This is a genomic window from uncultured Desulfobulbus sp., assembly GCF_963662935.2.
Lineage (GTDB): Bacteria > Desulfobacterota > Desulfobulbia > Desulfobulbales > Desulfobulbaceae > Desulfobulbus.
In genome coordinates, this window is sequence record NZ_CAXXTL010000002.1 from 2,825,513 (window position 1) to 2,881,910 (window position 56,398).

The 56,398-nt window shown below is 56.8% G+C and carries 52 protein-coding genes (2 of these 52 cut by a window edge); 25 read left to right on the top strand and 27 right to left on the bottom strand.

Annotated elements, in window-relative coordinates:
- The 6 genes from ACHZCX_RS16815 to ACHZCX_RS16840 all read left to right on the top strand — a co-directional run.
- Positions 1–192: the end of a hypothetical protein gene (locus tag ACHZCX_RS16815; RefSeq protein WP_319588352.1), read on the top strand. It extends 288 nt beyond the left edge of the window; the window shows 192 of its 480 coding nt (coding positions 289–480); its start codon lies beyond the left edge, outside the window; the stop codon is at positions 190–192.
- Between the two features lie 220 nt (positions 193–412).
- On the top strand, positions 413–2,371 hold the full coding sequence (locus tag ACHZCX_RS16820; protein WP_319588353.1) for an ATP-binding protein: 1,959 nt from the start codon (positions 413–415) through the stop codon (positions 2,369–2,371).
- Between the two features lie 11 nt (positions 2,372–2,382).
- Entirely contained in the window at positions 2,383–3,963 is a 1,581-nt protein-coding gene (locus ACHZCX_RS16825) for a DUF3369 domain-containing protein (RefSeq protein ID WP_319588354.1), read from the top strand.
- Positions 3,964–4,122: 159 nt separating this feature from the next.
- A complete protein-coding gene (locus ACHZCX_RS16830) occupies positions 4,123–4,644 on the top strand; it encodes an SEC-C domain-containing protein (protein WP_319588355.1) in 522 nt (173 codons plus the stop codon).
- 8 nt (positions 4,645–4,652) lie between these two features.
- Positions 4,653–5,042 carry a VanZ family protein gene (locus ACHZCX_RS16835; protein WP_319588356.1) on the top strand — a complete coding sequence of 130 codons (390 nt, stop codon included), beginning with the start codon at positions 4,653–4,655 and terminating at the stop codon, positions 5,040–5,042.
- A gap of 9 nt (positions 5,043–5,051) precedes the next feature.
- Positions 5,052–5,825, top strand: coding sequence for an alpha/beta hydrolase (locus tag ACHZCX_RS16840; protein WP_319588357.1), 774 nt, complete (start codon positions 5,052–5,054; stop codon positions 5,823–5,825).
- 55 nt (positions 5,826–5,880) lie between these two features.
- On the opposite strand, the gene hemB is transcribed toward ACHZCX_RS16840, so the two are convergent.
- The 5 genes from hemB to ACHZCX_RS16865 all read right to left on the bottom strand — a co-directional run bounded on the left by hemB (position 5,881) and on the right by ACHZCX_RS16865 (position 13,466).
- Entirely contained in the window at positions 5,881–6,861 is a 981-nt protein-coding gene (gene hemB / locus ACHZCX_RS16845; protein ID WP_319588358.1) for a porphobilinogen synthase, read from the bottom strand.
- A 145-nt stretch (positions 6,862–7,006) separates the two neighbouring features.
- Positions 7,007–8,371 (bottom strand): sigma-54 dependent transcriptional regulator, encoded by a 1,365-nt coding sequence (locus tag ACHZCX_RS16850; protein ID WP_319588359.1) that lies wholly within the window; start codon positions 8,369–8,371, stop codon positions 7,007–7,009.
- Between the two features lie 79 nt (positions 8,372–8,450).
- The gene (locus ACHZCX_RS16855; protein ID WP_319588360.1) at positions 8,451–10,673 is read right to left on the bottom strand and encodes an ATP-binding protein; all 2,223 of its coding nucleotides are present in this window, start codon (positions 10,671–10,673) and stop codon (positions 8,451–8,453) included.
- 20 nt (positions 10,674–10,693) lie between these two features.
- Positions 10,694–11,269 (bottom strand): DUF4390 domain-containing protein, encoded by a 576-nt coding sequence (locus ACHZCX_RS16860; protein ID WP_319588361.1) that lies wholly within the window; start codon positions 11,267–11,269, stop codon positions 10,694–10,696.
- A gap of 193 nt (positions 11,270–11,462) precedes the next feature.
- On the bottom strand, positions 11,463–13,466 hold the full coding sequence (locus ACHZCX_RS16865; RefSeq protein WP_319588362.1) for a ribonuclease catalytic domain-containing protein: 2,004 nt from the start codon (positions 13,464–13,466) through the stop codon (positions 11,463–11,465).
- Between the two features lie 123 nt (positions 13,467–13,589).
- On the opposite strand from ACHZCX_RS16865, the gene era reads away from it, so the two are divergent.
- Positions 13,590–14,489 carry a GTPase Era gene (gene era, locus ACHZCX_RS16870; protein ID WP_319588363.1) on the top strand — a complete coding sequence of 300 codons (900 nt, stop codon included), beginning with the start codon at positions 13,590–13,592 and terminating at the stop codon, positions 14,487–14,489.
- A 34-nt stretch (positions 14,490–14,523) separates the two neighbouring features.
- On the opposite strand, the gene ACHZCX_RS16875 is transcribed toward era, so the two are convergent.
- The 4 genes from ACHZCX_RS16875 to ftsE all read right to left on the bottom strand — a co-directional run bounded on the left by ACHZCX_RS16875 (position 14,524) and on the right by ftsE (position 18,877).
- Complete coding sequence (locus ACHZCX_RS16875; RefSeq protein ID WP_319588364.1) at positions 14,524–15,873, bottom strand: S41 family peptidase; 1,350 nt, start codon at positions 15,871–15,873, stop codon at positions 14,524–14,526.
- 189 nt (positions 15,874–16,062) lie between these two features.
- Positions 16,063–17,223, bottom strand: a complete 1,161-nt coding sequence (locus ACHZCX_RS16880; RefSeq protein WP_319588365.1) for a peptidoglycan DD-metalloendopeptidase family protein — start codon at positions 17,221–17,223, stop codon at positions 16,063–16,065.
- Positions 17,224–17,233: 10 nt separating this feature from the next.
- Complete coding sequence (locus tag ACHZCX_RS16885; protein WP_319588366.1) at positions 17,234–18,121, bottom strand: permease-like cell division protein FtsX; 888 nt, start codon at positions 18,119–18,121, stop codon at positions 17,234–17,236.
- Between the two features lie 3 nt (positions 18,122–18,124).
- Positions 18,125–18,877: a cell division ATP-binding protein FtsE gene (ftsE, locus tag ACHZCX_RS16890; protein ID WP_319588367.1), complete on the bottom strand. Its 753-nt coding sequence runs from the start codon at positions 18,875–18,877 to the stop codon at positions 18,125–18,127.
- Positions 18,878–19,216: 339 nt separating this feature from the next.
- Between ftsE and ACHZCX_RS16895 the strand changes: the two genes are divergently transcribed.
- Positions 19,217–19,876, top strand: coding sequence for an HAD family hydrolase (locus ACHZCX_RS16895; protein WP_319588368.1), 660 nt, complete (start codon positions 19,217–19,219; stop codon positions 19,874–19,876).
- Positions 19,877–19,900: 24 nt separating this feature from the next.
- Complete coding sequence (locus ACHZCX_RS16900) at positions 19,901–21,505, top strand: DUF445 family protein (protein WP_319588369.1); 1,605 nt, start codon at positions 19,901–19,903, stop codon at positions 21,503–21,505.
- A 107-nt stretch (positions 21,506–21,612) separates the two neighbouring features.
- On the opposite strand, the gene ACHZCX_RS16905 is transcribed toward ACHZCX_RS16900, so the two are convergent.
- The 7 genes from ACHZCX_RS16905 to tsaD form a co-directional block, all read right to left on the bottom strand.
- Positions 21,613–24,465, bottom strand: a complete 2,853-nt coding sequence (locus ACHZCX_RS16905; RefSeq protein WP_319588370.1) for an OmpA family protein — start codon at positions 24,463–24,465, stop codon at positions 21,613–21,615.
- A gap of 49 nt (positions 24,466–24,514) precedes the next feature.
- Positions 24,515–26,446 carry a 1,4-alpha-glucan branching protein GlgB gene (gene glgB / locus ACHZCX_RS16910; protein ID WP_319588371.1) on the bottom strand — a complete coding sequence of 644 codons (1,932 nt, stop codon included), beginning with the start codon at positions 26,444–26,446 and terminating at the stop codon, positions 24,515–24,517.
- Between the two features lie 170 nt (positions 26,447–26,616).
- Positions 26,617–27,780 carry an iron-containing alcohol dehydrogenase gene (locus ACHZCX_RS16915; protein ID WP_319588372.1) on the bottom strand — a complete coding sequence of 388 codons (1,164 nt, stop codon included), beginning with the start codon at positions 27,778–27,780 and terminating at the stop codon, positions 26,617–26,619.
- A 192-nt stretch (positions 27,781–27,972) separates the two neighbouring features.
- A complete protein-coding gene (locus ACHZCX_RS16920) occupies positions 27,973–28,689 on the bottom strand; it encodes a type II CAAX prenyl endopeptidase Rce1 family protein (RefSeq protein ID WP_319588373.1) in 717 nt (238 codons plus the stop codon).
- Positions 28,686–28,937 carry a hypothetical protein gene (locus ACHZCX_RS16925; RefSeq protein WP_319588374.1) on the bottom strand — a complete coding sequence of 84 codons (252 nt, stop codon included), beginning with the start codon at positions 28,935–28,937 and terminating at the stop codon, positions 28,686–28,688. Before ACHZCX_RS16925 ends, ACHZCX_RS16920 begins: the two co-directional genes overlap by 4 nt.
- On the bottom strand, positions 28,934–29,824 hold the full coding sequence (rsmA, locus tag ACHZCX_RS16930) for a 16S rRNA (adenine(1518)-N(6)/adenine(1519)-N(6))-dimethyltransferase RsmA (protein ID WP_319588375.1): 891 nt from the start codon (positions 29,822–29,824) through the stop codon (positions 28,934–28,936). Before rsmA ends, ACHZCX_RS16925 begins: the two co-directional genes overlap by 4 nt.
- Before the next feature lie 6 nt (positions 29,825–29,830).
- A complete protein-coding gene (gene tsaD, locus ACHZCX_RS16935; protein WP_319588376.1) occupies positions 29,831–30,835 on the bottom strand; it encodes a tRNA (adenosine(37)-N6)-threonylcarbamoyltransferase complex transferase subunit TsaD in 1,005 nt (334 codons plus the stop codon).
- Positions 30,836–30,947: 112 nt separating this feature from the next.
- On the opposite strand from tsaD, the gene moaA reads away from it, so the two are divergent.
- A complete protein-coding gene (moaA, locus tag ACHZCX_RS16940; protein ID WP_319588377.1) occupies positions 30,948–31,994 on the top strand; it encodes a GTP 3',8-cyclase MoaA in 1,047 nt (348 codons plus the stop codon).
- A gap of 134 nt (positions 31,995–32,128) precedes the next feature.
- On the opposite strand, the gene ACHZCX_RS16945 is transcribed toward moaA, so the two are convergent.
- The 6 genes from ACHZCX_RS16945 to pheA all read right to left on the bottom strand — a co-directional run bounded on the left by ACHZCX_RS16945 (position 32,129) and on the right by pheA (position 38,343).
- Positions 32,129–32,797: an amino acid ABC transporter permease gene (locus ACHZCX_RS16945; protein WP_319588378.1), complete on the bottom strand. Its 669-nt coding sequence runs from the start codon at positions 32,795–32,797 to the stop codon at positions 32,129–32,131.
- Positions 32,797–33,564 (bottom strand): amino acid ABC transporter ATP-binding protein, encoded by a 768-nt coding sequence (locus tag ACHZCX_RS16950; protein ID WP_319588379.1) that lies wholly within the window; start codon positions 33,562–33,564, stop codon positions 32,797–32,799. Before ACHZCX_RS16950 ends, ACHZCX_RS16945 begins: the two co-directional genes overlap by 1 nt.
- Positions 33,561–34,241, bottom strand: a complete 681-nt coding sequence (locus ACHZCX_RS16955) for an amino acid ABC transporter permease (protein WP_319588380.1) — start codon at positions 34,239–34,241, stop codon at positions 33,561–33,563. The genes ACHZCX_RS16950 and ACHZCX_RS16955 overlap by 4 nt, the downstream gene beginning before the upstream one ends.
- Positions 34,242–34,390: 149 nt before the next feature.
- Complete coding sequence (locus tag ACHZCX_RS16960) at positions 34,391–35,134, bottom strand: ABC transporter substrate-binding protein (protein ID WP_319588381.1); 744 nt, start codon at positions 35,132–35,134, stop codon at positions 34,391–34,393.
- 220 nt (positions 35,135–35,354) lie between these two features.
- Positions 35,355–37,190 (bottom strand): ABC-F family ATP-binding cassette domain-containing protein, encoded by a 1,836-nt coding sequence (locus ACHZCX_RS16965; protein ID WP_319588382.1) that lies wholly within the window; start codon positions 37,188–37,190, stop codon positions 35,355–35,357.
- 49 nt (positions 37,191–37,239) lie between these two features.
- Positions 37,240–38,343: a prephenate dehydratase gene (gene pheA / locus ACHZCX_RS16970; protein WP_319588383.1), complete on the bottom strand. Its 1,104-nt coding sequence runs from the start codon at positions 38,341–38,343 to the stop codon at positions 37,240–37,242.
- A 335-nt stretch (positions 38,344–38,678) separates the two neighbouring features.
- Between pheA and ACHZCX_RS16975 the strand changes: the two genes are divergently transcribed.
- The 4 genes from ACHZCX_RS16975 (at position 38,679) to ACHZCX_RS16990 (ending at position 41,040) form a co-directional block, all read left to right on the top strand.
- On the top strand, positions 38,679–38,945 hold the full coding sequence (locus tag ACHZCX_RS16975; protein ID WP_319588384.1) for an RNA-binding protein: 267 nt from the start codon (positions 38,679–38,681) through the stop codon (positions 38,943–38,945).
- 251 nt (positions 38,946–39,196) lie between these two features.
- Entirely contained in the window at positions 39,197–40,477 is a 1,281-nt protein-coding gene (locus ACHZCX_RS16980; RefSeq protein WP_319588385.1) for a DEAD/DEAH box helicase, read from the top strand.
- A gap of 118 nt (positions 40,478–40,595) precedes the next feature.
- Positions 40,596–40,799 carry a cold-shock protein gene (locus tag ACHZCX_RS16985; protein ID WP_319588386.1) on the top strand — a complete coding sequence of 68 codons (204 nt, stop codon included), beginning with the start codon at positions 40,596–40,598 and terminating at the stop codon, positions 40,797–40,799.
- Between the two features lie 91 nt (positions 40,800–40,890).
- A complete protein-coding gene (locus tag ACHZCX_RS16990; RefSeq protein ID WP_319588387.1) occupies positions 40,891–41,040 on the top strand; it encodes a hypothetical protein in 150 nt (49 codons plus the stop codon).
- 262 nt (positions 41,041–41,302) lie between these two features.
- Here the strand turns inward: ACHZCX_RS16990 and ACHZCX_RS16995 are convergent, their stop codons facing one another.
- Together ACHZCX_RS16995 and hisF are read right to left on the bottom strand one after the other, a co-directional pair.
- On the bottom strand, positions 41,303–41,797 hold the full coding sequence (locus ACHZCX_RS16995; RefSeq protein WP_319588388.1) for a hypothetical protein: 495 nt from the start codon (positions 41,795–41,797) through the stop codon (positions 41,303–41,305).
- Positions 41,798–42,020: 223 nt separating this feature from the next.
- On the bottom strand, positions 42,021–43,595 hold the full coding sequence (gene hisF / locus ACHZCX_RS17000) for an imidazole glycerol phosphate synthase subunit HisF (protein WP_319588389.1): 1,575 nt from the start codon (positions 43,593–43,595) through the stop codon (positions 42,021–42,023).
- Between the two features lie 199 nt (positions 43,596–43,794).
- On the opposite strand from hisF, the gene ACHZCX_RS17005 reads away from it, so the two are divergent.
- The 3 genes from ACHZCX_RS17005 to der are packed head-to-tail and all read left to right on the top strand — an operon-like array spanning position 43,795 to position 47,059.
- Entirely contained in the window at positions 43,795–44,688 is an 894-nt protein-coding gene (locus ACHZCX_RS17005) for a sugar phosphate nucleotidyltransferase (protein WP_319588390.1), read from the top strand.
- Entirely contained in the window at positions 44,685–45,725 is a 1,041-nt protein-coding gene (locus ACHZCX_RS17010; protein WP_319588391.1) for a phosphotransferase, read from the top strand. Before ACHZCX_RS17005 ends, ACHZCX_RS17010 begins: the two co-directional genes overlap by 4 nt.
- A complete protein-coding gene (der, locus tag ACHZCX_RS17015) occupies positions 45,722–47,059 on the top strand; it encodes a ribosome biogenesis GTPase Der (protein WP_319588392.1) in 1,338 nt (445 codons plus the stop codon). Before ACHZCX_RS17010 ends, der begins: the two co-directional genes overlap by 4 nt.
- 47 nt (positions 47,060–47,106) lie before the next feature.
- Here the strand turns inward: der and ACHZCX_RS17020 are convergent, their stop codons facing one another.
- Positions 47,107–47,592 (bottom strand): CYTH domain-containing protein, encoded by a 486-nt coding sequence (locus ACHZCX_RS17020; protein ID WP_319588393.1) that lies wholly within the window; start codon positions 47,590–47,592, stop codon positions 47,107–47,109.
- A 360-nt stretch (positions 47,593–47,952) separates the two neighbouring features.
- Here ACHZCX_RS17020 and ACHZCX_RS17025 point away from each other — a divergent pair, with 360 nt between their 5' ends.
- From ACHZCX_RS17025 to ACHZCX_RS17050, 6 genes are all read left to right on the top strand, one after another.
- A complete protein-coding gene (locus tag ACHZCX_RS17025; RefSeq protein ID WP_319588394.1) occupies positions 47,953–48,549 on the top strand; it encodes a hypothetical protein in 597 nt (198 codons plus the stop codon).
- A 180-nt stretch (positions 48,550–48,729) separates the two neighbouring features.
- Entirely contained in the window at positions 48,730–48,912 is a 183-nt protein-coding gene (locus ACHZCX_RS17030; RefSeq protein WP_319588395.1) for a hypothetical protein, read from the top strand.
- A complete protein-coding gene (gene mpl / locus ACHZCX_RS17035) occupies positions 48,909–50,357 on the top strand; it encodes a UDP-N-acetylmuramate:L-alanyl-gamma-D-glutamyl-meso-diaminopimelate ligase (RefSeq protein WP_319588396.1) in 1,449 nt (482 codons plus the stop codon). Before ACHZCX_RS17030 ends, mpl begins: the two co-directional genes overlap by 4 nt.
- A gap of 99 nt (positions 50,358–50,456) precedes the next feature.
- Positions 50,457–51,593, top strand: coding sequence for an NAD(P) transhydrogenase subunit alpha (locus ACHZCX_RS17040; RefSeq protein WP_319588397.1), 1,137 nt, complete (start codon positions 50,457–50,459; stop codon positions 51,591–51,593).
- Between the two features lie 8 nt (positions 51,594–51,601).
- Positions 51,602–51,895, top strand: coding sequence for an NAD(P) transhydrogenase subunit alpha (locus ACHZCX_RS17045; RefSeq protein ID WP_319588398.1), 294 nt, complete (start codon positions 51,602–51,604; stop codon positions 51,893–51,895).
- 2 nt (positions 51,896–51,897) lie between these two features.
- Complete coding sequence (locus tag ACHZCX_RS17050) at positions 51,898–53,283, top strand: NAD(P)(+) transhydrogenase (Re/Si-specific) subunit beta (RefSeq protein WP_394708847.1); 1,386 nt, start codon at positions 51,898–51,900, stop codon at positions 53,281–53,283.
- Positions 53,284–53,394: 111 nt separating this feature from the next.
- On the opposite strand, the gene ACHZCX_RS17055 is transcribed toward ACHZCX_RS17050, so the two are convergent.
- Positions 53,395–53,733, bottom strand: coding sequence for an Hpt domain-containing protein (locus ACHZCX_RS17055; protein ID WP_319588400.1), 339 nt, complete (start codon positions 53,731–53,733; stop codon positions 53,395–53,397).
- A gap of 98 nt (positions 53,734–53,831) precedes the next feature.
- On the opposite strand from ACHZCX_RS17055, the gene tilS reads away from it, so the two are divergent.
- Together tilS and ACHZCX_RS17065 are read left to right on the top strand one after the other, a co-directional pair.
- Positions 53,832–54,869 (top strand): tRNA lysidine(34) synthetase TilS, encoded by a 1,038-nt coding sequence (gene tilS / locus ACHZCX_RS17060; protein ID WP_319588401.1) that lies wholly within the window; start codon positions 53,832–53,834, stop codon positions 54,867–54,869.
- Positions 54,870–55,088: 219 nt separating this feature from the next.
- Positions 55,089–55,436, top strand: coding sequence for a DUF1104 domain-containing protein (locus tag ACHZCX_RS17065; protein ID WP_319588402.1), 348 nt, complete (start codon positions 55,089–55,091; stop codon positions 55,434–55,436).
- Positions 55,437–55,487: 51 nt separating this feature from the next.
- Here the strand turns inward: ACHZCX_RS17065 and ACHZCX_RS17070 are convergent, their stop codons facing one another.
- Positions 55,488–56,398: the 3' portion of a sigma-54 dependent transcriptional regulator gene (locus ACHZCX_RS17070; RefSeq protein WP_319588403.1), read on the bottom strand. The gene runs 421 nt beyond the window's last position; the window shows 911 of its 1,332 coding nt (coding positions 422–1,332); its start codon lies off the right edge, out of view — the gene reads right to left on this strand; its stop codon occupies positions 55,488–55,490.

Sequence of the window (56,398 nt, forward strand, 5' to 3'; positions counted from 1 at the left end):
GTCCTCCACACCCTGACGCACCTCCTCGATGGGTTCATCGGTATTGATTCGGTCTTTTACAATCTGGTGGAAGACTCCCACCGGGTGAGCGCCGTTCTTAGCCAATCCATCCGCAAGACGCCTGCCGAATACTGCCTGGTCCCGGTCCGCACGGGCAAACTGGAAGCCTCGGTGCTCCATCCGGTCGATTGAATCTCCCCTTCGCCTTCGAAAGGTTTTTCTCTTGCCGTTTGTTTTTCTTCTCCGACCATGCAAAACCATGCGGTTGGGGCGAAAATTTGGTATCTTCTTTAACAAGAAGGATATTCTAGGGCCTCGTTTTCTCTTGATCATTGGGCGGTCAGGCTCTTGATCAAGAGGGAGGTGGCGGCTCACCGCTTGTTTGCGTATTGGTCCAATGTTCAGGGGTGTGATGCGATCTTTACTTTTTGGCTCCATCCGGAAAAGTTTGATAGTAGTGGTGCTGTTGGCTGTGCTGCCGGCACTGGCGATTTTGCTCTATACCGGCCGCGAGCTTCGCGCTCGGGTGGTGCACGACGCCGAGAGCTATGCGCTGCGTCAGGTCCAGGCCATGGCCGCTCACCACGAGCGGGTGGTTGATAATGCCCGCCTGCTGCTGTTGACCCTGGCCAAATCCTCGGAGGTGCGGAGCCTTGATGCCGAGGCCTGCCAAGCCTTATTGGCCGATATTCTCGCTCGCAACGCCGCCTATGTTTCCCTTTCGCTGGTCGATGCCCAGGGGCGTATCCTTGCCGCAACTCCGGCTACACCAGCCGTGCAGGTTGGAGAGGACGTTTTTTTTCAGAATGCCATACGCACACAAGCGTTTACTGTCGGCGACTACACTCTGTTGAAAACCGAACGGAGGGTCGTTGTCCAGTTCGGTCAGCCTGTCCACGACGCCAGCAACCAACTGGTAGGCATCCTTGTGGCCGCCTTTGATTTGAATTACTTTGGCCGCCTCTTTTACGACACCCGGTTGCCGGAGCAGTCGGTTTTCACCTTGACCGACGCCAACGGCATGCGCTTAACGCGGTTTCCAGAGACAGAGAAATACACCTGGGTTGCCGATCTGCCGCAAATGGTGCAGCGCATGTCCGGACGAGAAGAGGAGGGGACCTTCCTCGAAACCGGGGTGGATGGAGTCAACCGTTTGTACAGTTTCAAACGGCTCCATTTTCAGGGAGCCTCCTTTCCCTATCTGATGATTCGTCTGGGGATCCCCGTGGATCAGGCCTTAAGTGAGGCTCGATCTGTGATCGTCCGCAACGTCGTTTTGCTCGTAATGGCTACGATCCTGGCCTTGATGACGGCTTGGTTTGTCACTGAAGTCACTGTGATGCGTCGTTTGACCCAATTGATTACGGCGACCGACAGGTTGAAAGCAGGCGAGTTGAGTACCCGGACCGGTATCGAGTCCGGCGAAGGGGAACTGGGGCAGTTGGCCGCCGCCTTTGACAGCATGGCGGAAGGCTTGGAGTACAAGGAAAAACAACGATCCCTGGTCGAGGATCAGTTGCTGCGCCTCAACGAGGAATTGGAGGAACGGGTGGTGCAGCGCACCGAACAGCTGGCCGGTGCCAACCAGGACCTGCTGAATACCCTGGAGGACCTGCAGCGAACGCAAAAACAACTGGTCCTCTCCGAAAAGCTAGCCGCTTTGGGTGAGCTGGTGGCCGGAGTGGCCCATGAAATCAATACTCCGGTCGGGGTGGCTCTGTCTGCCGGGTCCACGCTGGCAGAGAAAAATCGGACCTTGGCTGAGCTGTTTACCCAGGGAGAGATGAAACGCTCCGACCTAACCCAGTTTTTCGACGATTCCCGGGAAGGGACGGAGATGATTCTCATGAATCTGGGCCGGGCCTCGGAGTTGATCCGCAGCTTCAAGATGGTGGCGGTGGATCAGGTCTCGGAACATCGCCGGATCTTTAATGTCAAAAACTACATCGACGAAATTTTGCTCAGTCTTCGCCCCAAGTTAAAGAAAACCAAGCACCGGATTGAGGTACACTGCGACCCCGATCTGGTGATTGAAAGTTTTCCGGGCGCTTTTTCTCAGATTTTGACCAATTTCATTATCAACTCCCTCATCCACGCTTTTGAACCGGACCAGGTGGGTGAAATCCGAATTGAGGTGAACCGAACCAACGGCGTCCTCGACATCCGCTATGTCGATAACGGCAGGGGAATGGCACCGGAAAACCGCGACCGGATTTTCGAGCCGTTTTTCACCACCGCCCGGAGCCAGGGATCCACCGGCCTGGGATTGCATATTGTTTTTAATATAGTCACCCGGACTTTAGGCGGCTCAATCGCATGCGAGAGTGCGCCGGGCCAGGGGACATCCTTTCATGTAACCATGCCCGTTTAATGTGGGAGCCTATGTCTGATTCCGATGAAATTTTTTTCAAGGACGAGGAGCGGACGCCGACCCGGAACCCTGATGTTGGGTTAGCCGCCAGCGGTGAGCCGTGGAAGATCCTCATCGTTGACGATGAGGCCGATGTCCATAGCGTCACCACCTACATGATCAAGGGCATGAATTATCTCGGGCGAGGGTTTCAGTTTTTTCATGCTTACAGCGGCCGGGAGGCCCAGGAAATCCTGGCCGAACATCAGGACATGGCCGTGATTCTCCTCGATGTGGTCATGGAAACCGATGACAGTGGCCTGAAATTGGTGCAGTATATTCGGGAAGAGTTGCACAATCGCACGGTGCGGATCGTTCTGCGCACCGGTCAACCCGGCAAGGCGCCGGCCGCCAAGGTTATCCTTGAGTACGACATCAACGACTACAAGGAGAAAACCGAGCTGACCCTGGATAAGATGCTGGTCACCGTTATCTCGGCCCTGCGCAGCTACAATTTTATCACCACCATCGAAAATAACCGGAAAGGGCTGAAAAAGATAATCGACGCCTCTTCGGACATCTTTGAACGCCAGTCCTTGCAGAAGCTGGGGAGCGGCGTTCTCAGTCAGCTGACTTCCATCCTCCAGTTAAGGGAGGACGCCATCTATAGTCATGCCTCGGGACTGACCGCCTCCGGGATCAAGGGGCAGTCGGTGGTGCTGGCGGCCACCGGTCAATTCTGCCGATATATTGATTTGCCGATCAGCGAAGTCGACACCGCCCTGATGCATACCACCCTGCAACTGGCCCAATCCCAGCCCCACGGCTTTTACTGCGAGGGCGGGAAATGTGCCTGGTATTTTAAAAGTCAGACCGGCTCGGAAAACTTTCTCTACTTTGAGATCGCCAAGGAATTGGACGAAAATGATCATGATCTTCTGGAGTTGTTTTTTACCAATGTTTCCCTTGCCTTTGACAATCTTTTCCTCAATAAGGGGATTGAAGATACCCAGAAGGAGATTATCTTCCAGATTGCAGAGACCATGGAGTGCCGCTCAGCCGAGACCGGCAGCCATGTCCGCCGGGTGGCTGAGTACGCTCGTCTCCTGGCCCTGAAGTATGGTCTGGGAGACGAGGAGGCGGAGATGCTCAAGCTTGCCTCCACCCCGCATGATCTCGGGAAGATCGGCATACCGGATTCCATTCTCAACAAGCCGGGCCCCTTGACCCCGGAAGAGTACTTGGTCATCAAAACTCATGTTCATCGTGGCCACGACCTCCTGATTAATTCGTCGAGCCCGATCATGCGTGCAGCGGCCCGCATTATTCTCCATCACCACGAGCGATGGGATGGGAGGGGCTATCCCCAGGGGCTGCAAGGCGAGGAAATCCACATTCATGGCCGGATTATCGGCGTGGCCGATGTCTTTGATGCCCTTTCCAACCGGCGCGTCTACCACGAGGCCTGGACTTGGGAGGCGGTTTTTTCCCATTTCAAGGAACAGCGGGGCAGGCATTTTGATCCTAAACTGGTCGATATCCTCTTAGAGAATCAGGAAGCGTTTAAGGCCATCTGGTCGCGCTACAATGCCGTCGGCCTGCAGTTCGCCTGACGGGCGAAACCGGGTTGGAGATAAGGCGGGTCGTTTTAGGCTTCTTGAGGAACGGGCGCTTTTTCTTGAACTTTTTCAGTGATCCAGGGTAAGAAAAGCGGTTGAAAAGCAAAAGGCGGACAAGTGATCCGCATAACCAGCGACAGAGGAACGGACGGTATGGGAAAAATAGGCAGAAATCAACCCTGTCCCTGCGGCTCGGGGAGAAAATACAAACATTGCTGTCTGCCTGCCCAGCAGGCAGGGACAACGGCCAGCCCGACCAGTCAGATGAAGGTCTCACTGATGGCGGCAATCGAAAAGGCCCAAACACAGGCGGTCGAGAAGAAAGTGGCCTTTCAGGAACTTGGCGTGTTTCTCTTTTTCAGTGATCACGAAGGGGATGCTTGGCTCCTGGAGATTACCGAATCCGATGCGGTGCAGATAGCCAAGGGCGGCGAGCGGCTCGAGGTGCCTATCGACGAGAACCCCGAAACCATCGAAATCAATTTCAGCCACACCTTTGCCCTCCGCGACCGGCAGTTTTTCCTGACCGCCTATGCCGACAAGGCCGAAACCCGGCTCGAAAAGGCGCCTACCCAGCAGATTCATGCCGCCATCCGGCGGTTGCATAAGCGCTACCCGAAGGAAATGCTCAAACGAATGCATGTGGAGCAAGGCGACGGCAACGCCGATGCCTAGGCCCGTTAATGGATTGGCGAAAAAACGGGTATCGACTACTCCCCGTGACCTTGGTCATGGGGGGCATTTTCTATTTGTCACATCAATCCGGCGACAGTCTTTCCCTGCCGGATATTGTCAATATCGACAAGTTCCTGCATTGTCTGGCCTATGCGGTGCTGGGGCTTGCCTTTCTTTTTGCCCTGCCGTGGCCATGGCGGCAACGGCATCCATTCCTCGCCGGTTGCTCGGTGATACTCTTCTGTCTGTTGTATGGGGCCACCGACGAGTTCCATCAATCCTTTGTTCCCGGAAGGAATTGCAACGGCGCTGATCTTATTGCAGATGGCGTGGGTGGATGTTTGGCGGCGATTGCACATGGGTGTTGGGATCACTGGCGAGTACGAAAGCAGAGGTAATGTTTCCCGATGAGCCTTCTTGTATTAAATGCACAGCACCAGATTTTTTATGATCGGTATGAGGGGGAAGCCGAGCGTCCCTGTTTGATTTTCCTTCATGAAGGCTTGGGTTGCGCTGCTCAGTGGAAAGAATTTCCATTTCTCCTCTGCCAGCGGACCGGCTGTCCGGGCTTGGTCTATGACCGGATCGGTCACGGAAAATCCTCACCGCTCATCCACCCCCGGACCAACCAATATCTTCACCAAGCAGCCGTGGATGAACTGCCGAAGGTGGTTGAGGCACTCATTCCCGGCCAGCGGATCATCCTGGTCGGCCATTCCGACGGGGGCAGCATCAGCCTGATTTTTGGCGCGGCAAAACGCCCTCTCTTACTTGGGATCATCACTGTTTCAGCCCATGTCTTTGTTGAGCAGGTCAGTCTTGACGGTATTGCCCAAGCCAGGGAGGCCTTTGCCCAAGGTAAACTTAAAAAAGGGCTCGCCCGGTATCACGGCGACAAAACTGAGCCGCTGTTCAAAGCGTGGGCAGAAACCTGGACCAGTCCCTGGTTCGCTACCTGGAACATCGAAGACCTGCTGCCGTCCATTGAAGTGCCGCTGCTAGTGCTTCAGGGCCGTGCCGATCAGTACGGCACCCCGGCCCAGGTAGACGCCATTGTCGATGGATCCTCCGGGCCGGCCACCCCCTTGCTGCTGGAAGAATGCGGCCACGCCCCCCATCTGGAATTTCCCGAATTGACTCTGGATCTCATGTCCTGCTTCGTCAATCGTCTAGCTAGATAGATGTTCGCAGGGACCCTGTAGTGAAGCTCGGGTAGTCCGGCGCCCCCCTTTTCCCCTATTTCCCCTTGATCAGCAACCGGGCCATGTCCTTGGCAAAGTAGGTGAGGATGATATCCGCCCCGGCCCGGCGGATGGCAATAAGGCTCTCGGCCATCACCCGCTCGCCGTCGATCCACCCCTTTTCGGCGGCGGCCTTGATCATGGCGTATTCGCCGCTGACCTGGTAGGCGGCCACCGGCAGGTCAAATTCGTCGTGCAGACGACTGATGATGTCGAGGTAGGCCAGCGCCGGTTTGACCATGAGGATATCCGCGCCCTCCTCCACGTCCAGGGTGGCCTCGCGCAGGGCTTCCTTGCTGTTGGCCGGGTCCATCTGGTAGCTGCGGCGGTCGCCGAACTGGGGAGCGCACTCGGCGGCGTCACGGAAAGGACCGTAAAAGGCCGAGGCGTATTTGACTGCGTAGGACATGATCGGCACCATGTGGAACGAGTTCTCATCGAGCGCGGTGCGGATCTCGCTGACTCGGCCGTCCATCATGTCCGAGGGGGCCACCATGTCGGCTCCGGCCTGGGCATGGGAGAGCGCCGTCTTGGCCAGCAGTTCCAGAGTGGCGTCGTTGTCGACCTCGTGACCGGCCAGGCAGCCGCAATGGCCGTGATCGGTGTATTCACAGAGGCAGACGTCCGTGACCACGGTCATTTCCGGAACCTTGTTCTTTAATTCCCGGATGGCCTGCTGGATGATGCCGTTCGTGGCGTAGGCGCCGGAGCCGAGACCGTCCTTCTTCTCAGGCAGTCCGAAGAGGATGACCGACTGGATGCCCACAGCCAGACACTCCCGGGCCTCCTTGACCAGTTGATCGACCGAGAGGCGGAAGACGCCCGGCATTGAACTTACCTCCTGGCGGAGACCCTTGCCTGGCAGGACGAAGAGGGGATAAATCATCTGTTCCGGCACCAGCCGCGTTTCACGGATCATGGCGCGGAAGGTTTCAGTCTGGCGCATTCTGCGGGGGCGATATTCGGGGAAAACCATGGGGTACCTCGTTGCGGATATAGGTTGTTTGGATGGAGAGTCTTTCGGTTTTGAGGGGATGAGCACTACCGCTTGGCCCCATTGCTCCAGAGAGATGTGGGCCGGGTTCTGTGTGCAGGTGCCGGGCGGTATGGCGAGCGCTCGCTTACTTTACTGCAATGCCAAGGGCTTTCACCTTTTTGTGGAGGTGACTGCGCTCCATCCCAATCTGTTCAGCTGTTTTTGAGATATTGCCGTCATTCTCTTCCAATTTGGCGAGGAGATAATCCGTTTCGAAGCGGCGGCGTGCGTCTTTGAAACCAAGATGCCGGTAGATCGGATCGATGGGCTGGGTAGGCGGCAGCAGCAGTGGAGCGTTGCCGAGGAAAAGGGCCACGTCCTCAACATTGATTTCGTCACCGGTCGTCATGATCACCAGCCGTTCCACCAGATTGCGCAGCTCACGGATATTGCCCGGCCAGGTATGGCGTTGGAGCAAGGACAGCGCCTCGGCGGAAAATTGTTTCCATTCGATGCCTTTGCGGCTGAACTGGTTGATGAAATCGGCAACCAGCTGAGGGATGTCCTCGCGCCGGTCCACCAGATCGGGCACCACGATAGGCACCACATTGAGGCGGTAGAACAGGTCGGCCCGGAAAAGCCCGCGCTCGATTTCCTCTTCCAGGTTTTTGTTGGTGGCCGCCAGGACCCGGACATCAACTTCGATGGTCCGCGAGCCGCCGACCCGTTCGAATGTTTGTTCCTGGAGGATCCGCAGGACCTTGGCCTGGCTCTTCAGACTCATGTCACCGATCTCATCCAAAAAGAGGGTGGAGCCGTTCGCCTGGTCAAATTTGCCCTTTTTATTCTCCGTGGCCCCGGTAAAAGCCCCCTTGACATGGCCAAATAGCTCGGATTCAATCAGTTCTTCCGGAATGGCGGCGCAATTGACCGCCACCATTGGTTGTTTGCCTCGAAGGGAGTGGCGATGAATGGTTTGGGCCACCAGTTCTTTGCCAGTACCGTGGCCGCCCCGGATAAGGACCCAGGCGTCGGTGGGGGCGACTCGTTCGATTTGCTGCCGCAATCTGGCGGTCAGGGCGCTGTTGCCGGTGATGCTGATGGGAGTAGGCCCGCTTTCCCGCAGTAGTTGGTTCTCCCGTTCCAAGTGGGCCAGTTGGAGTCCTTTTTTGATTGAGAGGATGGTTTTATCGTAGGAGAGCGGTTTTTCGATGAAGTCGTAGGCGCCGCTGCGGGTAGCCTGGACAGCGGTTTCGATGGTGCCGTGACCGGAAATCATGATCACCGGCAGGGCGAACCGTTGCTTGATCAGTTTCAGGGCCTCAAGGCCATCCATGCCCGGCATCCAGATGTCGAGCAAAATAAGACGAACATCTTTTTCATCCAGCAGTTGGAGGCCTTCTTCGGCGGAAGCAGCGGTCAGTGGCGCGAATCCCTCGTCGGCCAGGATGCCCGCGAGGCTTTCACGGATGGCGGCCTCGTCGTCAATGATGAGAATGGTGTCGGGCATGGGAAACTATCCGGTGGGCAAAGGGGGATTTCAGGCTCGATTTGCAGGGACGGGGGGCACCCCTTTTTTCGGCATCATATCAGGTATCCAGTGGTAGCTCAACCGCAAACACGGCGCCCGTGGGGGCATTGTCGTAAACGCGAAGAACACCGCCATGTTCGCTGACAATGGTCTGGGCGATGGCCAAACCAAGGCCGGTCCCGGATTTGCGGGTCGAAAAATACGGTTCGAAGATTCGTAGTTTGACTTCGTCGGCAATGCCTGGGCCATCATCGGCTACCTCCAGCCGAACCTGACCGGCGTTTGCCTCGAAACTGAGGGTAACGACGATGACGCCGCCATCGGCGAGGACAGAGACGGCATTGTCGAGCAGGTTGATCAGCACCCGTTTGATCTGGACGGCATCAAAAAGGAATTCGGGGAGAATGGGGTCGATTTGGCAGGTAATGGTCAGCTGTTTGTGGGCTTCCTGATATAAAACAACAACCTCGTGTACCAGATTGCCGATGTTTTTCAGTTCCTTGTGAAGTTTTGGCATGCGGGCGAAATCGGAAAATTCACTCACCAGATTTTTAATCTCATCGACCTGGTTGATAATGGTGGCGGTGCACTGGTCGAAAATGTCGCGGTTTTCGGTGATGGTGTCGAGGTAGCGTTTCCGCAGCCGCTGGGCAGAAAGTTGGATCGGAGTCAGCGGGTTTTTGATCTCGTGCGCTATACGGCGGGCGACCTCCTGCCAGGCGGCCAGCCGCTGCGCCTTCTCTAGGTTGGTCAGGTTGTCGAACACGATGACAAAGCCAATAGGATGCTGCCAATCATCCACCATCCGGGTCATGTTGACCTGGAGCGAGAGGGTCTCGCCCCTGCGGATGGTAACCCGCAGGTGCCGTTCGATCGTCGATTTGCCAGTGGTGAGCAGTTCCTTGAGGAAACTTTCGACAATCAGCGCATGCTGCTTGGGCAGGGCGGTATGGAAGTTCTTACCCAAAAAGGCGGCCGGCTGGATGGCTAGCAATTTTTCGGCAAAACGGTTTATGGTAGTGATCCGGTTGTCCTCGTCCAGGGCAATGACCCCGGCGGCCACGTTTTCGAGAATGGTCTCCAGGTAGCGGTGGCGCTGTTCTGAAACCTCGTTGCTATCCTGCAGTGCTTGGTGGGTCCGAGCCAGTTGCCGGTTGGAGGCAAGGATCTTCGAGGTCATGGAGTTGAAGGAGTCGACCAGCATCCCCATCTCATCGTCCGCTTCCTTTTCAACAATGAAATCCATGTCGCCGTTGGCCACCCGCTTGGTCGCCTCCGCCAGTTTTTTGATTGGCCCGGTCAGGCCTCGGGCAACGTAGAAACCAAACCAAATCGCCCCGAAGAGGACTAACAGGGTGATGATCAGCAGCATGATGATCAGGCTGAATTTGATCGGGGCCTTGAGCATGATCAGTTGCTGGTAATCGGTGATGCCTTCGGCAATGGATTGCATGGTTTCCAACCGGGCCGATGGGATCAGCAGGGTGGTGATCAGAAACCAGGTTTGCTGGTTCTCCAGGTTGACCTGCACCGGCACGATTGCCTGAATCAGCTCGCCAATAGCAGTCTTTTGGGTGACTATCTCGGTGCGGTCAAAGGCGGCGGTCAGGCGCAGGGCCTCCGATGGGAGAGATGGCGGCGCAATCGGCTGCAGACGCGGACCTCTGATCGAAACCACAGGGCTTCGCTCGCTGTTGAGCAGAAGAATGGAGTCCGGTGCACCGGGCAGGTCGATTTCCAAGGTCTTGGCAAAAAAACGCTCGAGGACGGGCAGATTGGTCAGGTCCAGGGTGCCGCTTTCAAGAATTGAGGCCAATTGCCGGCCGGCATACTCGGCCTGTTTGCCGTTATCGTGGAGGATCGATTGCGCCAGTTTCAGTGAGGATTGCAAGGATTCTTCAACTCGGGCATTAAACCAGTAATCCATGGAGGTGGAGACAAAGCGCAGAGCCACAATAAACAGGATGGCTGTGGGGATCAGGGAAAGCGAGACAAAGCAAATGACCAGCCGGGTACGCAGCCGGGCGCCGAGGATTTTTTGCTTGCGCTCAAAGACCAGTTCCACCAGGTTGCGCAGCACCAGGTAGAGCATGAGCAGGAGCAGCAAGCCGTTGATGTTGATCAGGGCAAAAATCAGAATGGTGCTGGAGATGGGCAGATTAAAATCGCCGCTGAGCAGGCCGCGCTGGACATAGGCCAGTGCGGGAATAAGGAGGAGGCAGAAGGCAATGACGATCCGGACCAGCCGCTGTTTCTTCTTTCTCTGTTCCTCGGTGAGCATTGAGTGGCCGGAGTGCGAGGTCAGTATCTGAATTCGATGGTTCGCCAGTCGGTTTCGAAATCCCACAACGCCGGGATGGGCAAAAGACGGTGCATGCCGAGCGGCAGGGAGCCTTTTTTCAAGGTGACCTTGAAATGAATGGCATAGGGAGCGTCGGGGATAAGCTGGGAGAGAGCGATCACTTTGACGCCGTTGAGTTCGGCCATCAGTTGTTTGGCCTCTGTAATGTCTTTGGTGGTGACGACCTTGTCACCTTGATCGGAAAAAGCGATCCGGTAGGTTTTGTTCGCCTCATCAAATGTTAAGGTGTGGGTGACGGTGGATTCGATCAAGGTGGTGTCAATCCACTTGCTGCTGGTCTTGACCAATTCCATCTGGTACGTAAAAATGATGGGAATGCCATTTTTGACACCCTCGACCATTTCTTGGGTGATGCCGTTTTTCACCGTGGCAAAGAGGAGAAGGTCGGTATCCGAGGTGGTGACGATGATGTCTTTGATTTCAGGCGTCTCTTCGGCGGAAGCCAGCGGCTGGCAGGGATGAGCCAGGATGAGGAAGCCGCAGAAAAAGAGCAGTCGGATAGTGAATAGTTTCATTGTGATATTGAAGAGGCCGCCGTGCCAGTACTCTGTAAGGGGAAGGCTGAAAAATCTCCTTTGAGCATATACCTGATCGACGAACTTTTGTCCATGGCAAGGACCAGTGGCGGTGGGGAAGTTGCCCCGGCTTTGTCCACGGGCAAGGCCCTGATGAGTGAGGTGGAGACGGAAGGAGCAGCAGGGGGGTTGACTACCACTCAATGCGGAGGATGTTGTCCAGCGGACGCACTCGGGCTAGCCGAATCCGTACGGTGTCGCCGGGTTCGACCGGAAAAGCCGGATTGGGCGGCAGGTCGACATCAAAGAGACAATCGAAGAGGAGGAAATTGATACGTTTCGGGCCGACACCGACCACGAGGGCATTGACCCTCTGCCCTTCTTTGGGGGCGAGATAGCGAAGGATCCAGTAACGGTGCCGCTGCTGGCGGATGGCATTGGCCCGGCCCAGTTTTTGCTGGATAATACCGACAAAGGTCTTGCACTCCTCGCCGGAGAAGAGGATGCCCCGGCCATGGATCATGTGGCTCAGCTGGTGCTGCATGGCCAGGTCGAGAAAGCGGCGAATCGGCGAGGTGATGGTGGTGTAGCTGTTGAGGCCGAGGCCGCTGTGAGGCTTGGGATGGGAAGTCAGCTCGCCTCGGGAGAGAAAGCGTCGCTGATAGGCGATGTCGGGCAGGCTGTTCTGGACACCGGAGATGATTCGTTTGCGCGGCGGCGGCTGCGAGCGGAACAGGCCGGGCGCTTCCCGGCCGGCCAGGTAGGCGGCTGCGAGGCCATTAGCCAGGATCATCAGCTCGGATATCAGGTTGCGGGCGGGTGTGTCCACTGGTGAGAGATAGACCTGGATATGCTCACGGTCGCGGATGTCGATGTTGACGTCCGGCATGGAGAGCAGGAGTGCACCCTGGTCAACCCGTTGCTGCCGCAACTGCTGTCGGACCACATTCAGAGCCGCGAGGTCGGTGTCCCGGTCGATCAGGCCGTCCGCTTCGCGATAGCTCAGTTGTCGTTTAACCTCGATAATAGCCGGGACAATGGCGGTATGGACAATGTTGCCCTCTGCCGTCAGGGTGACGAGAAAACTGATGGTTGGGCGGGTTTTTCCCTGAATCAGGCTGCAAAGATCAAGCGACAACGTTTTAGGCAACATGGGAATGTGGCCTTCGGGAAAATAGAGCGAAGTTGAGCGTTCCCGGGCCTCGGCAAAGAGCGGACTCTTGACCGGCACATAGTAGCTGACGTCGGTGATATGGATGCCCACCTCTATCTGGCCGTTTTCTTTTTTGACGATATGGACAGCGTCGTCAAAATCGCGGGTGAAGGCACCGTCGATGGTCAGAGTGTGCAGTGCCCGGAGGTCTTTTCGTTTGGGATCGGCGAGCAGTTCCTCGGCAGTAGGTTCCCGGAGGGTATCGACGATCTGGAGGCATGGTTCGGGAAACTCCATCGGTTGATCCGATCTGAGCAGGGCCAGATTCTCATCTGGTTCCCAGAATCCCGCTTTCACCAGCAATTCATAACCGGCATTGGGTGAGGTCAGCCCCGCCTTCTTCAGAACCTGCCGGATGAATTCGTCTTCGGCGCATTCACTGCCAAACAGCACCGACTGGCTGAGCCAATGCAGGCAGTGTTCCCGGTCCGGCCATTCTGCCTCGCTGACCGCGACACCTCGCATGATTCCCTGCAGTCCACTCGCTGACTGTTCCAGCAGCTGCGCCTTTTCTTCTTCTCTTTGTCGCTGCTGTTGCAGCTGTTCGATCTGTTCAGGTGTATGGGCAATAACTTTGCCGTTTTTAAATTTAAAGAACAGGGGATCGGCTAAGATTGCCCGAAGAAAGGCGGCGCGCTGGTCGTCGTCAACCCTACCGCCAAAGTGCAGTTCGGTGAGAAAATCAGGAGAAAACTCGTTGTCCGGTTCTTCGCAGACGATTTCCCAGAGGAGTTCTAGGCCGATTGTTTCGGCCAGGGCGGATCGACCGGCGTTCCGCTCCTGCAGGAGGGCGGTGATCGTCTCCCGGCTGGCATCGTGGGGAAAGAGCTGCTGCGATGCGGTCAAGATCCGGGCTTCCGGCAGGTTGATCTCGCGACCGTTCTGACTGAGGAGCTGGATTTTTTTGTCGGCAACGCCGGAGACAAGGCCGCAGAAAAATCTGCCACCGTCAATAAATTCTATAAGGCTGCCGGGGGATATCATCAGTTTAACACATTGCTAAGTTCGGAGGTCATGGTAAGCTACAGTGGATAGCAGGATTCCATCTCTTTGTCATTATTTTCTTCTGGGGTTTTCCCCGTGGCCGTCAAGAAAGGATTCAAACCATTGAACAGTTCACTCTACCGCTCGGGTGTGGTGGCCATCATCGGCCCCCCCAATGCCGGCAAGTCAACCTTGCTCAATCAATTGCTCAGGCAGAAAATCGCCATTGTCACCCCAAAGCCGCAGACCACCCGTAACCGGATCATGGGCATTGTCACCGGGCCCACCTATCAGATGATACTCCTCGATACCCCCGGATTGCATGAGGCCCAGGAGGAGATGAACCGGCAGATGGTGCGGGTAGCGTTAGACACACTTGCAGAGGCGGATACAGTTCTGTTTCTTGCCGATAGTGTCGATATGGCGGCTAAAAAACTGGGGAAACGAGCCGAAGAATTCGCGGGATACCTGGGCAGGATCACTTGTCCGGTGGTGCTGGCCCTGAACAAGATGGATCTGTTGCCGCCGGAACAACTGCTGCCGGTGATGGATTGGTACCGTGGCCTCCACCCCTTTGCCGCTATCGTTCCCATCTCGGCGCTCAAAGGGACGGGTGTTGAAACCTTGCTGACGGAACTGGTGACTCTACTACCGGAAGGGCCGCAATACTATCCAGATGACATCCCTACTGATGCGACCGAGCGGTTTATCGCTGCCGAGATCATCCGCGAAAAGATTTTTTTACTCACACGGGACGAGATCCCCTATTCGACCGCCGTGGTCATCGATGCCTTTGAAGAAGGTGATCCCGTGGTCATCCAGGCAACGATTCTGGTCGAGCGGAATTCGCAGAAGGGGATTCTTGTGGGGCAGAAAGGAAGCATGCTGGCGGCCATTCGCAAGAATGCCACTGCCGACATCGAACATCTGCTGGGGTGCCAAGTGCGGTTGCACCTGTGGATCAAAGTGAGCAAGAACTGGACAGGAAATTCCAATAAACTCCGTGAACTGGGGCTGGCCTGATCAGGTTGTTTTTTGGTTCTCCTATATGCCTGGCCTATTCTTTTGATCGATGCTGTCCTGAAGCAAGGCTCAAGCTTTTTAGGGTAATAAAAGCGGTACGTAGCTGGTTGTCCTGCTCCAGGCGCCTAGCCATCTGACGGATATCTTCCATCTTTTGAAAGTTTTCTTCCTGATCACCGCCCTCTCCACTCTCGTCCTGGTTTTCGGGCTGCTTTTTGACGTCCTTTTCGTTTTTAAAATGGCGGGGCAGGTCTTTTTCCCTGACGGTTTTGAGCGGTGGCGGTGGGTCGGCCTTGGCCTCGACGGCCGCGGTTAGGGGAACCACCATGTCGGGCTTGATACCGGTGGCCTGAATCGAATCGCCGCTTGGGGTGTAATACTTGGCTGTGGTCAGGCGGAGGCCTGCGCCTTCAGGCAGAGGCAGGATGGTCTGCACCGAGCCTTTGCCAAAAGTGGTCGTCCCTAGGATGATCCCCCGTTTGTGATCCTGGAGCGCGCCCGCGACTATTTCCGACCCGCTAGCCGAACCGCCGTTGACCAGAACAACCAAAGGGAAATCGCTGTAGCCCTCGCCCGGATGCGCCTTAAACACCATCTGCTCTTCTTTGTGTCGCCCCTTGGTGGAGACGATGACCCCTTTGTCGAGAAAAATATCGGCAACCTTGACCGCCTGGTCAAGGAGCCCGCCGGGATTGTTGCGCAAATCAAGGATGGCGCCTTGGAGCGGGTGTTTCTTTTTTAGATTTTTTAATGCGTTTCGCAAGTCTTTGGTGGTGGTTGCCTGAAAGTTGGAAACCCGGATGTAGGCGAAACCTGGCTCCAATTCCGTATATTTGACTGAAACCAGAGGGATGGCCTCCCTGATCAGGGTGAAATCCTTGGGTTCCTTCCATTCCTGACGATGGACGGTGATCGTCACCGGGGTCCCTTTCGCGCCACGCAGTTTTTTTACCGCCTCCAGGAGTGTCATGGTCTTGGTGAGTTCACCGTTGATGCGGATTAACTGGTCGCCGGATTTGATGCCCTGCTTTTCGGCTGGCGTCCCCTCGATGGGGGCTACAGCGGTGAGTACACCGTCACGCATGGAAATTTCAATGCCGATTCCAGTGAAACTCCCCGAAGTTTCCTCTTCCAGGTCCTTGAAATCCTCGGGAGTCATGTAGGCGGAATGCGGATCGAGCGAGCCCAGCATACCGTTGATTGCACCGTTGACGACCTTGCTAGAGTCAATTTCATCGACATAATACTGTTGGATGAGGGTTAGGACATTGGCAAAGGTTTCCAGATCCCTGTAGATGTCCCGCTCCTGCTTGCTCTCGTCGGCAAAAACGGAGGTCTGGGTCAAAATAAAAAGGATGGGCAGAAGGACAAAAAAGCGTTTCATGTGGCAGCAGGTAAACCGGATGAAAGAGATGAAGAAAGATCCTCGGGAAACGAATCGGTGTGGACGGTACCTACACCGTTGCGGGTGGATATTGAGCAGAGGCTGTATCATTTGTAACTTAACGGGAAACAGGTAGCGAGGCAACGGTTATTCATCATCATCCGGAAAAACAGCGGGTTCGAGGAATGTTCAGTGGGTAGTTAGTGTTCCCGGCTGGAGCCAGTCGAGGGGGTTTTCGGGCTGAGCGCCATGGCGGATCTCGAAATACAACCCTTGGCCGAAAGGAGTGTCTGTATCTCCGGTTCTGCCGATGACCTGTCCCTGCTTGATCGGATCACCCTCCCGGACTTGGATGTCGTCGAAGCGGGCGGTGACTGTATAATATTGTTGATCATGTTCAACGATGACCATCTTGCCATACCCGCTCATATATCCGGCAAAGATAACCATGCCGCCATAGACGGCAGAAACCTCAGCGTGTTCCGGAGTCATGATGGTAACGCCGTTGGTAAAGGGGCTGTCTTCCTCAGTTGAGGCCGGGTCATGAAAGAGGCTGGTCACCTTGCCTCCAGCCGGCGGCGGCAGTTTTCTTTTATTGGCCGCAAAGCCTCGGGCCTTCTGCTCGGGCGTCTGGCTAGGCTTGGTCAGGACAACAAGGAGATCGCTTTCCGCCTTTTTCATCTCTTTTAACGCTTGTTCATACAAGCCCTTCTCGGCTTGGATCCGCTTCAGCACCCCATTTTTTTCGTCGGCAACCTTTTGGAGCAGGCTGTTTTCTCTGCCGGCATCGGCCAAGAAATGCTCTTGTAACGATTTCTCCAACTCATGGGCACGTTTGGCTTGATCGATGTCGATGACGCTTTTTCGGTACTCGGCGAAAATCGACTGGTCGTAGGTCACCAGCCAATGAAAGGCATCGTTGGCCAGCAGCAGGTCGGGTAGGGTTTTATTGGAAAAGACAATGTTGAGAGTGCCTGTCCTCCCCAGTAGATAGAAGGATTGGAGCCGTTTGATCAGGTGCTGATGTAACACCTCGTTTTTCCTGGAGATGATTGCCAGCTCCTTTTCTTTGGCCTCAATCACCTTTTCTTGTTCCCTAAGTCGGGTTTGCAGCGTATCGATTTTGCCCTTCTGGGCGCCGATTTGTGCGTCCAAGGTCGCCAACTCATCCAGCAGAGAATGTTCTTCCTTGCCGGTTTGTTCGATTTTTTCCTGATGGCTGGAGATTTCCTGCCGGAGCTTGCCGATGCTGATCGCGTTGATTTGCTGCTTGTCTTCCGGCTCGGCGGAACACCAACACGGGATAAGCAGGCTGGCGAGGAAAAAGAAGAAGGCGAGACGGCGAATCATGGGCTGCAGCTTATAAATGCATAAATCGTCTGATCGCCGAAAAACTGCCGGCGGCGCAGAGCAGGGTGGCGATGCCGATGATGGAGCAAACGATCGTCCTGTCGAAAAAGGCAAAGGACAGGAGGGTAAGGTTGGCCGGGCCGGCGAACTGAAGCGTAATCCAATTATAGAGAAGCAAGAGGGCCCCCATGCCGCAGCTTGCGCCGATAAACCCCTGGAGTGCGCCTTCGAGCAGAAAGGGCATGCGGATATAATGGTTGGTGGCCCCCACGAGACGGAGCAGTTCCAGTTCTTGTTGCCTGGACAGTAAGGTCAGGCGTATGGTGTGGGCGACCATGAAGGTGGTGGTCATGATCAGGAGGGAGCCGGAGAGGATGATAATGACTCGCATCAATTGGATAAAGACGTAGAATCGCTCGATCCATTCCTTGCCGTATTGGACCTTGATGACGCCTGGTAGGGTCTGGAGATAGTCGGAAAAGCGTTTAATCCGAGAAAGGCTGTCCAGCGTTCTGACCGGGTAAACCTCGATTGAGGCCGGCAGAAAATCGGTGGGCACCCCCGTGAGCACATCGGTATTGTCACCGAGCTGTTGCTCGAACCGTTTATACGCCTGTTCGCGGCTGATGAATTCAATGTGGTCGACTTGGTCGAATTTCAAGATTCTCCGACGGTATTCCTCCTGCAAGGGGAGCGCTGGGTCCTCGTCAAGATAGACAACCAGGCGCAGGTCATCGTCGAGTTCTTCGCCGATATGCAGGGCGTTGGAGTAGATCAGATAAAAGAAGGAAAAAATGAGCACCGAAAGCGACACGGTGAACAGGGTCATGCACTGCGACTTCCAGGTCAGCAGCATGTTGCGGCAGGTGTGACGGAGGACAACGGTCAAAAATCGCATCTGTCATGACTCCTGAGATACAGCAAGCGCGTCATCGGGGACCTGGTCGTTGTCATCCTGCGTTTCGGCTTGAGGAAAGCGGATTCGGCCGAAGCGGAGTTCGATCACCCGGTGCGGGGTTTCCTGAAAAAGGGAGCGATCATGGGTGGCAATGAGAATGGTGGCGCCTTTGCGGTTGAGTTGATGAAAGAGATCCATGACCCGGCCGGTGGTTTCGGCGTCGAGGTTACCGGTCGGTTCATCGGCCAGAATGATCTCGGGGGAATTGGCCACGGCCCGGGCAATGGAAACCCGTTGTTGTTCGCCGCGCGACAGTTCGCCGGCGCGAGTGTTGTATTTTTTGGTCAGGTCGAGCTGTTCAAGGAGCTCCCGTGTCCGTTTTTCAATAAAAGAGCTGGGGCGATAAACCACTTCCATGGCAATACCGATATTGTCGGCCACCGTCCTTTCAGGCAGGAGCTTGAAATCCTGGTAGGCCATGCCGACTTTCCTCCGGAGCAGGTGGATGCTGCGGTGCGACAGCTTAGCCACATCAAAACCCGCGACATCGACCATGCCCTTGGTCGGTTTTTCCATACGGCTGATCAGGCGGAGCAGGGTGGTCTTACCGGCGCCGCTCATCCCGGTGAGGAAAACGATCTCTCCCTTGGTAACGGTAAGGGAAATGTCAGCAATTGCCTGGACATCGGGGGGATAGAGCTTGCTGACCTTGATCAGGTCGACCATGACGCTGGGAGGAGATGTTTCCGGGTTCATTGATGTGTGATCGTCCGAAATGGGTAAAGGGGACAATGGTCAAGCCGTGGGCACAAAAAATCGGACATGTGGTCCCGATGCGCTTATCTGCCTCGATATATATCGTAAAATATTCATCTTTTTAAGTCTATAGCTTTTTCGTCGCCTTGAACAACAGAAAAGTGTATGCAGTTGTTTTTTCCAAGGTGAAGGTGAGCAGCGGTTGTATCGCTCAAAAATCGTTTACGGCAGGAGAAAAGCCCGGTTATAGTGCAGATTCGGTTCTGGGCGCAAGCCCTTGCCTGTCCGGTTAGGGTCGGGATAACACCTTGGAATGCTGAACAAAGGAGAAAGTAATCGATGCGTTATCAAGCGGTCCTTTTTGATTTGGACGGAACCCTGCTCGACACGCTGGAGGATCTGGCGGCTGCGGCAAACCGTGTTCTGGCCGCCAGGGGCCTACCCGTGCATCCGGTGGACGCCTTTCGCACCTTTGTCGGCGACGGATTGAAAACCCTGGTGGAGCGGATCCTGCCCGAGAATCAGCGCTCGACCGAGAGGATACTGGAGTTGGTGGCGTCCTTTGAGGAGGAGTATGCACAGAGCTGGCATGAACGCTCCGCTCCCTATCCTGGCATCGCCGGTTTGCTCGACCGTTTGACGGCCCAAGGTCTGCGCTTGAGTATCCTTTCCAATAAACCGGACCCCTTTACCCGGCTCTGTGTGCAGCAACTGCTGCCCCATTGGACCTTTGATCCACTCTTGGGACAACGCCCCGGTGTGCCGAAGAAGCCGGATCCCAGCGCCGCCCTTGAGGTCGCCAGGTTGCTAGGTCTGATGCCTGCTGAAATTCTCTATGTCGGCGATAGCGGAGTCGATATGCGTACCGCGCTCTCGGCCGGCATGGAAGCGGTTGGCGTCCTCTGGGGATTCAGGACCGCGGACGAACTGCGGCAAGCGGGGGCGCATCATCTGATTGCGCAGCCCGAGGAATTGCTGCCGCTCATCTTCTCTTCTTAACCTTCACCCCTCAGGTAGCCCATCGTGCTTGCCCTCGATTATTCTCTGCTCCGCGATCTTGTCCATCCCTGCATCGGCGCCTTTATAGGCTATCTCACCAACGTGGTTGCCATCCGTATGCTATTTCGGCCCCTGCGGCCCTGGCATATTTTTGGATTGCGGGTACCCATGACGCCCGGTGTTATTCCTTCCAAACGGCATGACCTGGCGGTTAATATCGGCGAGATGGTGGGGCGTCATCTCCTGACCAGCAAGGATATTGGCGCTGCCATTTCCGATGAGCCGTTTCAGGCGCATCTGGCCCATCTGGCGGATCGCAAGGTGCAGGAGATCTTCAAACGAGATCTCGGTCCCTTGCCCGACATTATTCCCTCCCGTTTCAAGGCCTATTTTCAGGTTGGAGTCAAGACCCTGAAATACCAGGTGAGCGAGGGCGTCAATCGTTACTTGGCCAGCAGCGGGTTCGAGGAAAAAATCGTTGCCGCCATTGTCGGCCGATTGGAGGTTCTGGGCGATCAAGAGCTCAACAGCCTGCTGGCTCCGGAAAATCGGCAAGATGTCTATCTTTTCATCGACGAGGTGATAAGGGCACTTTTGGGCAGTGACCAGACCGAAGCCTGGTTGGCTGGACATCTGGCCGCGAGCCTGCGGCAATCCGCCGCTCAAGGCCGTACCATCGGCGATCTGGCCCCGGAACCCTTGGTCGGCTTGGTGAAGAGCGTTCTCCGTGATCAATCCTCTCCCCTCTTGCAACGAATGGGCGCCCAACTGGCAGATCCGGTGTTGCGGGCCCAGGTCGTCAAAGGTATTCTTGGAGGGGTCGATCACTTTCTCGAAACCCTCGGGCCAGTGGGGGCCATGGCCCGAGGGTTCCTGGAAATGGACACCTTTGAACAGAAGATCGGTGCCTACCTTGACGAGAAAGAGGAGGATTGGGTCGCCTGGTTGCGGAATCCCGATGTCCAGGGACGGATGCTGTCAGTGCTCGAGGAAAACATCGATAGCCTGCTGGACAAACGGTTGGATGGACTGCTGGCCGAGGTGGACGAGAATCGCCTGACTGACATCTGTCGGGCCTGCGCGACCCAAGTGCTCGCCGCTTTCAAAAGCGAGGGCGCACTCACTGGCCTGAGGGCTTTGCTCCATGTTGGCCTTGAAAATCTGCTGGATGGGGGCCGGCGGCCGCTTGGCGATCTGGCCGGTCAATTTTTTCCTGGAGACAATGGCCAGCACTTGCGGGCGGCGATCGTCCGCGAATGTGTCGACCTGTTTCGGTCCAGCACCAGCGAACGTCTGGTCCATTCCATGGTGAACGCCATGGTGGACACCCTGCTGGCCCGGCCATTGGGCAGGTTATATGACATCGTGCCCCATGGCGTGCGCCAGGGACTGATCGAGTACATCATTCTGACCTCAAATCGGATGTTTCTCCAGGAGGTTCCGGGAGTGGTCGAATCCTTGAACATCAAAGGGGTTGTGACCGACAAGGTTGACTCACTCAATCTCCTGCAACTGGAACGGCTCCTGCTTTCCATCATGGAGGAACAATTCAAATATATCAATCTGTTTGGTGCCTTGCTCGGTTTCCTCATCGGGCTGATTAATCTGGCTCTGGTCAAGCTGGTGTAAGCGACGGGAGGCTGTCGCGTTCTCGAACCTTCATTTGGCAATAAAAAAGCCCTGACACCTCAAAGGTGACAGGGCTTTTTTATTGCCGCAATCGAAGGGGGCGCTGCTTATTGGGCCATCGGGTGTAACTCGATTCTTCGATTCTTCTGCCGGCCCTCTGGCGTACCATCATCAGCGACCGGGTTTTCCGGGCCGTAGCCTTTGGCAGTCAACTGCTCTGCGGTCACACCTTTACCGGTCAGATATTTGATGACCGCTTGGGAGCGCTGTGCACTGAGATTCAGATTGCGTTTGGCATCGCCAACCCCATCGGTGTAACCGGCAACCTCGATCTTAACCTGGGGAACTTGTTTGAGGGCGGCTGCAGTCAGGTCGAGTTTTTTCTGGGATTCAGGCGTGAGGAGAGCTGTTCCGGATTTGAAGTTGACGCCCTCAAGGACAATACCTTTTTTGACCGGACACCCCAGGCTGTTGACCGGCGTACCGGCAGGGGAACCGGGGCAAAGATCGGCGATATCGTTCACCCCGTCTTTGTCAGCGTCGGCCGCATTGTTCGCCGCTGGTTTTTCGGCAGGGCCCACCGGGATTGGAGCCAGGGCGGCGGCAGCTGGCATCGCCTTCACCGTCTCCAGTTGTTTTTTCAGGTCACCGATAGTGGCCTGATGGGCATTGAGCGCTTGCTGCAGGCTTTCTTTTTCAGCCAGCAGGGCCTGCATTTTCTTGTCGGCGGCCTGGGCCTCCTCGGTCTTTATCTGCATCGCTGCCGTTGCGTCGGTCAGGCTTTTTTTCGCCTGGGTGGAGACAGCCTCCATCTGGGCGATCTGGTCACGAAGGGTGGCAATCTGCTGGTTGAGATTGGGAACAAGATCCTGCTGCGCCTGCAGCTGGTTTTTGTCGGTTAACTCCTTGACTCGGGTTTGGGCCGCAATCAGTTCGCTCTCCAGCGCCTTCACCTTGCTACTGCTACTGGCCAGTGATTCATTGAGATTTTTCACCAAGGTTTCGATTTCGCCCACCTTCTTTTCGGCGATCTGTTTGGCGGTCATCGCTGCCGTCAGCTTAGCTTCGAGGGCAGCGATCTGCTCGCTGACCCCTGCCAGATCCTTGACCTTGGTCTCGGCGAGCATCAGGGCATTACTTTTCTCATCGAGCGATTTTTTCAGGCCATCAACATTCTGCACCACCGCCTGAGCGGCAGCGAGTTGACCCATCAGATCGGATTTTTCCGCTTCCAGTTGTTTGACAGCGCTGGCACTGGTTTCGCTCTGCTTAGTCAACTCGGTGTGCTTAGCCTGAAGGGCGGTCAGTTCTTCGCCTTGCTTCGCGGCTGTGTTCAGGGCTGCGGTCTTCTCATCTAAGGCCTTGCTCATCTCCTCAATTTTCGTCTGGAGCACGGCCAGGTTCTTCAGCTTACCCTCTGCTTGGGCAAGAGCAGCAGCCTGCTCATCAAAAGAGGCCTTCGCGGCGAGGAGATTCTTTTGGTCAGCCTGCATGGCCACGAGCTGACTCGTCAGGCCGAGTTTTTCATCGCTCAGGGAAGAAATTTTGGTGGTTAATTCATTGATTTTCGTTTGGACACCACTCAGAGCTTTTTCCTTGTCGTCGAGCTGGTTCTGCAAGGTCTGGTTGCTCTCCAGGGCCTCGGCGAGCTTCTTTTCAATTTCGGGCAGGGCAGTTTGCGCCTGGCTCTGGAAAGCTTCGAGATCCTCAATCTTCTTTCGAGCCGTTTCGGCCTCGGCCTTGTACCGATCCCGTTCCGTGGCCGCCAGGGTTTCGTTTTTGCTGAGATCGGCTACTTGTTTGTTCAATTGTTCGAGTTGGGCGGCGGTCTCTTTTTTCAGCTGATCGAATTCCTTGTTGCGTGCATCGAGCAGATTCTGCACCGTGGCTACGGCCTGGGGCTGAGCCGCAACCTCTTGCTTGAGCGACTGAATAGTGAAGATGGCCTTGTTCAAGGTTTCGGTCTTTTCCTGGAGAGATTTTTCAATGGCCTCCTTCTGTTGGTTCAAGGTGGCTGCCTGTTGTTCTTTCTCCGCACTCAGGCGGACCAGCGCCTCTGCCTTGTGCCCGGCCTGCTCCAGCTCCGCCTTGGCGGCCGTTAGTTTATCGATAGTTTCGGCCAATTCCGCCTTCAGGTTGCTTGATTCGCCGGCCAGTTCTTGAACCTGCGCTTGCACGGTTTTAAGGAGGGCCTCTTTTTCCTGGATGAGCTGTTCCGCTTTGGTGCCGGCGGATTTCGTTTCTTCCAGATTCTGGCGCAGTTGCCCCAAAACAGCCTTGGTCTCCATCAACTCGGCCGTAGTTTTCTCTTTGTCGGCTGCTAAAACTTTAAACTGCTCAGCGTTTTCCTTGAATATTCTGTCCTTGGCTTCGGCCCCGGCGGCCCTTATCTGGTCGAGATTCAGGCGCAGTTGCTCCAGGGCGGCCTTGGCCGCTGTGAGTTCGGCCGCTGTTTTTTCCTTGGCGGCGGACAGAACCTTGATTGTGTCGGCGTTTTCCTTGAGCAACCTGTCTTTGGCCTCGACCTCGACGGTTCCTGACTCTTTCTCGGCAAGAAGCGTGCGGTATTTGGCAGCGATGGCTTCTTGGGCATCGAGCAACTGGCGAATCTGCTGATCTTTCTGGGCTATTTCCCCCTGTAATTTCTGCACTTCCCCACAGTCGACGGCAGCAGGCGCAACCGTCACTTGTACCGGCAGGGGCTCAGAGGCTCTCTGTTGGGTCGGTTGGGGCTGTTGCAGTTCCTGCGACGCTACAGGTGGAGCCTGCTCCACTGGTACGGGAGCTGCCTCCTTCTGAGCAACTGGCGGTGCAACCTTGGCGGTATGGGTTTGTGGGGCCGACACGTGGCCATGATCCTTGGACACCGCAGTTTCCTTGATCATCTTGCTGTTAAAGTTGGCGAGCACGATATATGCCGCGACACCGACAAGGGAGAGGAGAATCAGACGGATTTTCATAGTGTATGTTGTTTGGTTGAAGTCATCTATAGAAACAGTCTACGTAACGTCATGAACAGGGGTGAAGAAACAGCGTGGAAAGTGGCGGTATAATGAGGGACAGGGTGTGGCCGAAGGTATGGCAGGGTTCCGGTAGGGCGTTGATGACCGGGCCGTTGCTGATCCCGCTGCCGCCATAGATTTCCTGGTCGGAATTGATTAACTCCCGGTAGGCGCCGGCCTTGGGGACGCCGATGCGGTAGTGCTCGCGCACCACGGGCGTGAAATTGCAGACGACAATGACGAAATCATCGGGGTTCTTGGCGTAGCGGATAAAGGAAAGAACCGAGTTGTCCGAATCGTTGGCATCAATCCATTTAAAACCGCTCCAGTCGAAATCGACCTGATGGAGGGCTGGTTGGTGCTGGTACACCCGATTGAGATCACGCGCCAACCGTTGCGTTCCCTGATGGCGTGGCGCGTTCAACGCCTGCCATTCCAGGCCGGTGTCATGGTTCCATTCCTGCCATTGACCGAATTCGCAGCCCATGAACAACAGTTTTTTTCCGGGGTAGCCCCACATAAATCCTAAATAGGTCCGCAGGTTAGCGAATTTTTGCCATTCGTCGCCGCTCATCTTGCCCAGCAGCGATCCCTTGCCATGGACAACTTCGTCATGACTCAGCGGCAGGACAAAATTTTCGTGAAAGGCGTAGAGCATGCCAAACGTCATCTGATTGTGATGGAACCTGCGGAACAGGGGGTCTTTTTGTATGTACCCCAAGGTGTCGTGCATCCAGCCCATATTCCATTTGAGGCTGAACCCGAGGCCGCCAAGGTAGGTGGGTTGGCTGACCATGGGCCAGGAGGTCGATTCTTCGGCAATGGTGAGGACGCCGGGAAAGATACCGTGCAGCACCTCGTTGATTTTGCGGAGGAAGCTTATGGCGGCAAGGTTCTCCCTGCCGCCGTACTCATTGGGGATCCATTGTCCTTGCTCCCGGGAATAATCGAGATAGAGCATGGAGGCGACCGCATCGACCCTGAGCCCGTCGATGTGGTATTTATCGATCCAGAACAGGGCGTTGGAGATGAGAAAAGCGCGAACTTCGTTGCGGCTGTAGTTGAAGATCAGGGTGCCCCAATCCTGGTGTTCGCCCTGTTGAGGGTTGGCATGGGCATACAGTTGGGTGCCGTCGAAGAGATTGAGTCCGGCCATGTCCTTGGGAAAGTGGGCGGGCACCCAGTCAAGGATCACGCCAATGCCGGCGGCATGACACTGGTCGATAAAAAACATAAAGTCTTCGGGAGTGCCGAAGCGGGAAGTCGGGGCAAAAAAGCCCAGTACCTGGTAGCCCCAGGAGCCGTCAAAGGGGTGCTCGGCAATGGGCATCAACTCGATATGGGTGTAGCCCATATCCTGGACGTAGGGAATAAGAGTGGCGGCCAGTTCCCGGTAGGTGAGGTATCGCTGGCCCCACTGTTCATCGGCCTCCCGGCGCCAGGAGCCGAGATGGACCTCGTAGATGGAGATGGGGCTGTCCAGGGCCTGCCGGCTCCGTCGGGCGGCAATCCATTTGCTGTCCTGCCACTGGTAACGGTCCAAATCGGCGACGACCGAACTGGTGCGGGGCCGTTCCTCCATCGCAAAACCAAAGGGGTCGGCCTTGTCCAGCAGTTCCCTTTTTTGGGTGGTGATACGGTATTTGTAGACGGAAAATTCGTTCAGGCCGGGAATGAAAAGGGTCCAGATGCCGGCATCGGAGGAATGCATGGGATGGCGGCTGGGATCCCAGCCGTTGAAATCGCCGATTATCGTCACCTGCCGGGCATTGGGGGCCCAGACAGCGAAAACGACACCGTCCATGTCCTCGAAGCGCACCAGGTGAGCCCCCAGTTTTTCGTAGGCCCGTTCATGCGTTCCTTCGCTGATCAGGTACCGGTCAAAATTACTGAGCCAATCCGCCGGAACTGCCCTCCCGGCCGGGATTTCACGCTTCATCGTCTGGCTTGAGCCTCTTGTTGGATCAAAGGTTGCAAAACAGGGTCAACTTACCGCATTAACCGATGAATGTCATGGGGAAAGAACGGTTTTCTCCTGACAGCGGCCAATAACGACCGCGTATGCATGGCCAGAGAGTCATGTTGCGGGGGATGAGGCGGCTGGAACATCTACAGGCACTGCCGGAGGATGGTCTCGACGCGTTCCGGGGTGTAGTTGCGCAGTCGCCAGAGCCGGGCCAATCCCTTGGTATTGTCGGCGATGCGGGGGATGTCCTCTGGCGGAATATTAAGGTCATCCAAGGTGAGAGGGGCTTTGACACTCTGCAGCCAGGTGTGCAACCGGGCGATGGTTTGCGCCGCCGCCGCCGCGGGCTCTTGTTCGGTCAGGCAAAAAATTCGTTGGCCGATCCCGGCGATCCGAATGGCGGAAGACTGGCGATGAGCCCGCAGCCAGCCGAGCATGACCACCGCCAGGCCGGCCCCGTGGGGCACATCGTAGATGGCGCTCAGGGAGTGTTCGATCAGGTGCATCGGGAACCCGACCCGGCCCAGACCGGCTGCAGTCAGGCCGTTGAGGGCCAGGGTTGCGGTCCACATCAGATTGGCGCGGCCGTTGTAATCGAGGGGGTCGCGGAGGCACCGTGTGCAGGCGGTCATGGCGTTTTCGATCAATCCTTCCATCAACCGGTCCTGCACCGGGCTATCCGGGTCGGCTGCGGTTATATAGAATTCGAGCACATGACTGATGGCGTCGACCGCGCCGTAGACCGTGTAGTCGGGGGGGACGGAAAAGGTGGCTTCCGGGTCGAGAATCGAGGTCCTGGGGTGGAGCAGGCGGTGGCCAATGCCGAATTTTTCCCTGGTCTCGTCGTTGGTGATGACCATGCCCGAATTCATCTCCGAACCTGAGGCAGCCAGGGTGAGCACGGCGGTGACCGGCAGGGCGGTTTTAATCCCTCTCTTGCCGGTAAAAAATTTCCAGACGTCATGCTCAACCGGAGTCCCGGCGGCAATAGCTTTGGCTGTGTCGATGACCGAGCCGCCCCCCGCGGCCACGATTACTTCGACATCATGCTCCTTGGTCAGTTGGACGCCCTGGCGAACATGGGAAAGCAGCGGGTTGGAACGAACGCCGCCGTGCTCGACAATGTCGACCTCAGCTTCGTGCAGGGCTTTAACAATCCGATCATACAGGCCGTTATGCTTGAGGCTGTCCTGGCCATAAACCAGCAGTGCACGGCGACCCCAGGCTCTGGTCTCCGGGCCGATGCTTTCAATGGTGCCCCGGCCGAAAAGAATTTTGGTCGGGTTGTGGTAGACGAAATTATGCATAGGGAGCAGGAGTTAGGCATCCCTGGAGGATGCGCAGGTTCGAGTGCCATCGCTTATGCCGCCTTGTGGCAGAGAGCAGAAGATGCACCGGGAAGATTCCTCAAAGGGGAGGGGCAAACACCTTGCCGCCGGTTTTGTGACGAGGGTGGCGTTACAACCGAGACGAGATGAGATGAGTATTTATCGAAAATATCACCAAAATTGCCAGTTGCCGGTGAAGTAAACAAAAAAGGCCAAGGCGATATTGGTGACCGCATGGGCCGTGATGCAGGAGAGGAGATCCTTTCTGCTGACCCATAACCAGGCCATGAGCAGCCCGAACACGGCGGCGGCCAGCCACTCGTGCATGGCATGTCCCGACACAAAGGCCAAGGTGGAAAGAAGAATCGCCGCCCAGGACCACTTCCCAGGGAGAACATCATTCACAGACCGCTCGTCAAGAGCGATGAAAAACGGCTCTTCTTCTTTGTTTTTACGGGCATAGTCCCACTGCAAGGCAAGCCGCAGGAGAAAGCCCCGCATGATAAGTTCTTCAAAAAGAGGGACAAGCAATCCGGCACTGAGCAGCCGAAGCAAAAATGAGCTCGTGGACCACGGCTGACCGTCTCCCGAGGTGACAAAGGGAAAGAGAAAAGCAAGCCAGAGGAGCAGGCCTAGGAACCCGACTCCGCTGCCGACCAGGATGGAGCCGAGAGCCGAGAGCGGTCCTTTGAGCGGACAGTACCAGCGCCAGGCCCAAAAGAGGAGAAGGGAAACGGTGATAATTCTAAGGGCATAATTAGCCTCCATCGGCAGGATCTCATTGGGAATGGAAGCGATCCCCACGTAGGCGAGGTAAGGAGCGGCGTAGGGCAGGAGGAGCTGGCGGTTGGTAGGCCTCGTCAGCAACGATCCGGAGGATGAGCTCAAGGGTTTGGCTCTTCCACTGTTGTGTCGGTCTGTTCCGCCTTTTCCATGCGCCGGGTGCGGATGAAATCGAGGATGGACCAGGCCAGGAGCACCCCGCTGGCGATGCGGTTGAATAATTGATGTTTCAGCATCTCCTGGTCAGAGGATACCCAGCCGTCATAGAAACACCAGAGGCCAAATCCAGCCAGGAGAACGGGGAAAACGTAGGGGCTGATCTGCGGCGGGGAGGTTTTTTCAGGGTCACTCATGGTGGCGTTTGTTGAGGAAGGGGGTTGTCGGGTGAAGGGACAGCTCCAAGGGCATGGCTGAGTCGCACAAAGTCTTCCAGCGTCAACATTTCTGCCCGGACCGAAGGAGCAATCCCCGCCGCTTCAATGCATTGGGTCAATTTTTTTTTGTCAGGCACCAAGCCAGCGCTGTCCAAGCCGTTGAGCAGGGTCTTGCGCCGTTGACCAAAGGCCGCATGGACCACGCGGCTGAACAACGTGCGGTCGAAATCGCCCAGAGCCTGCACCCGTTTGGGTTGCGGATGAAAGCTGATGCGGACCACCAGGGAATCGACCTTGGGGCGAGGATGGAATTCTGCCGGATTGACCGCGAGCAGCGGCTTGATTTCGGCGCAAGCGGCGAGCAGTACCGTGGGCGCACCATATTCTTTGCACCCCGGTGAGGCCATCAATCGTCGGGCGACCTCTTTTTGCAGCATAACCACGGCAAAATCCATCAGGTGGGCATGATCGATCAGGCGAAAGAGAAAAGGCGTCGAGATCGAATAGGGCAGGTTGGCAACGATCTTCAACCGTTCTCCCGGTTCAATCAGGGAGGCGAAGTCGACCTTGAGGACATCGGCGTGGATCAGTTCGACATTGGCGGGCAGGTCCTGCTGCTGCCGATGGAGACGGATAATCCCTGAATCTGCCTCCAGGCCGATGACTTTGGCGGCAGCGGCAGCCAGTGGCCGGGTGAGAGCGCCCAGGCCGACTCCAACTTCGACGACCTGGTCCTCTGGGTGCAGCCCGGCGAGATCGACGATCCGTTTCGGCGTGCGCTCGTGCACCAGGAAGTTTTGCCCCAGTTTTTTGTTTGGGGCCAGATCTTGGCGCTTGAGGAGTTTTCTCGTTTTTTCGTGGGGCATGGGCGGCTAGTTGAGGGGTGAACGGGAATAGGCGTCGGTATCGGCATCCACCAGCTGGCCCCCGAGAAATTGATAATAACCGGCCAGTGCAATCATGGCCGCATTGTCGGTGCAGAGCACCGGCGAGGGCATGAACAGTTCCAGCCCCTGTTCGGTGCAACGCTGGGTGAGAACAGCTCGCAGCCGGGGGTTAGCCGCTACCCCGCCACCGATGACCACCCGCCGGTGGCCGGTCTGCTGAGCCGCAGCCAGAGTTTTGTCGGCGAGCACTTCGACCACGGCCTCCTGAAACGAGGCACAGATATCGGCCACGGCCAGAGGCTGCTGGTTGCGGCGCTGGTTGGCCACATGGCTGGCCACCGAGGTTTTGAGGCCGCTGAAACTGAAATCGAGACTGTCTTCCCCCAGCCGGGCGCGGGGAAAGGCGATGGCTTTCGGGTTGCCCTCCGTCGCCAGTCGGCTGATCACAGGACCGCCCGGATAGCCGAGCTCAAGCAGTTTGGCTACCTTGTCAAAAGCCTCGCCGGCCGCATCGTCGCGGGTCCGGCCCAAGCGGGAGAAGGTCATTGGGTCGTTGACGGCAAAGAGGGAGGTGTTGCCGCCGGAGACGATCAGAGCGGTGTAGGGGAAATGGGGTTGGTTGTCCTCAAGCAGGCAGGACAGGAGGTGCCCGGCCATGTGGTCGACCCCGACGCAGGGCAAGCCGCGCACTAGAGCAAGGGCCTTGGCAAAGGTGAAACCCACCAGCAGCGAGCCGACCAGCCCCGGTCCCCGGGTGGCGGCGATGAGGTCGATGTCGTTTAATCCCACTCCGGCTTGGCCCAGAGCCTCGTCCACCACCGGGCGGATCATTTCGATATGGCGGCGCGAGGCCAGCTCAGGGACAATACCGCCGAACCGGGAATGGATCTCGTTCTGGTTGCTAATGATCGAGGAAAGCACCCGATTTTCTGGTTCAAGAACGGCCGCCGCTGTATCGTCGCAGGAACTTTCAATGGCAAGGATAAGCATAGGCAGCCGGTTGCAATCAGTCTTTTTCGGTGGTATCAGTAGGTATCAGTCGCCGGTTGTCGTTTGTCCGAATGCCGAGGGCAACCATTATTTTTTGCGAGCACCATACACAATGATACAAGAAAACACCAGTTTTGCTCCACTTAGAAATGACCTGACCGATTTATTTTCCCGTCCCATTTCCTATTTGCGTCTCAGTCTCACCGATCGCTGCAACCTCAAATGCATGTATTGCGTCACCGAGGAGGAATCCAGCGGTGGGCTTTCCAAGTTGCTCCACGATGAGCTGCTCACTTATGAGGAATTGCTGCGAACGGTCCGGGTGGCGGTGGCCATGGGGATCACCAAGGTCCGGCTCACCGGCGGCGAACCCCTGGTGCGCCGCAATGTCCTGAGCTTTATCCGCGATCTTACCCGGATCGAGGGACTCGACGATGTCCGCATCACCACCAACGGCGTCCTTTTGGAGCAGTACGGGAAGGCGTTGTATGACGCCGGCGTGACCAAGGTGAACATCAGCCTTGACTCCCTGCGACCCGAGCGGGTGGCAGCGATCACCGGAGTCGACTGTTTTGATCAGGTCTGGCGGGGTATCGAGACCGTCCTTGCCCTTGGTTTTTCACCGGTGAAGCTCAATATGGTGGCCATGCGCCACATCAACGACGACGAGATCCTTGATTTCGCCCGGATGTCGCAGCAGCTGCCGCTGCAGATGCGGTTCATCGAATTTATGCCCATCGGCGCCTCCAGCCGCTGGAACGCCGATACCTACATCAGCACCGATGAAATTATGGCCCGGATCGGCACGTTGGGCGAACTCATTCCCCTGCAGAAAGGGCGTGCCGACGGCCCGGCCAAGGTTTTCCGGCTGGGGGCGGATGCTGCCGGCACCCTGGGGTTCATCAGTCCGCTCAGCCATCATTTCTGTGATCGCTGCAACCGGCTGCGCTTGACCTCGGCCGGCATGCTCCGTTCCTGCCTGCTCCATGACGAAGAAGTCAATCTCCGTTCCGTACTGAGAAACGAGCCGACCGATGCGGCCATCCGCGAAGCACTGTTGATGGCTATCCGCAACAAACCCCGTGGTCATCAGCTGGAGGAGCGGATGCACCGCTCCGGCAGCGACTGCCACGGCCGGATGTCGCGCATCGGCGGTTGATTTCACCTTTCCGTTTCTTGCCGTTTTCGACCAACCCCTCGGTCTGATCAAAGATCTCGTTGCGCTCCGCTTCCTCGCCAGTCCTTGTCATGCAGTGAAGTGCGCCGGGAAAAATGTCGCCGGAAATTGACCGCTTATTGGTGACCAAAACCGGGAATGAAGAGGCGCTGTTCGATTTTTTTCAGCAGAAAGATCGCCAGAGTTACCAAGGCGAGGTAGTAGAGGCCGATGATGGCAAAGACCTCGGTGAAGCGGAAATATTCAGTGGCTATGGTCTTGCCCTCGCCGGTCAGCTCCATGCAGGTGACCACATAGGCGAGCGAGGAATACTTGATCAGATAGATGATTTCGTTGCCGCAGCCGTGGATGGCCCGCCGCACCGCCTGGGGCACGATGATCCAGCGTATGGTTTGCCAGGAGGTGAATCCCAGGGCCTGCGCCCCGAAATACTGACCGCGCTTGATCGACAGCAGGGCGCCGCGCACATATTCAGACTGGTAGGCACCGCTGCAGAACACAAAACCGGTGACCGCAGCAACGTAGGGGCTGAGGTAGATGCCGAGGTTGGGCAGGCCGAAATAGAGCACAAACAATTGAATCACCAGCGGCGTGCCGCGGAAAAGGGCGGCAAAGCCGTCGCCAAGACGGCGAATCCAGCGGGAGCCAAAGACCCGGAGCACCCCGGCCGCAATGCCGATCATCATCCCACCCAAGGCCGAGGGCACGATCAGCGCCAGGCTCATCAGCAGACCGTTATTGAGCGCGGCCAGAAGATCCTGGTAAAAAGGGGACAAGCTCAGCATCAGCACCCGCTGTCGGCCAGCGCATTGAGTCGATCGCAAAATCCCTGACTTTTGCTGGGGCTGCCCGGGGCCAGCAACTGGGTGGGAGAGCCCTGCTCGACAATGACGCCGCCCTCCATGAAAAGAATTTCGTCAGCCAGGGTGGCAATCAGGCTGATCTGGTGGGTGGCCATGATCATGGTCATGCCTTTGGCAGCCAGGGCGCGGATCACGGCAATGACCTCGCCGATCAGTTCCGGATCGAGCGCCGAGGTCGGTTCGTCCAGGAGCAAGGCCTTGGGGTCCATGGCCAGGGCCCGGGCAATGGCGACCCGCTGCTTCTGGCCGCCGGACAACTGCGCCGGATACAGGTCGGCCTTGTCGCCCATGCCCACTTGCTCCAACTCCAGCCGGGCGCGTTCTGCCGCCTCGCGTTTGCCGATTCCTTTGACCTTGCGCAGGGCAATGGTGATGTTGTCTAGCGCATTGAGGTGATCAAAGAGATTGAAATCCTGAAAGATCATCCCCACCTGCTGGCGCAGCCGGTAGAGGTCGGTTCTGTTGGCGAGATCGATCCGGTCCTCGCCGAGGTGGATCTCGCCGGCATCCGGGGGGACCAAGCAGTTGATGCACTGCAGCAGGGTCGATTTGCCGCCGCCCGAGGGGCCGATCAGCACCTTGATTTCCCCCTTGCGGAGGCTTAGGCTGACGCTTTTCAGGATACACGTGTCGCCAAAGGATTTGCTGAGCTTGTCGACCCGGAGGATGGGTGTTGTGTCTGTGATCATTGTGCGCCGTGGTGGGTGTAGCCGGGGATTCGGAGGCGATGTTCGAGTTTGCGCAGTGCCGAGACTCCAAGCCAGGTCAGAAGAAAGTAGAGCAGGCCGGCGGTGAGGTAGAGCGGCAGGTGCTGGTAGGTGCGGGAGGCCACGAATTGGGTCCGGGCCATGATTTCCGGGGCGCCGATGACAAAGGCCAGGGCTGAATCCTTGAGGATGATCGAATATTCGTTGGACCAGGCCGGAATCGAAAGGCGGAGGATCTGGGGCAGGATGATCGAACGGATGGCCTGGAGATCGCTCATGCCCAGGGCGCTGGCCGCCTTGAACTGGCCGCGCGGCAGAGAGAGGATTGCTCCTTTGAAGATGTTGGCCTGATAGGCGCCGGTGGTCATGCCGAGCACCAGAGCGACCGAGAAAACAGCGTTGAAGTTGAGGCCGAGAAAGGTGAACAGGCCAAAATAAAAGAGAAAAAGCAGGACCAGGACCGGGACGCCCCGGAAGAACCACACATAGAAACCAAGGAGCAGGCGGATCGCCCGGTTGCCGTACACCAAACCGACGGCGATGGCAATGCCCAGCCCCAAACCCAGCAGCATGGCCCCAATGACGATGCCGGCGGTGTTAATGGTCCCCAACAGGAGATAGGGGAGGGCGTCGGCAATGACGTTGAGGCTTGTCAGCATGATGGGGTGTATAGGGCGAAGAGGTGGCCCGCCGTGGGGCGTGCGGTTGCGGTTTTCCGGCTGTTCGGGGATGCGGGAAAACGACCGGCGATCTGGGCGATGTCTGCTCGAAAAAGGCGGGCGGAGTCAAAGACCCCGGCCGCTATTGTCTATTTGGTCAGCTCGTATTTGTTCTTGAGCGCTTCCCAGTCGGGTGAGGCCATCAGTTTTTTCAGGCTGGCGTTCACCTTGTCGAGCAAGTCCTTGTCATCCTTGCGCACCGCGTAACCAAAATCCTCCTGATCCATGCCGAAGGTGCCGAGAATCTGCACCTCTTTTTTAGCGGCGGCGTCCCTGGCCGGGGCATCATTCATGGCGGCGGCGTCGATGCGGCCGTTGAGCAGGTCTTCCACCGCCAGCGGCGAGGAGTTGTAATATTTCAGTTCAAAATTGAATCCCTTGGCGGCCGCCTGTTCCTTCAGCCACTTGGCCTCCGGGGTGCCTTGCTGGGCGCCGAGAATTTTCTTGCCGTTGAGGATGTTTTCGACGGTCAGGGGGGAGCCTTTTTTAGTGACCATCACCTGTTTAATCACCCAGTAGGGTTGGGTGAATGCAACCTGTTTGGCGCGCTCAGGGGTGATGCTCATGCCTGAGGCGATGATATCGATTTTTTTGGTGACCAGGCTGGTGATGATGCCGTCCCACTCGATTGGCTGATGGCTGACTTCGACCCCCATGTCCTTGGCGATCCAGTTCATGGCCTCGACATCGAAACCGCTGGGAGCCCCTGTTTTGTCAATAAAGGCAAAGGGCGGATAGTTGGCGTCAATGCCGTTGACCAGTTTGGTGCCCGCCAGAGCATGGCTGCCGATCAGAAGCAGGGCACTGAGGAGAAGCAGGCTCTTTCGGATCATAATGATTTTCCTTGTTAGGTGTTTGATTTCGCGGAACCTCCTCAGGGAGCACGCACCGGTAGGGGGGCATGACGAAGGTCTTCTTTACTGGCGTTGGTATAGTGAAATTACCCTGGGGTGTCAACGGGATTTCCAGGCGGGCCCCAAGGCCGGATCATGGTCGCAGGAGTGGAGGAGCCAGAATCGTTAGGCAGGGTGAACGGGGGGGGGCGTACTTTTTTTACCCTTGCCTGCGTTGTTCGAGTTCGTCCCAGCGGTCGTAGAGTTGCTCGGTTTGGGTCTGCAGTTCCTGCTGTTCCTGCCAGTAGTGTTGCAGTTGGCTGGAATTGGCCATGACCTCGGGCGAGAGCATCAGCGCTTCCAGTTCCTCCAGGCGCGACTCAGCGGCAAGAATGGCTGCCTCCATCTGATCGTATTCACGCTGGTCCATGTAAGAGAGCTTGCCGGGTTTGGCCTTGGCTGCCGGCTTCTCTTTGGCGGCGGCTGGGGCCTTCGACCCTTCCTTGCGGTCACGCTCCTGGAGCATGACCAGCCATTGTTCGTAATCGGCAAAATATTCGGTGCTGCCCTCGCCGTCGAAACCGAGCACCAGGTTGCAGACCCGGTCGAGGAGGAACCGGTCGTGGGTTACCAGCACCAGGGCGCCGGGGAATTCGCACAGGCTCTCTTCGAGCACGTCGAGGGAGGGGATGTCGAGATCGTTGGTGGGTTCGTCAAGCAGAAGGATGTCGGCGGGCTGGCGCATTAGCCGGGCAATGAGGATGCGGGCCTGTTCGCCACCGGAAAGGCGATAGACCGGAGTTTCCAGCTGGTCGGTGCGAAAGAGAAACCGTTTGGCCCAGGTGACCACATGCAGACTCTGGCCCTGATACATGATACTGTCGCCGTCTGGGGCCAAGGCGCGGCGCAGGGTGACTGAGGTGTCGAGCTGTTCGCGGCGCTGGTCGAAGCTGACGATGCGCAGTTTTTCGGCAATGGCGATAGTTCCCTTGTCCGGCTTGAGGCCACTTTGCCGGGCGGCGGCGGCCAGGATGTGCATCAGGGTCGATTTGCCGCTGCCATTGCGGCCGAGCAGGCCCAGGCGCATCCCGGGCTTCAGAGTGAGGTCGAGGTTGGAAAAAAGCGGCGGGCCATGGAACCGTTTTTCCAGGCCAACAGCAGTTAGCAGCTTTTTGGTCTTGCGCTGGGTGCTTTCAAAGGCAATACCCACCTGGCCGACGGAACGGTTTTTCGTGCGGACCTCGCCCAATTCTTCCTGCAGTCGCCCCGCCTCCTCAATCCGGTAGCGGGCTTTGGTGGTTCGGGCCTTAGGTCCACGGCGGAGCCATTCGGTCTCGCGCTGTACCTTGTTGGCCAACCGTTCCTCCAGGCTTTGCCGCTGCTGGAGATAGTCTGCTTTCTTCTCGAGAAAATCGGCGTAGGTTCCGCGAACCTGGAATGAACCTTCGGGGTAGACTGGGGACAGCTCGATCACCCGGTTGACCGTGTTTTCGAGAAAGCGGCGGTCGTGGCTGACCATGAGAACGGCGGCCGGGCTTTCGGGCAGGGTGGCATTGAGCAACCGCTCCAGCCAGAGGATGCCCTCGATGTCCAGATGGTTGGTGGGTTCGTCCATGATCAGGACTTCGGGCCGGGTGACCAGAGCCCGGCAGATCGCCAGGCGCTTACGCCAGCCGCCGGAAAGCAGGCGTACTTGTTGTTGCGGGTCGGTAAACTGGGCGCGGCTGAGCAGGGTATGCACCCGGTTGTACTGTTCAGCTTCGTCGATATCGAGATGCTTCACCGCCTCGTAGAGGTTGTCGATGCAGCTGGCCTCCTCGTTGAAAAGGTCCTCCTGAGGCACATAGCTGATCCGCAGCAGTTTTTGGACAAAGACCGTGCCGCTGTCGGCCTGCTCAAGGCCACAGAAGATTTTGAGCAGGGTCGATTTGCCTGAACCGTTGGGCCCGATCAGGCCGACCTTGTCGCCGGCGCTGATCATCAGGGTGGCGTCGGTGAACAGGGTCTGGGCACCAAAAGCCTTGGCCAGTCCCTGGCAGCTGAGGAGTGCGCACATGGTTAAATCGAACCGCTGGCAGTCCTGTTGAGGGGCTGTGGCCCGCCGATCAGGAGATGTCGCCGTTGAGATTGATATCGTCGGCCCTGGGGTAGGAGCCGAGCAACTCGAAATAAGCGGAGATCTGCTTGAGGATGTTGCAGGCCTCGTAGATGACCGGGTCTTCAATGTGACCGATCATGTCGAGAAAAAAGAGGTAGCTCCATTGCTTATCTTTGGTCGGCCGGGATTCGATTTTGGCCAGGTCGATATTCTTAGCCGAAAGGATGGTCAGAATCTCGTTGAGGGCACCAGGGCGATTGATCAGACCGATGAGGATCGAGGTCTTGTCGCAGCCGCTCTTCTTTGGCGACTTGCGGCCGATGACCAGGAAACGGGTGGTGTTGCCCTGGTAATCTTCGATACCTGGAACCACTACCTGCAGTCCATAGGTATTGATGGCCAGCGAGCTGGCAATGGCGCCGATATTGGGGTTGTTGGCCGCCATTTGGGCAGCGGTACCGGTGGAAAAGACATCCAGTGTTGGAATCTTAGGCAGGTTTTTGCGCAGCCAGTTGCGGCACTGGGCCAGGGGCTGGGAGTGAGAAGCCACGGTCTGGATGTCCTCGATGTTGCCGGAGCGGTTGACCAGATTATGGGTGATGGCCAGTTGGATCTCGCCGCAAATCTTAACCTTGTATTTTAAAAAGGCGTCCAGCGAGTAGGTGACAGCCCCTTCGATGGAATTTTCCACCGGGACGATACCGTACTGGACCCGTTCTTTTTCTACCTCTTCAAAGACTTCGGCGATCGATTCCATGGGCAGGTAATCGGCGGTCTGGCCGAAATAGCGCACACCGGCCAAATGGGAAAAAGTGGCCTCTGGTCCGAGATAGGCCACGGTTGCTTTGCGCTGCGACAGGCGGCAGGTGGTGATGATTTCATGGAAGATCGAACGGAGTGCCTTGTAGGGGAAGATGTCGTTGTTATTTTTGCGGAGCCGTTCGTAAATTTCCAACTCGCGCTGCGGATCCCATTTGGCCCGATTGGTTTCGGTTTTGAGCTGGCCGATGGTTTTGGCACAATCGAGTCGTTCCTTCAACAGGTCCAGAATAGTGTCGTCGATCTGGTCGATGCGCTGCCGCACCTGGGGGATGTTCTGTTTGTCGTCCATGGCTCTGCCTGATCAGAAAAAATGTTTGAATGTACCGGGGCCTGCACAGGTAAGGGAAAGCTGCCGTAGCCTACAAAAATCTTCTAATATAGCATTATTGGTGGTGTATGGGAATACTTAAGGCGGATTTGACTGTTTTGGCTGTTTTTTGGGGGACTTTAGCGGGTTTTTTTTGGTGTTTGATAATTATTCATTTGCAATGGCGAAGAGGATGGAGTATAAATATAGATTCTTACATCACTTAGCATTTTCTTTTTCTGATATCCTACGAAATCATTGCGAATCCTTCGATACCTGAAAAGTTCTTGCTTGCCACCCTGGAGGGAAGGAAAAGCATGAAACTTTTTATCGGTAGTCTCCCATATAATATTACGGAATCTGAGCTTTCCGAGCTTTGCGGCACCTTTGGCACCGTTGTCAGCGCAAAGCTTATTGTTGATCAGTTTTCTGGGCAATCCAAAGGATTTGGTTTTGTTGAAATGTCGACCAGGTCGGAAGGGCACAAAGTTATGGATGGTCTGAACAACAAGGAATACAACCACCGCAAGCTCGTCTGTAACGAAGCAAAACCGCCGGTTAAGAAGGGCCCGAGGCGTCGATAAATCATTTTTCCGTTTACCTTTCCCCTGCAATCGAACTCTACCTGCATCAGGCAACCTCTGCTTGATAGATTTGAACTTATCGCCCAGGCTTCGATTGTCCATCATGTACACTCTTTTTTTGCTGTCGCACTCTTGACAGCGCCTTATAAAAATTCTAAGCAATCAGAAGTCATCCGCCGCCCAATATCCTATTTGCTCCATGCAGATCGGGTTGGTCATGGCTGCCGGTCCATGTGATTGTGGGAGTAGGAATGAGTTTTAACGTTTTTTCTTTGAACACCCATCTTGAACAAGCAATTCGTCACTGCGGCTATACCGCGCCAACCCCCATCCAACAGCAGGCCATTCCCCCAATTCTCGAGCGACGTGATCTTCTCGGTCTGGCACAAACCGGGACTGGCAAAACAGCGGCCTTCGCCTTGCCGTTGGTCCAGCATCTCATGCAGGTCCCAGGAAATAAGATCCGGGCTTTGATCCTTGCTCCCACTAGGGAATTGGCTGAGCAGATCAATGAATTTATCTGCAAAATTATCCAAAACACCAGGTTGCGTAGCGTTTCCGTGTACGGCGGTGTGAGCAAGCAGGCGCAGATCTCCAGGGTCCGCAATGGGGTCGATATCGTGGTGGCGTGCCCCGGACGCCTTTTGGACTTGCTCAATGAGAAAGCCGTCGATCTCAGTCAGGTTGAAACCTTGATCCTTGACGAGGCTGATCACATGTTCGACAAGGGTTTTTTGCCCGATATTCGCCGAATCCTGCGTCAGTTGCCCAAAGACCGACAAACCCTTGTTTTTTCGGCGACCATGCCTGCAGAGATCCGGCATCTGGCCGAAGATATCCTGCATGACCCGGTCACCGTGCAAATCAACCCCACCCGTTCAGTGAAAAGCATTGCCCATCTGCTCTATGCCGTCGAACAGGGTCAGAAGACTGATTTGCTCATACACCTGCTCAAGGATGTGGAGATGGCCACAACCCTGGTCTTTACTCGCACCAAATATAAAGCCAAAAATCTGGCTCTGAAACTTGCGCAATCGGGTTTCAAGGCCACTTCGCTACAAGGGAACCTGTCGCAGAGTAAACGGCAACAGGCCCTTGACGGTTTTAAGAGCGGGGCCTTCAGTGTCCTGGTGGCTACCGATATCGCCGCACGCGGCATCGACGTCACCGGCATCTCCCATGTCGTTAACTATGACATGCCGGATACCGCCGAGGCCTACATTCATCGAACCGGCCGCACCGGTCGAGCCTCCCTCACCGGTGAGGCTCTGACCTTTGCCACTTCCGAGGATGGACGGATGATTCGTGTCATTGAGCTCGTACTCGATGAAAAAATGCGCCAGCAAACAGCTACCGCCATCCCTTTCGCTCGGCAGGAGAGGGTTGAGCCTCGCATCGAGATAAAACGGCCTGGAACGGCAAACAGCCCACCCAAAGCCAAGGCCGCCCCGAAGGGATCGTCTGAAAACCGATCCCGGCGCAACCGCCCTGCCTCTGCAGGCGTTTTCGGTCTTTCCGGGCGTTCTAAATGATCTGTACGAACACTGATATACCGAGCCATTGTGACGGTTCGGTAGAGTACCAATGGTCCCAAAGCGGGGCCAACCACCAAACAGTGCGCCCCGCGCACAACGAAAGAGGAGTAGGACAATGGCTGAAGGAACTGTAAAATGGTTTAATGATTCTAAGGGTTTTGGCTTTATCGCTCAGGATGGCGGCAAGGATGTGTTTGTCCATCATTCCGCAATCGAAGCTGACGGGTTTAAGTCGCTCCAGGAAGGGGAACGCGTGAGCTTCAATGTGGTCGATGGCGCCAAAGGCCCGGCAGCCGCTAATGTCAAAAAACTGCGATAATTAATCTGTCGTCATAAAGTACCCCGCCCTCCGGGGCGGGGCACATTGTTGGGGCAATGCCTGTCAACCACGGTCGTTAAGGGGGATTGTTTTGGTCAAGCGCACGAATTACAAGCAGGAAAAACGGCTCAAGGAATTGGATAAGCAGAAAAAAAAGGAAGCCAAAAAAGAGCGGAAAAGTAACAGAGATAAAACAGAGGGTGAAGGCGAAGATATCGTCCGGGAAGAGGAGTTGTCATAAGCGGTTTCCGGGGCTCTTTCGAGCCTGCTCCAGGATGTTTCCTCACTCATGCAACAAGGTCTTGTGTCGCTCTTTCAGCGACTTTTTCATTTGCACCTTCCCTGTCTCTCCCTCATTTTTGTCGGACCACGTCCCAATGAACAGGTGGTTTATTCCCGGTTCGATCGCCGATACCGTCTTGCAGCAAACAAATCAATCGGGCCTTGAGCAGCATTTTTGACCGCCTCGTATGCGAGGGTGTGGCAGGGGGACATGTTTGCCCTCAGGCCTCGATTTGGCTGGCGGTATGGACAAAAAAGAGTTGCCAGGTCTCCGAGGCGTTGAGAATTGCCGCTCCGATGGTCTTGCCGCTCCAACCGGTTTGTTCCCAGCGTGGCTCGATGTGAAGCACCGGGAGCCCAGGATTGTCATTGGAAAAGACAGTCAATCGACCAGCACTGCGATAGAGTTGTTCGGGCAGATTGCACAGGCAGATACCGGAAGGAGAGATGTTGCCAATCCTGGCGGTGGCAAAGAGACAACCATCGGTGACGTAGACAGAGGTGTTTGTTATATAAATCCGCGGCTGGCGCCGCTTGTCCGCCATTGCCTGCGGTGATTCGGTTTGACCTGTTTGCACCGGAACTGTATTGAAACGGGAAAAGAAAGTGGCCGCAGCGGATGCTGCCCATCGCCGTTGAGCAGCCCGCAAAAGCTGTATCAGCGAAAGTTTGGACGCACGATTGCGCGATATTTTACTCTCCTGGAGAGGCGCCATGGCATTCTCTGGTTCTTTTGAGCAGTTCGGGGCAAAGGTTCTTTGGGAGAAGAACCTCGTCTCAGGTCATTATAGATGCGGTGCCCGTGAACGCAAAGAAAAGTTCTTCTCAGGGGTGGATCGACGAACAAACCGAAACCCTTTTTGCGCGAACAAAAGCGTGTGTATAAAAAAAACGATCGGGTTCGTTCTGGCTGATAAACCGTTCTTGCTCCCCTTGATTTTAGAGCGGGCGAATTTCTACGGCCGTGCGAAGAAATGCTTTCACTGCGCCGATCGGCACCTCTTTGCGATGAAAAATACCGGCGGCGAGGGCGGCCTCCGCCTTGGTCCTGGTGAACACCTCTCGGAAATGCTCGGCACAGCCCGCTCCGCTGGAGGCAATCACCGGGATGGTGACCGCCGATCGCACCGCGTTGATCAACTCCAGGTCAAAGCCTGAATTGGTGCCGTCGCGATCGATGCAGTTGAGGAGGATTTCTCCGGCCCCCAGTTGTTCGCAAACCTGCGCCAGGGTGACCGCATCGACCTCCCGGCCCTCGCGGCCACCTTTGATGGTGCACTGGTACCAGCAAAATTTTTCATCGTTTGGCCCGGGAATCGCGGTCTCGATTATCTTATGTTTGACCGCATCGGGACTATCGACATAGACCCTGCGCGGATCAATGGAGATGACCACCGCCTGGTTGCCGTAGACCCGGGCGATTTGCTCAATGGAACTGAGGCCGGTGGCCTTGCCGGTCTTCAATACCTCCTCGACGATCAAAACGGCGTCCGAGCCGATGGATATTTTGTCGGCACCGGAACGAAAATACTGAGAGGCCACCTCCAGAGCGCTGTAGAAGCGGCCATCCCGGTCGGTGAAGTCGCGGATGCCGCCGCCGATGGTCAGGGGAACAAAAACATTTTTTGATGTCTGCTGCAGGACTTCAAGCATGGGCATGTCCTGGAGCGGGAAATCACGGAACCCGGTGATGTTGAGAAAGGTAATCTCGTCGGCGCCCTGCTGGTAATACTCCTCGGCCAGTTCCACCGGTTTGCCCAGATTGCGGACTGTACCCTCCTCGCGGACATCGTACTGGTCTCCCTTGGTGACCACCAGGTCGCCGCGCTCGTTGGTGCGTACATCCAGGCAGGCAATAATTCGCTTGGCCAGAACCGTTGTTTGGGGGCAGGTGATGGGAATGAGAGCTTCTCGGTTGCCAGCGAGAAAATTTTCCAGCAACTTCAACCCTGCCCGCCCGCTTTTCTCCGGATGGAACTGGGTGGCTACCATGGCCCCACGCTGGATGGCGCTGACAAATTCGTAGCCATAATTGGTGGTGGTGAGGATATCCTGATCAGAGGTTGGCGCCACATGATAGGAGTGGACAAAGTAGAATTTTTCGTTGCCCTGTAAGCCGTTGAAAAGTGAAGACGCTTGCTGTGCCTTGACGCCGTTCCAGCCGATATGTGGAATGGCGAGATCAGTGGTGAAACGTTGGACTCGGCCGGGGAGGATGCCTAGCCCCGGTTCTTCCGGTGCCTCCTCGCTCGATTCAAAGAGCGCCTGGAGGGCAACGCAAATGCCGAAAAAGGGTTTGCCCGAGTGCAGGTAGCGAATAAGCGGCTCACGTAGCTGCTTGTCCCGCAGTGTGCGCATTAAGGCCCCGAAGTTGCCCACGCCCGGAAAAACGAGGCGCTCAGCACGATCGATATCCGCGCCACTGTTGACCAGCCGCACGGTTTCGCCGAGGTGTTCAATGGCATTGATAACCGAGCGGACATTGCCGGCGCCGTAATCAAGGAGAGTAATCATGGTTTTTTCTGCTCAGAGGCTTGCAAGGAGAGAGGAGAAACAGTACAAGGTCAGGCGTGCCGGCGCTCAACGGTTTATTTCCCGTTTGTCTCCCGCGTTTGCCTCGTGAATTTTGCTCTTTTTTTTTTCATTCGGCCGGAGAAGCTGATTTGTAGAGCAGTTTCCGGTTCAAGTCAAGATCAATTCCATACGCACTGCCATGCAAGCCATCCTTCTCGCCGCCGGGTACGGTACCCGTTTGCGCCCCTATTCCACGCTCCGGCCTAAGCCGTTGTTTCCAGTGGTCAATCAACCACTCTTGCACCGGTTGCTCGAGCAACTGAATGCCTGCAGCTGCCGGCCTGTCCTGATCAATTGCCATCATCAAGCCGCACAGATCGAAGCGGCGCTGACTGCCTGGCCTGAGGTGCTCATTCAGTTTGAACCGGAGATCCTCGGCACCGGCGGGGCACTCCGCAAAGCCCTGAATCGGCTCGACAACGATCCGGTACTGGTGATGAATGGCGACCTCTTTCATGGCATTGATCTGGAGCAGGTGTATCACCAGCATCTCCTCTCCAAAAACGACGTTACCCTCGCCCTGCACGACTTTCCCCGGTTCAATAACGTCGGCGTGGCGGGCGACCGGGTTAGGTCTTTCGGCGACGGCGGGGCAGATGATCGGCTCGCCTTCACCGGCATCCATGTGGTTGATCCGGAGGTGATCGAGCGGATACCGGCAACCGGTTTTCACCACATCATCGATCTCTATCGGGAACTCGCTGTTGAGGGCAAAGTCGGGTACTGCCGGGTGGATGGTTTGCCGTGGCAGGATATCGGCACGCCTGCGGATTACCTTCAACTCCACGGTGAACTGCTGGCGGGGAAAGGGGGCTGGGTGGTTGATCCCACCGCCCGGATGGGGTCCGAGGTCCTGCTGGAAGAATGGGGCTGCATCGGTCCGGGAGCGGTAATCAGCGACGGGGTGCAACTCTGCCGCTGTGTGGTCTGGGACGGGGCGACGGCGACTGCCGGCGCCTATGCTGACGCCATTGTCACCGGCAATCCGGAAATCGACGCCGGGTCACGGTCCGTGACGGAGAACCGAGTATGACTAACAAGGAACTTGTATCCGCTGCAGGCCAGCTCCTCGGAAAATCGGAACACTCCTGGAACGAGGCCACCGTGCAGGTTGCCGCTCTGGTGCCGGACGGTTCTTCCCGCCGCTTTTTTCAGTTACGGGGACCGGACCGGAAAGCTTTTATCGCCATCCTGCCCCCGGAAAACGACGGACGCGGCATTGCCGAGGCGACCTCCTTCCATCGGATCGGCAGGCATCTGCGTCAAGCCGGCGTCCCGGTTCCTGAGATCCACGCTTTTGATCAGGTGACCGGTCTGGCGCTGTGCGAGGATCTGGGCGACCAGCGGCTCTACGAGCAGGTGGCGGAGCAGGGAATTTATCAGTCCCTGTCGCTGTACGAACAGGCCGTGCGTCAGCTGGCCCGGATGCAGGTGCGGGCCGCCGAGGGGTTTGACCCCGCCTGGTGCTGGGACACGCCCCGCTACGATCGTCAGTTGATGCGAGAACGGGAGTCCGGCTACTTCCTTCGGGCTTGCTGCACCGATCTCTTTGGGCTTGATTTTGACCGCGAGGCTGTGGAGGCCGAATGTGCGCGGCTAGCCGACGAGGCCGCTCAAGCACCAGCCCATTTTTTTCTTCATCGAGATTTCCAGTGCCGCAACATCATGTTGACCGGACACGAGGTGCGCTTCATCGATTTCCAAGGCGGCCGCCTCGGACCGCTGGCCTATGACCTGGCCTCCCTCTTGCTCGATCCCTATGCCGCCCTGCCGCAGACCTTGCAGGAGCAACTGTTGGCGGTTTACCTCGAGGCCCTGCATGAGGAAATCCCTTACAACGCCGAGCAGTTTCGCCGCGAATACGTTTTCCTGGCTCTGCAGCGCAATCTCCAGATTCTTGGAGCCTTCGCTTTTTTGAGTCAGGTACGGCAAAAGTCTTTTTTTGTGCAGTTTCTCCGGCCTGCCCTAGGCTCGCTCTGCGCCCTTCTTGCCAAACCCGAGGCCGCCGGGTATGCTGCCCTCAACCACTTAACCGACCAATGCCGCCAGGAGCTTGAAAAACGATCATGACCACGGAAAACGCAACGCTGGTAGCCCTCATCGGCCGCCCCAATGTGGGCAAATCCACCCTGTTCAACCGCATGGTCAAACGCCGTGACGCCCTTGTCGATCCCACACCGGGAGTCACCCGCGACCGGCATTATGCCCGGGTCAGCTGGGAGGAACACCCCTTCATCCTGGTGGACACCGGCGGCATCGATAACGAAGACGACACCATCACCAACCACATCCGTCATCAGGCCCTGATGGCCATTGAAGAGGCGGATATTATATTTTTTCTGATGGATGGCCGCGAAGGTCTGACCCCGAGCGACATCGAGATTGTCGACCTGCTCCGCCGCACCGAGAAACAGGTCTTTTTCATTGTGAACAAGATCGACACTCCCGACGTGGAGAGCGCTCTGCTCAGCCCCTTCTGGGAGCTCGGCGTTGATCAGCTGTGGGCGCTTTCCGCCGATCACGGCTTTGGGTTTCGTACCCTGATCGAGGCCCTGCTGCCGCATCTTGAAACAACCAATCTCCAGATCGAGCTGCCGGAAAACACCATGCGCGTCGCCTTTCTCGGCCGCCCCAATGTCGGCAAGTCCTCGATGGTCAACACCATCGTTGGTCAGGAGCGGATGGTGGTCTCAGAGGTCTCCGGCACGACCCGCGATTCCGTCGACACCCTGCTCAGTCGGGACCAGTACAACTATCTGCTGATTGATACCGCCGGCATCCGCCGCAAGGGCAAAACCACCGACAAACTGGAAAAATTTTCCATTCTCAAGGCTCTCAAAGCCCTGGGGCGCTGCGATATTGCCATGGTGCTGATCGATGCCGAGGAAGGCATCACCGAGCAGGACACCAAGGTGATCGGCTACACCCAGGATCAGAACAGAGCCCTGATTATCCTCATCAATAAATGGGATCTGATAAAGGATGATAAAAAACGTCAGGAACAGCTGATGGAGGCGGTGCGTGAGGCTGTCAAGTTTATCCCCTACGCCCCGGTACTGAAAGTCTCCGCCCTGACCGGCTCAGGGGTCAAGCGGCTTTTTCCGGAGATCGGTAAGGTGCACCGCCAATTTCATCAGCGCTTTCCCACCGCCGCCCTCAACCGGCTGCTGGCCGATGCGGTTGCCCATCACGAACCGCCCCTCTACCATGGGCGCCGCCTCAAATTCTACTACACCGCCCAACTGGGGACAGCGCCGCCGCTATTTGCCGTGGTTGCCAACGCCCCCAAAGGGATTCATTTTTCGTATGAGCGTTATCTGACCAACTTTTTTCGGGAGGGCTTGGGGCTGGATCGGGTACCGGTTCGCCTGCTCTTCCGCGAGCGAAGCGGTCGGAGAAAGTAGCAGCGCCTATTGAGAAAGGGAAGGATGGGCGGGAGAAGAGGTCTCTCTTATTCGTGCTGAGCTGATGTATCCCAAGTGGAAAACGGTGTAACACATAACGCCGCATTATAGTAACGGGTATCTCCAGTAACCTCCTTGCCGACCCAGTCTGGCCGTTTAAAGGGCTGGTCTTCCCGCTCCAGCTCTATTTCCGCCACGATTAACCCCTGGTTTAAGCCGAAAAACTCGTCGATTTCCCAGACGAACCCTTGATAGGAGAGAGTGTACCGCTTCTTTTCAATCTGTGGTTGCGGGCAGAGGGTGTTCAGCATTTCCTGGGCATCAACCAGCGGAATCTCGTATTCGTATTCACTGCGGGCAATGCCCACGGTTGCGCCCTTGATGGTCAGGTAGCCTTTTTCCCCGGCTATGCGAACGCGCACCGAGCGCTCCTTGCAGGCGCAGAGATAGCCCTGGCGGTATTCGATCCCTTCGGCCAATCCGCGCCAGCCCTCGCCGGCTACAAGGAATTTGCGTTCGATTTCCTGAGGCATGGTTTGCTCCTTCTTGCTTTGTCTCAATTGAGTCTTGGTTGCGGCTTGGACTTCCCGGCCTTAGCCATCGATATGCCGGCCAATTTTGCAGGGGCTGGGGTTTGATAGAGACTATCACCTACAGGGTAGACTGTTTTTCGGTTTCCGGCAATCGTTCAACCGCCCAACATTAGTCCGCCCCAAGGGAAAGAAGGTTTTTTGAGGCCGAGCCGACAGTTTTTTGCAGCCTATCTCTTCAATTATCTGGTGATGTTTTGGGTGCTGCCTTTCAGGTCAGTGCCCTATCTTTGCTTGACACCACCGGCGCCTCCTGGTATCACAGAGCAAACTTTTTCCCCCAGTTCCACGGTTTGGAAATTTATGCTGAAACAATTATCGCTGCGGATCATTCTAGCCCTAACCCTTGTTCTCTGTTCGCAGCCGTTGCGAGCGGACGACAACGTCCTCAGCACCATCAAAGAGGCGGCCAGGCAGTACGAGGCCGGTGATTACACCGGAGCAGCCTCCAATCTCGACTATGCCGCGCAGTTGGTTCGCCAACAAAAAAGCGAGCGGATGAAGTCCTTGCTGCCAGCTCCCCTGTCCGGTTGGGAGGGGAAAGAGGCCAGCGCCCAAGCTCTCGGTGCAGCTATCCTCGGCGGCGGCGTTACCGTCAGTCGGGAGTACAAGAAAGGGGCATCGAGCCTCAGCGTGGAGATCGTCTCCGATTCGCCGGTGCTGCAGTCTGTGCTGATGATGGTCAATAATCCTATGTTTGCCGGGGCTGGCGGCGGCAAGCTCGAAACCCTCAAGGGGCAGCGGGCGATCAGCAAATACGACAGCAGCAAAAAGACAGGCGAACTCTACATTGTCGTCGCCTCTCGCTTTGTGGTCACCATTAAAGGGCGGCAAGTCGCCAGGGAAGATTTGCTCGCCTATGGCGAAGCAATCGATTATCAGGCCCTGGAAAAGAACTGATATTCGGGCGGCGAAGAAAAGCGGCTCTTTTCCCCATCAAAGAAAAACCATGGCCTCCCGGGGAATGCTGGCGAGGTTTTTTCCGCGCGAGAGTGGTTACCCCTGTTACGACTGGTTAAGAATTGGCCTTCTTCCTGTAACAGGGGTTTTTTTATTGCCAGGCAACAGAAGGGTGCAGTCATGGGTGTTGAGGAGAAAAACAGGCAGCCGGTTCGACAGGAAGTGACCGACGAGGCCATCTTCAAGGTGGCGAAGGAGATCGTGGTCAAATTCATCGAGGTGGGCCGCCTGACGCCGGCCTCCTTTGAGGAAACTTTTGATCATATTTATAAGGCTATCGAGCGGACGGTGCGCACCAAATGAGCAGCGGCCTGCTTGATCCGGCCCTGAACATCGCCCCGGTCAATCCTTGTCATATCCACCTGGTCGGCATCTGCGGTACCGGCATGGCCGCCATGGCGGCCATACTGCAACAGCAGGGCTTCACAGTCACCGGTTCGGATCAGAATGTCTACCCGCCGATGTCCGATTTTCTTGCCAGCCTGGGCATTGAGGTGATGGCTGGTTATGCGGCCGCCAATCTTGCCACGCGACCCGATCTGGTGATCGTCGGCAATGTGGTGCGGGCAACCAACCCCGAGGCCGTGGAACTGGTCCGGATACGCCTCCCCTACCTGTCCATGCCCCAGGCCCTGGGCCATTTTTTCCTGGAAGGAAAAAAATCGCTGGTAGTGACCGGGACCCATGGCAAAACCACCACCTCTTCCCTGCTCGCCACCACCCTGCACCGGATCGGTGCCACCCCCGGTTTCATGATTGGCGGCCTGGTCGAAGCCTTTGGCCGCAACTCCCATGTCAGCGACGGACCGTATTTCGTGGTCGAGGGAGACGAGTACGACACCGCCTTCTTCAACAAGGTTTCCAAATTCCAGCATTACCGGCCGCATTGCGCCATTCTCACCTCGGTGGAGTTCGATCACGCCGATATTTTTGCCGATCTGGCCGCCATCAAAGCCTCTTTTGCCGAATTCATAGGCCGCATTCCCTCGGAAGGCGCCCTAGTGGCTCACCTTGACGATCCTGTGGTCGCGGAGCTGGCCGTGGCGGCTCCATGCCCCGTGATTGGCTATGGCACCGGTGCGGGGTGCGAGTGGAGGCTGACTGATCTGCGGGCACACGGGCTCGCCACCGAGTTTGCGGTGCATCATCACGACCGCCTGCTAGGACGCTGCCGCCTGCCCATGCCGGGTCTGCACAATTGCCTTAATGCCCTCGCGGTGATTGCCCTCTTGAGCCGTCTTGGCTTTGCCTTTGAGGCCATTGTCAATGGTTTGGCCTCCTTTGAGGGCGTCAAACGGCGGCAGCAAATCCGCGGCGTGGTTCGTGGGATCACCGTGGTGGACGATTTTGCCCATCATCCCACTGCCGTCCGCGAGACTTTGAACGCCCTGCGCCTGGCCTGGCCAGGCAACCGGCTGCTGGTGGTATTTGAGCCGCGCACCAATTCCAGCCGTCGGGCGGTGTTCCAGCAGGACTATGCCCATGTCTTCGGCGCCGCCGACGAGGTCCTGATTCGTGAGCATGTGCCGCTGGACACCCTTCCCGTCGATGAACAGTTTTCTTCTGTCCAGCTGGCGGCGGATCTCCGCATCAATGGGATCACCGCCCAGGCCTTTCCCGATACCGATACCATCCTCGACGCATTGGTCCGCACCTGCACGAGTGGCGATGTGGTTGTTATTCTTTCCAATGGCGGCTTCGACGGTATCCATGAGCGTCTGTTAGTCCTGCTCGGGCAAGCGGCTTGACAGTTCCTTGCTGGTATATATTCTTTTTCCTCTCTTCCGCTGGTTGAGAGCGGTTGGCCTCAGCCGCCGCTCGTCGTCTTTTTCTTAAGGAGTCCGTCTATGAATATTGCGGTGATGAAAGAGACCCATCCGGGCGAGACCCGGGTGCCCATGGTGCCGGCCACCGTGGATCGGCTGATCAAGTTGGGGGCCGAGGTGGTGGTGGAATCGGGGACGGGGCTGAGTTGCCGCTTTGAAGATGCATCCTATGTTGCCGCGGGCGCGACCATTTCCACCGCACGAGATGAAATGCTCCGGGGCGCCGATATCGTCCTGCGGCTGCGTAAACCGCCGCTGGCCGAGATTGCCCTGATGCGCCGGGGAGCGATCCACATCAGCTACCTTGATCCCTTCAACGAAGGGGAACTGGTCAATGCCTTAGTGGCAGCCGGAATCAGCGGTGTCAGCCTGGAGATGATTCCCCGCACCACCTTGGCGCAGAAGATGGACGTGCTCAGTTCCCAGGCCAATCTGGCGGGCTATGTCTCGGTGCTGCTCGGCACCACCCACCTCGACAAGATCCTGCCGATGATGACCACCCCGGCTGGCACGATCAAGCCGGCCAAGGTCTTTATTATCGGCGTCGGCGTGGCCGGTCTGCAGGCTATCGCCACAGCCCGGCGGCTCGGCGCGCGAGTCGAGGCGTTCGATACCCGGCCGGTGGTCGAGGAGCAGGTCAAATCGCTGGGCGCCAAGTTCGTCAAGGTCGATCTCGGCCAAACCGGTCAGACCAAGGACGGCTATGCCACCCAACTGACCCCGGAGCAGGTGGAAATGCAGAAGCAGGGCATGGGCAAGGCCTGCACTCAGGCCGACATCGTCATCACCACGGCCCAATTGTTCGGCCGCCCGGCGCCGCGCATCGTCGATCGTGCCATGATCGCCCAGATGCAGCCGGGCTCGGTCATCGTCGATATGGCGGTGGAAACCGGCGGCAATGTCGAGGGATCGGTACTGGACCAGGTGGTGGAAATTGGGGGTGTCAAGGTGGTCGGTCTCGGCAATCTTCCCGGCCACGTGGCGCTGACCGCCAGTCAGATGTATTCGGCCAACCTCGGCAATTTTGTCGCCCATTTCTGGGACAAGGCAACCCAGGCCTTCCAGCTCAATCTGGATGACGACATTATTAAGGGCGCGCTGGTCACCCATGACGGTGCTGTCTTCAGCGCCATGTATAAAAGCATTGTGCATAAGTGAGGGATGCGATGACTGCCGTTTACTCAATTTTTATCTTTGTTTTGACGATATTTCTGGGTTTTGAGCTGATCTCAAAAGTCCCCTCCACTCTGCATACCCCGCTGATGTCGGGCACCAACGCCATCCACGGCATCACCCTGATCGGGGCACTGGCGGCCATGCAGACCTCGCACCACGGATTCTCTACCCTGTTGAGCATCCTGGCGGTCATTTTCGCCACGATCAACGTGGTTGGCGGCTATGCGGTGACCGACCGGATGCTGTCCATGTTCAAGAAAAAGGACAAGGGGGGCACGGAATGACTCTGAGTTTTATCGGGATAAATTACGTCTATGTGGTTTCCGCGGCGATGTTCATCCTCGGCTTGAAGATGCTCGGTTCGCCCGCCACTGCCCGCCGGGGCAATTTGGTTTCGGCCCTGGGCATGCTGATCGCCATTGTTGCCACCTTGCTCGCCCAAGGGCTCGATTATCGCTGGATTCTCATTGGGATGCTGATTGGCGGCGCCATCGGCACCGCGGGGGCCTATTTTGTCAAGATGACAGCCATGCCCGAGATGGTGGCCCTGTTCAACGGCTCCGGTGGGCTGGCCAGCCTGCTGCTTGCCTGGAGCGAATATCATCAGAATCCGGCTATGGCGCCTTCCCTCACCCTTGTGACCGCCCTTTCTGTGTTCATCGGCGGCGTGGCTTTCACCGGGTCCCTGGTCGCTTTCGGCAAACTGGCCGGCAAGATTCCGCAGCGGGCGGTGATCTACAAAGGCCAGCATCTGATCAACGGCGGCATTCTCCTTGTTGCCATCGGTGCAGCTACCCTGTTGTATCTCAAGCCGGATTCGTTGACCGGTTATCTGTTTTTTGTGACGATCGTGCTGGTGGCCCTGGGATTTGGTGTTACCTCAACCATCCCCGTTGGCGGCGCCGACATTCCGGTGGTCATCTCCCTGTTGAACAGTTATACGGGATTGGCTGCCTGCACCGCCGGTTTCGTGGTCTCCAATACCATCCTCATCGTGGCGGGGGCTTTGGTCGGGGCCAGCGGTATCATCCTTACTCGGCTTATGTGCAAGGCGATGAATCGTTCGCTGGCCAACATTTTTTTCTCCGGTTTCGGCACCACGACTGCGAGGGCACCGGGTGAAGACGGGCCCAAGGGCGAGGTCAAGCCGGCCAGTGCCGAGGATGTTTATTACATCCTGGAGGCCGCCGATTCGGTCGCTTTTGTCCCTGGATACGGGCTGGCCGTGGCCCAGGCCCAGCATGTGGTCAAGGAACTGGGCGACCTGTTGGAGGCCAACGGCGCAGAGGTCGTCTATGCCATCCATCCGGTGGCCGGCCGCATGCCCGGGCACATGAATGTGCTCCTGGCCGAGGCCAATGTCCCCTACGACCAGTTGGTGGAGATGGATGACATCAATCCGCGCATGGAAACCATCGATGTCTGCGTGGTCATCGGCGCTAACGACGTGGTCAACCCGGCCGCGGTAGACAACGAGAAGAGCCCGATCTACGGCATGCCGATCATTGAGACCTTCCGCGCCAAGACGGTCATTGTCCTCAAACGTTCGATGAGCCCCGGTTTTGCCGGTATCGAGAATGCCTTGTTTTACGGAGAAAACACCCGGATGTACTTCGGCGACGCCAAGGCCTCGGTCCAGGCCCTGGTGGCGGAGTTCAAGAGCGGAAATTGATGGCGCCCGTTTGCCTGGAAGGAGACGATCGAGGACCGAGTGGTTTGGAACGGGATATCAGATCTGATCTGCGGGTCAAGTGTGACCGGAGGGAGGGCGTACTCGGGACGTTCACCACTCTTCACAAAACTGTGAAACCGTATACTGCAGTTCGGTGATCATCGCCTGGTAATCGCAGGTGCGATCGCCGTTTTTGCATTGTTTTTCGATGGTATGGGCGGTTTGGGCCAGGTCGGCCAACCCCATGTTGAGCAGGGCCCCCTTGACCGCATGGCTGGCACGGCTTAATTGTTCCATGTCGCCGGCGGCCGCCAGTTCGGCTAACCGGTTCATGTGGGAGCGCAGGGTGTTGACGAACACCGGAATCATGGTCGCGGTTTTTTCATCACTCAGCAGATACGCTGTTTTGAGGTGCTGTCTCATGGTTTCCAGATAGGTTGTCCGATCCATTCTTGTCCATGCTCCCTGATTGCAGTTCCTGATGGCATATTTAACCAGCATAGAGCATTTTCGGTTGCTCTTCAAGAGTTGGACGAGAAAGAACGCAAATGCTGCATCCCCTCGAACATCAAATCCGTCAGCTCATTCTCGGCGAGTCCTTGTTGTCCAATGGCAATCGGGTTTTGCTCGGGGTCTCCGGAGGGGCTGATTCCATGGCTCTGCTGCATATCCTGGCAGCATTGCGGCGCGAATTTTCTCTCACCCCCGTGGCGGTCTATGTCGATCATGGTCTGCGCCCCGGCGAAACTCCTGCGGAGTGGGTCTGCGTGCAGGAGGCGGCAAGCCGGTTGGCCATTGAGTGCGCCCGTGTGGCGGTGAATGTGCATGCAACTGCCGCCGCGCGTAAGCTTTCGTTGGAACATGCGGCCCGGGAATTGCGTTACCAGGCCTTTGCCGAGCTGGGGAAGACATGGGCAACCGATCTGCTGGCTGTGGCCCACACGGCGGATGATCAAGCGGAGGAATTGCTGCTCCGGCTGTTTCGGGGGGGCGGTCGCAAAGCCCTTGCCGGGATGCGCCTGCGATCGGGCACTTTGATCCGGCCCCTGCTCGGTATTCACAAGGCGGAACTGCTCGCCTACCTCAGCGACAAGGGCATCGCCCATTGCCAGGATTCCAGTAACAACGATCTTCGTTTCCTCCGCAACCGCATCCGCCGCCATCTCCTGCCGCTGCTGGAAGAGCAGTACGATCCGGGTATCCGCCGGGCTCTGTTGAAAACCGCCGCTAATCTCCGCGAGGATGAGGACCTGCTCGAACTCCTGCTCGACCGGAGTTGGGAGTCGGTCGTTGCCATTTCCCAACCGGGTGAGGGGGATGGCATGGTCTGCCGTCTGAGACGCGATGCCTTCCGCCAACTCCATCCGGCCTTGCAGCGGCGCCTGGTTGAAAAACTGCTGTGGACGCTTGGCAACACCGCCCACTATGAGCAGATTCTCGCCGTGCTGGCAGCCGCCAACTCGGGGCGTACCGGGAGTGAACTGCACCTGCATCAGGGGCTGCGGGTTGCAGTGAGTCGTGAAACCTTGGAATTGTCTTATCCACAGGGGAAAGGCCCCTGGCGCGGACGTCTCTCGGTTCGCTGACCTTTTTTCATCTCCCTTTTCGACATTTCCGTCGAGCTTTTCCCGCAGGATGTCGAATCACCCTGGTTTTCCTCCCTCGCAATCTATCTCAATTGACTGATTTACCTTTCTTTTTTGTAAAAAACTGACTGGCACGGATGTTGATAGAAGAGGGGTAAACGGGTTCCCTGCGAGGGGAGTCATCGAAACAACAACCAACGAGGTGGAGCAATGAAAACAATGAAGCGTATGATACTGGCCGTCTGCTGCCTGGTGCTGGTGGCAGGGGCCGCCTGGGCAGTGGATTATACCAAAATGTCCAACGACGAATTGAGCGGGGTACGGGGAACCATCTACAACACCAGCCAGGAGGAATGGAATGCCTTCCATACCGAGTGGTGGAAAAGGCTCAGCCAAATGACTCCGGAAGAGCGGCAGAAGTATATGGGGCAGGGGATGGGCCGCGGTATGGGTCGAGGAATGGGCAAGGGGATGGGCCGCGGCGGTTGTTGTGCTTACTGGGCAGCGCCTCCGGCAACCGGCAAGGCACCGGCTGGCAGCGCCGCCAGTCCATCCATCGGTAAGTGAGAGACGTTTTCCTGTTTGGCGCCACTCTTCATGGGGGAGTGGCGTCGGCGTTCAGGTATTTCTAACTATATCCAACCGTTCCATCTTGTAGCGCAAAACCCGTTCGCTGATACCCAAGGCCTCGGCGGCTCGGGTTTGCACCCAGTTGTGGTTGTCCAGGGCCTCGACCAGCATCTGCCGCTCCATCTCGGCCAAGCGGGTGTTGAGGTCGCCTTCGGCCGGGATACCCCGGTACTCCCGGATTTCTGGCGGTAGGTCGCGCAAACCAATGCTGGGTGAGCGGGCAAGGGTGATGGTCCGCTGAAGGATATGCTCCAGTTCCCTGATGTTGCCCGGAAAATGATATTTGGTGAGCTGGTTGAGGGCCTGGTCGTCAAAGACAGCCCGGCTTTGGTATTTGTCGAGGAAAAAACGGATCAGCGCGGGGATTTCCTCCTTGCGTCGTCGCAGGGGCGGGATGTCGATGGCCAGGACATTGAGCCGAAAGAAGAGATCCTCGCGGAACGCGTCCGTTGCCACCATCTGTTTGAGATCTCGGTTGGTGGCGGCCAGAATGCGGACATCCACCCCGATGGGCTGCTCGCCGCCCACCCGGCAAATGGTTTTTTCCTGCAAAGCCCGCAGCAGTTTGGCCTGCACCGCCAGGGGCAGTTCCCCGACCTCGTCGAGCAGAAGTGTGCCTTGGTGCGCCTGTTCAAAAACTCCGCGCCGCCGATTGGCGGCTCCGGTGAAGGCTCCCTTTTCATGGCCGAACAGCTCGGACTCGAATAAGCCCTCGGGCACTGCTGCACAGTTGAGGGGAATAAAGGGGCCTTCTTTGCGGGGGCTGAGCAGGTGGATCAGGCGGGCGATCAGTTCCTTGCCGGTGCCGGTTTCACCCTGGATAAGTGCTGTCCAGGGACTCGGCGCGCTCCGCAGCACCAGGGAAAGGACCTGCCGCATCGCCGGGCTGGCGGCAATCA

What these genes read in the sequence shown, in the direction of transcription:
- pheA (WP_319588383.1), bottom strand. Translation starts at nt 38,343, where the DNA reads ATGGACGACAAACAGAACATCCCCCAGGTGCGGCAGCGCATCGACCAG.
- glgB (WP_319588371.1), bottom strand. Translation starts at nt 26,446, where the DNA reads ATGAAGCGTGAAATCCCGGCCGGGAGGGCAGTTCCGGCGGATTGGCTC.
- ACHZCX_RS16965 (WP_319588382.1), bottom strand. Translation starts at nt 37,190, where the DNA reads ATGTGCGCACTCCTCAGCTGCCAGGGACTGGCCAAGGCTTTTGGTGCC.
- ACHZCX_RS16950 (WP_319588379.1), bottom strand. Translation starts at nt 33,564, where the DNA reads ATGATCACAGACACAACACCCATCCTCCGGGTCGACAAGCTCAGCAAA.
- ACHZCX_RS17065 (WP_319588402.1), top strand. Translation starts at nt 55,089, where the DNA reads ATGAAGCGTATGATACTGGCCGTCTGCTGCCTGGTGCTGGTGGCAGGG.
- ACHZCX_RS17040 (WP_319588397.1), top strand. Translation starts at nt 50,457, where the DNA reads ATGAATATTGCGGTGATGAAAGAGACCCATCCGGGCGAGACCCGGGTG.
- moaA (WP_319588377.1), top strand. Translation starts at nt 30,948, where the DNA reads ATGATACAAGAAAACACCAGTTTTGCTCCACTTAGAAATGACCTGACC.
- ACHZCX_RS16865 (WP_319588362.1), bottom strand. Translation starts at nt 13,466, where the DNA reads ATGATATCCCCCGGCAGCCTTATAGAATTTATTGACGGTGGCAGATTT.
- ACHZCX_RS17005 (WP_319588390.1), top strand. Translation starts at nt 43,795, where the DNA reads ATGCAAGCCATCCTTCTCGCCGCCGGGTACGGTACCCGTTTGCGCCCC.
- der (WP_319588392.1), top strand. Translation starts at nt 45,722, where the DNA reads ATGACCACGGAAAACGCAACGCTGGTAGCCCTCATCGGCCGCCCCAAT.
- hemB (WP_319588358.1), bottom strand. Translation starts at nt 6,861, where the DNA reads ATGGTTTTCCCCGAATATCGCCCCCGCAGAATGCGCCAGACTGAAACC.
- ACHZCX_RS16985 (WP_319588386.1), top strand. Translation starts at nt 40,596, where the DNA reads ATGGCTGAAGGAACTGTAAAATGGTTTAATGATTCTAAGGGTTTTGGC.
- ACHZCX_RS16840 (WP_319588357.1), top strand. Translation starts at nt 5,052, where the DNA reads ATGAGCCTTCTTGTATTAAATGCACAGCACCAGATTTTTTATGATCGG.
- ACHZCX_RS17045 (WP_319588398.1), top strand. Translation starts at nt 51,602, where the DNA reads ATGACTGCCGTTTACTCAATTTTTATCTTTGTTTTGACGATATTTCTG.
- ACHZCX_RS16995 (WP_319588388.1), bottom strand. Translation starts at nt 41,797, where the DNA reads ATGGCGCCTCTCCAGGAGAGTAAAATATCGCGCAATCGTGCGTCCAAA.
- ACHZCX_RS16835 (WP_319588356.1), top strand. Translation starts at nt 4,653, where the DNA reads ATGGATTGGCGAAAAAACGGGTATCGACTACTCCCCGTGACCTTGGTC.
- ACHZCX_RS16830 (WP_319588355.1), top strand. Translation starts at nt 4,123, where the DNA reads ATGGGAAAAATAGGCAGAAATCAACCCTGTCCCTGCGGCTCGGGGAGA.
- mpl (WP_319588396.1), top strand. Translation starts at nt 48,909, where the DNA reads ATGAGCAGCGGCCTGCTTGATCCGGCCCTGAACATCGCCCCGGTCAAT.
- ACHZCX_RS16880 (WP_319588365.1), bottom strand. Translation starts at nt 17,223, where the DNA reads ATGATTCGCCGTCTCGCCTTCTTCTTTTTCCTCGCCAGCCTGCTTATC.
- tsaD (WP_319588376.1), bottom strand. Translation starts at nt 30,835, where the DNA reads ATGCTTATCCTTGCCATTGAAAGTTCCTGCGACGATACAGCGGCGGCC.
- ACHZCX_RS16825 (WP_319588354.1), top strand. Translation starts at nt 2,383, where the DNA reads ATGTCTGATTCCGATGAAATTTTTTTCAAGGACGAGGAGCGGACGCCG.
- ACHZCX_RS16860 (WP_319588361.1), bottom strand. Translation starts at nt 11,269, where the DNA reads ATGAAACTATTCACTATCCGACTGCTCTTTTTCTGCGGCTTCCTCATC.
- ACHZCX_RS17030 (WP_319588395.1), top strand. Translation starts at nt 48,730, where the DNA reads ATGGGTGTTGAGGAGAAAAACAGGCAGCCGGTTCGACAGGAAGTGACC.
- ACHZCX_RS17020 (WP_319588393.1), bottom strand. Translation starts at nt 47,592, where the DNA reads ATGCCTCAGGAAATCGAACGCAAATTCCTTGTAGCCGGCGAGGGCTGG.
- ACHZCX_RS16895 (WP_319588368.1), top strand. Translation starts at nt 19,217, where the DNA reads ATGCGTTATCAAGCGGTCCTTTTTGATTTGGACGGAACCCTGCTCGAC.
- ACHZCX_RS16855 (WP_319588360.1), bottom strand. Translation starts at nt 10,673, where the DNA reads ATGCTCACCGAGGAACAGAGAAAGAAGAAACAGCGGCTGGTCCGGATC.
- ACHZCX_RS16820 (WP_319588353.1), top strand. Translation starts at nt 413, where the DNA reads ATGCGATCTTTACTTTTTGGCTCCATCCGGAAAAGTTTGATAGTAGTG.
- ACHZCX_RS16905 (WP_319588370.1), bottom strand. Translation starts at nt 24,465, where the DNA reads ATGAAAATCCGTCTGATTCTCCTCTCCCTTGTCGGTGTCGCGGCATAT.
- ACHZCX_RS17055 (WP_319588400.1), bottom strand. Translation starts at nt 53,733, where the DNA reads ATGGATCGGACAACCTATCTGGAAACCATGAGACAGCACCTCAAAACA.
- ACHZCX_RS16980 (WP_319588385.1), top strand. Translation starts at nt 39,197, where the DNA reads ATGAGTTTTAACGTTTTTTCTTTGAACACCCATCTTGAACAAGCAATT.
- ACHZCX_RS16915 (WP_319588372.1), bottom strand. Translation starts at nt 27,780, where the DNA reads ATGCATAATTTCGTCTACCACAACCCGACCAAAATTCTTTTCGGCCGG.
- ACHZCX_RS17010 (WP_319588391.1), top strand. Translation starts at nt 44,685, where the DNA reads ATGACTAACAAGGAACTTGTATCCGCTGCAGGCCAGCTCCTCGGAAAA.
- ACHZCX_RS16885 (WP_319588366.1), bottom strand. Translation starts at nt 18,121, where the DNA reads ATGCGATTTTTGACCGTTGTCCTCCGTCACACCTGCCGCAACATGCTG.
- ACHZCX_RS16960 (WP_319588381.1), bottom strand. Translation starts at nt 35,134, where the DNA reads ATGATCCGAAAGAGCCTGCTTCTCCTCAGTGCCCTGCTTCTGATCGGC.
- ACHZCX_RS16945 (WP_319588378.1), bottom strand. Translation starts at nt 32,797, where the DNA reads ATGCTGAGCTTGTCCCCTTTTTACCAGGATCTTCTGGCCGCGCTCAAT.
- ACHZCX_RS16955 (WP_319588380.1), bottom strand. Translation starts at nt 34,241, where the DNA reads ATGCTGACAAGCCTCAACGTCATTGCCGACGCCCTCCCCTATCTCCTG.
- tilS (WP_319588401.1), top strand. Translation starts at nt 53,832, where the DNA reads ATGCTGCATCCCCTCGAACATCAAATCCGTCAGCTCATTCTCGGCGAG.
- ACHZCX_RS16850 (WP_319588359.1), bottom strand. Translation starts at nt 8,371, where the DNA reads ATGCCCGACACCATTCTCATCATTGACGACGAGGCCGCCATCCGTGAA.
- ACHZCX_RS16975 (WP_319588384.1), top strand. Translation starts at nt 38,679, where the DNA reads ATGAAACTTTTTATCGGTAGTCTCCCATATAATATTACGGAATCTGAG.
- ftsE (WP_319588367.1), bottom strand. Translation starts at nt 18,877, where the DNA reads ATGAACCCGGAAACATCTCCTCCCAGCGTCATGGTCGACCTGATCAAG.
- ACHZCX_RS16925 (WP_319588374.1), bottom strand. Translation starts at nt 28,937, where the DNA reads ATGAGTGACCCTGAAAAAACCTCCCCGCCGCAGATCAGCCCCTACGTT.
- rsmA (WP_319588375.1), bottom strand. Translation starts at nt 29,824, where the DNA reads ATGCCCCACGAAAAAACGAGAAAACTCCTCAAGCGCCAAGATCTGGCC.
- hisF (WP_319588389.1), bottom strand. Translation starts at nt 43,595, where the DNA reads ATGATTACTCTCCTTGATTACGGCGCCGGCAATGTCCGCTCGGTTATC.
- ACHZCX_RS16875 (WP_319588364.1), bottom strand. Translation starts at nt 15,873, where the DNA reads ATGAAACGCTTTTTTGTCCTTCTGCCCATCCTTTTTATTTTGACCCAG.
- ACHZCX_RS17025 (WP_319588394.1), top strand. Translation starts at nt 47,953, where the DNA reads ATGCTGAAACAATTATCGCTGCGGATCATTCTAGCCCTAACCCTTGTT.